General features: G+C 69.4%; 47 protein-coding genes, 2 pseudogenes and 1 riboswitch (2 of these 50 cut by a window edge). Of the genes and pseudogenes, 17 read left to right on the top strand and 32 right to left on the bottom strand.

Translation table 11 applies throughout. The features are described from left to right. The 5 genes from ACWGSK_RS11670 to ACWGSK_RS11650 form a co-directional block, all read left to right on the top strand. Positions 1–2424, top strand: the 3' portion of a protein-coding gene (locus tag ACWGSK_RS11670; protein WP_452455803.1) for a nitrate- and nitrite sensing domain-containing protein. 135 nt of this gene lie to the left of the window's left edge; the window shows 2424 of its 2559 coding nt (coding positions 136–2559); its start codon lies off the left edge, out of view; its stop codon occupies positions 2422–2424. Positions 2425–2426: 2 nt separating this feature from the next. Then, positions 2427–2867, top strand: a complete 441-nt coding sequence (locus tag ACWGSK_RS11665; protein WP_358513345.1) for a roadblock/LC7 domain-containing protein — start codon at positions 2427–2429, stop codon at positions 2865–2867. 8 nt (positions 2868–2875) lie between these two features. Further along, positions 2876–3310 carry a DUF742 domain-containing protein gene (locus tag ACWGSK_RS11660; protein ID WP_452455802.1) on the top strand — a complete coding sequence of 145 codons (435 nt, stop codon included), beginning with the start codon at positions 2876–2878 and terminating at the stop codon, positions 3308–3310. Next, positions 3291–3875: a GTP-binding protein gene (locus tag ACWGSK_RS11655; protein ID WP_358513349.1), complete on the top strand. Its 585-nt coding sequence runs from the start codon at positions 3291–3293 to the stop codon at positions 3873–3875. The genes ACWGSK_RS11660 and ACWGSK_RS11655 overlap by 20 nt, the downstream gene beginning before the upstream one ends. A 153-nt stretch (positions 3876–4028) precedes the next feature. After that, a complete protein-coding gene (locus ACWGSK_RS11650) occupies positions 4029–4976 on the top strand; it encodes an oxygenase MpaB family protein (RefSeq protein WP_452455801.1) in 948 nt (315 codons plus the stop codon). 207 nt (positions 4977–5183) lie between these two features. On the opposite strand, the pseudogene ACWGSK_RS11645 reads toward ACWGSK_RS11650, so the two are convergent. Beyond that, positions 5184–5756, bottom strand: a pseudogene (locus ACWGSK_RS11645) (TetR/AcrR family transcriptional regulator); the annotation flags it as partial. A 110-nt stretch (positions 5757–5866) separates the two neighbouring features. Between ACWGSK_RS11645 and ACWGSK_RS11640 the strand changes: the two are divergent. Then, positions 5867–7297 carry a DHA2 family efflux MFS transporter permease subunit gene (locus ACWGSK_RS11640; RefSeq protein WP_452455800.1) on the top strand — a complete coding sequence of 477 codons (1431 nt, stop codon included), beginning with the start codon at positions 5867–5869 and terminating at the stop codon, positions 7295–7297. Positions 7298–7300: 3 nt separating this feature from the next. On the opposite strand, the gene ACWGSK_RS11635 is transcribed toward ACWGSK_RS11640, so the two are convergent. The 4 genes from ACWGSK_RS11635 to ACWGSK_RS11620 form a co-directional block, all read right to left on the bottom strand. Next, on the bottom strand, positions 7301–8053 hold the full coding sequence (locus tag ACWGSK_RS11635) for a decaprenylphospho-beta-D-erythro-pentofuranosid-2-ulose 2-reductase (protein WP_358513357.1): 753 nt from the start codon (positions 8051–8053) through the stop codon (positions 7301–7303). Positions 8054–8082: 29 nt separating this feature from the next. Further along, positions 8083–9441: an FAD-binding oxidoreductase gene (locus ACWGSK_RS11630; RefSeq protein ID WP_358513359.1), complete on the bottom strand. Its 1359-nt coding sequence runs from the start codon at positions 9439–9441 to the stop codon at positions 8083–8085. Beyond that, a complete protein-coding gene (locus ACWGSK_RS11625; protein WP_452455799.1) occupies positions 9438–10364 on the bottom strand; it encodes a decaprenyl-phosphate phosphoribosyltransferase in 927 nt (308 codons plus the stop codon). The genes ACWGSK_RS11630 and ACWGSK_RS11625 overlap by 4 nt, the downstream gene beginning before the upstream one ends. A gap of 125 nt (positions 10365–10489) precedes the next feature. Then, positions 10490–11404, bottom strand: coding sequence for a DUF3068 domain-containing protein (locus ACWGSK_RS11620; RefSeq protein ID WP_358513361.1), 915 nt, complete (start codon positions 11402–11404; stop codon positions 10490–10492). A 159-nt stretch (positions 11405–11563) separates the two neighbouring features. On the opposite strand from ACWGSK_RS11620, the gene ACWGSK_RS11615 reads away from it, so the two are divergent. Beyond that, entirely contained in the window at positions 11564–12910 is a 1347-nt protein-coding gene (locus tag ACWGSK_RS11615) for an acyltransferase family protein (protein ID WP_452455798.1), read from the top strand. Between the two features lie 4 nt (positions 12911–12914). Here ACWGSK_RS11615 and ACWGSK_RS11610 read toward each other — a convergent pair whose 3' ends face one another. Next, positions 12915–14918: a hypothetical protein gene (locus tag ACWGSK_RS11610; protein WP_452455797.1), complete on the bottom strand. Its 2004-nt coding sequence runs from the start codon at positions 14916–14918 to the stop codon at positions 12915–12917. A gap of 170 nt (positions 14919–15088) precedes the next feature. On the opposite strand from ACWGSK_RS11610, the gene ACWGSK_RS11605 reads away from it, so the two are divergent. Both ACWGSK_RS11605 and ACWGSK_RS11600 read left to right on the top strand, forming a co-directional pair. After that, positions 15089–15829, top strand: a complete 741-nt coding sequence (locus tag ACWGSK_RS11605; protein WP_452455796.1) for a class I SAM-dependent methyltransferase — start codon at positions 15089–15091, stop codon at positions 15827–15829. Next, on the top strand, positions 15826–16605 hold the full coding sequence (locus ACWGSK_RS11600; RefSeq protein WP_452455795.1) for a class I SAM-dependent methyltransferase: 780 nt from the start codon (positions 15826–15828) through the stop codon (positions 16603–16605). The genes ACWGSK_RS11605 and ACWGSK_RS11600 overlap by 4 nt, the downstream gene beginning before the upstream one ends. Before the next feature lie 7 nt (positions 16606–16612). Here ACWGSK_RS11600 and ACWGSK_RS11595 read toward each other — a convergent pair whose 3' ends face one another. Together ACWGSK_RS11595 and ligD are read right to left on the bottom strand one after the other, a co-directional pair. Further along, a complete protein-coding gene (locus ACWGSK_RS11595; RefSeq protein WP_452455833.1) occupies positions 16613–17899 on the bottom strand; it encodes a hemolysin family protein in 1287 nt (428 codons plus the stop codon). A 477-nt stretch (positions 17900–18376) separates the two neighbouring features. Further along, entirely contained in the window at positions 18377–19291 is a 915-nt protein-coding gene (ligD, locus tag ACWGSK_RS11590; protein ID WP_452455794.1) for a non-homologous end-joining DNA ligase, read from the bottom strand. Between the two features lie 348 nt (positions 19292–19639). Between ligD and ACWGSK_RS11585 the strand changes: the two genes are divergently transcribed. Beyond that, the gene (locus tag ACWGSK_RS11585) at positions 19640–20767 is read left to right on the top strand and encodes an outer membrane protein assembly factor BamB family protein (protein WP_452455793.1); all 1128 of its coding nucleotides are present in this window, start codon (positions 19640–19642) and stop codon (positions 20765–20767) included. A 100-nt stretch (positions 20768–20867) separates the two neighbouring features. On the opposite strand, the gene ACWGSK_RS11580 is transcribed toward ACWGSK_RS11585, so the two are convergent. The 8 genes from ACWGSK_RS11580 to ACWGSK_RS11545 all read right to left on the bottom strand — a co-directional run bounded on the left by ACWGSK_RS11580 (position 20868) and on the right by ACWGSK_RS11545 (position 31918). Beyond that, entirely contained in the window at positions 20868–21812 is a 945-nt protein-coding gene (locus ACWGSK_RS11580) for an electron transfer flavoprotein subunit alpha/FixB family protein (RefSeq protein ID WP_358515969.1), read from the bottom strand. Between the two features lie 33 nt (positions 21813–21845). Then, a complete protein-coding gene (locus tag ACWGSK_RS11575; protein ID WP_190318392.1) occupies positions 21846–22625 on the bottom strand; it encodes an electron transfer flavoprotein subunit beta/FixA family protein in 780 nt (259 codons plus the stop codon). A gap of 434 nt (positions 22626–23059) precedes the next feature. Beyond that, positions 23060–25366: a protein kinase domain-containing protein gene (locus ACWGSK_RS11570; RefSeq protein WP_452455792.1), complete on the bottom strand. Its 2307-nt coding sequence runs from the start codon at positions 25364–25366 to the stop codon at positions 23060–23062. Between the two features lie 390 nt (positions 25367–25756). Continuing rightward, entirely contained in the window at positions 25757–26557 is an 801-nt protein-coding gene (locus tag ACWGSK_RS11565; protein ID WP_358514357.1) for an enoyl-CoA hydratase/isomerase family protein, read from the bottom strand. Positions 26558–26608: 51 nt separating this feature from the next. Next, positions 26609–27334, bottom strand: coding sequence for an energy-coupling factor transporter transmembrane component T family protein (locus ACWGSK_RS11560; RefSeq protein ID WP_452455791.1), 726 nt, complete (start codon positions 27332–27334; stop codon positions 26609–26611). Beyond that, the gene (locus ACWGSK_RS11555; protein ID WP_452455790.1) at positions 27331–28851 is read right to left on the bottom strand and encodes an ABC transporter ATP-binding protein; all 1521 of its coding nucleotides are present in this window, start codon (positions 28849–28851) and stop codon (positions 27331–27333) included. Before ACWGSK_RS11555 ends, ACWGSK_RS11560 begins: the two co-directional genes overlap by 4 nt. Positions 28852–28853: 2 nt before the next feature. Next, on the bottom strand, positions 28854–29495 hold the full coding sequence (locus ACWGSK_RS11550; protein WP_358514362.1) for an ECF transporter S component: 642 nt from the start codon (positions 29493–29495) through the stop codon (positions 28854–28856). A gap of 74 nt (positions 29496–29569) precedes the next feature. Then, a riboswitch (TPP riboswitch) is annotated at positions 29570–29677 on the bottom strand. 75 nt (positions 29678–29752) lie between these two features. Then, entirely contained in the window at positions 29753–31918 is a 2166-nt protein-coding gene (locus ACWGSK_RS11545) for a transglycosylase domain-containing protein (protein WP_452455789.1), read from the bottom strand. Positions 31919–32660: 742 nt separating this feature from the next. Here ACWGSK_RS11545 and ACWGSK_RS11540 point away from each other — a divergent pair. The 4 genes from ACWGSK_RS11540 to glgB all read left to right on the top strand — a co-directional run bounded on the left by ACWGSK_RS11540 (position 32661) and on the right by glgB (position 40498). Then, positions 32661–34628, top strand: coding sequence for a maltotransferase domain-containing protein (locus tag ACWGSK_RS11540; protein WP_452455788.1), 1968 nt, complete (start codon positions 32661–32663; stop codon positions 34626–34628). A gap of 99 nt (positions 34629–34727) precedes the next feature. Further along, positions 34728–36644 carry a maltose alpha-D-glucosyltransferase gene (treS, locus tag ACWGSK_RS11535; protein WP_358514366.1) on the top strand — a complete coding sequence of 639 codons (1917 nt, stop codon included), beginning with the start codon at positions 34728–34730 and terminating at the stop codon, positions 36642–36644. A gap of 1 nt (position 36645) precedes the next feature. Further along, a complete protein-coding gene (locus tag ACWGSK_RS11530) occupies positions 36646–38025 on the top strand; it encodes a maltokinase N-terminal cap-like domain-containing protein (RefSeq protein ID WP_358514368.1) in 1380 nt (459 codons plus the stop codon). Between the two features lie 331 nt (positions 38026–38356). Beyond that, complete coding sequence (gene glgB / locus ACWGSK_RS11525) at positions 38357–40498, top strand: 1,4-alpha-glucan branching protein GlgB (RefSeq protein WP_358514382.1); 2142 nt, start codon at positions 38357–38359, stop codon at positions 40496–40498. Between the two features lie 63 nt (positions 40499–40561). On the opposite strand, the gene ACWGSK_RS11520 is transcribed toward glgB, so the two are convergent. Beyond that, positions 40562–41164, bottom strand: coding sequence for a TetR/AcrR family transcriptional regulator (locus ACWGSK_RS11520; RefSeq protein ID WP_358514370.1), 603 nt, complete (start codon positions 41162–41164; stop codon positions 40562–40564). A 71-nt stretch (positions 41165–41235) separates the two neighbouring features. Here ACWGSK_RS11520 and ACWGSK_RS11515 point away from each other — a divergent pair, with 71 nt between their 5' ends. Together ACWGSK_RS11515 and ACWGSK_RS11510 are read left to right on the top strand one after the other, a co-directional pair. After that, complete coding sequence (locus ACWGSK_RS11515; RefSeq protein WP_358514372.1) at positions 41236–42396, top strand: alpha/beta hydrolase; 1161 nt, start codon at positions 41236–41238, stop codon at positions 42394–42396. A 204-nt stretch (positions 42397–42600) separates the two neighbouring features. Beyond that, positions 42601–44115 carry a methionine--tRNA ligase gene (locus ACWGSK_RS11510; RefSeq protein WP_452455787.1) on the top strand — a complete coding sequence of 505 codons (1515 nt, stop codon included), beginning with the start codon at positions 42601–42603 and terminating at the stop codon, positions 44113–44115. On the opposite strand, the gene ACWGSK_RS11505 is transcribed toward ACWGSK_RS11510, so the two are convergent. The 6 genes from ACWGSK_RS11505 to rpsB all read right to left on the bottom strand — a co-directional run bounded on the left by ACWGSK_RS11505 (position 44087) and on the right by rpsB (position 49854). Further along, a complete protein-coding gene (locus ACWGSK_RS11505) occupies positions 44087–45244 on the bottom strand; it encodes a pyridoxal phosphate-dependent aminotransferase (RefSeq protein WP_358514384.1) in 1158 nt (385 codons plus the stop codon). The genes ACWGSK_RS11510 and ACWGSK_RS11505 overlap by 29 nt on opposite strands. 161 nt (positions 45245–45405) lie before the next feature. Next, positions 45406–46344 carry a phosphatidate cytidylyltransferase gene (locus tag ACWGSK_RS11500; protein ID WP_358514376.1) on the bottom strand — a complete coding sequence of 313 codons (939 nt, stop codon included), beginning with the start codon at positions 46342–46344 and terminating at the stop codon, positions 45406–45408. Positions 46345–46347: 3 nt separating this feature from the next. Then, entirely contained in the window at positions 46348–46905 is a 558-nt protein-coding gene (frr, locus tag ACWGSK_RS11495; RefSeq protein WP_358514378.1) for a ribosome recycling factor, read from the bottom strand. An 86-nt stretch (positions 46906–46991) separates the two neighbouring features. After that, entirely contained in the window at positions 46992–47735 is a 744-nt protein-coding gene (gene pyrH / locus ACWGSK_RS11490; protein WP_067601899.1) for a UMP kinase, read from the bottom strand. A 174-nt stretch (positions 47736–47909) separates the two neighbouring features. After that, complete coding sequence (gene tsf / locus ACWGSK_RS11485) at positions 47910–48746, bottom strand: translation elongation factor Ts (protein WP_452455786.1); 837 nt, start codon at positions 48744–48746, stop codon at positions 47910–47912. Between the two features lie 151 nt (positions 48747–48897). Beyond that, on the bottom strand, positions 48898–49854 hold the full coding sequence (rpsB, locus tag ACWGSK_RS11480; RefSeq protein ID WP_358514387.1) for a 30S ribosomal protein S2: 957 nt from the start codon (positions 49852–49854) through the stop codon (positions 48898–48900). A 297-nt stretch (positions 49855–50151) separates the two neighbouring features. Between rpsB and ACWGSK_RS11475 the strand changes: the two are divergent. Then, positions 50152–50547 (top strand): annotated as a pseudogene (locus ACWGSK_RS11475) (peptidoglycan DD-metalloendopeptidase family protein); the annotation flags it as partial. A 190-nt stretch (positions 50548–50737) separates the two neighbouring features. On the opposite strand, the gene ACWGSK_RS11470 reads toward ACWGSK_RS11475, so the two are convergent. The 9 genes from ACWGSK_RS11470 to trmD form a co-directional block, all read right to left on the bottom strand. After that, positions 50738–51622: a tyrosine recombinase XerC gene (locus ACWGSK_RS11470; RefSeq protein ID WP_358515212.1), complete on the bottom strand. Its 885-nt coding sequence runs from the start codon at positions 51620–51622 to the stop codon at positions 50738–50740. Further along, a complete protein-coding gene (locus tag ACWGSK_RS11465; protein WP_358515209.1) occupies positions 51619–51978 on the bottom strand; it encodes a RidA family protein in 360 nt (119 codons plus the stop codon). The genes ACWGSK_RS11470 and ACWGSK_RS11465 overlap by 4 nt, the downstream gene beginning before the upstream one ends. 79 nt (positions 51979–52057) lie before the next feature. Further along, complete coding sequence (gene dprA, locus ACWGSK_RS11460; protein WP_358515206.1) at positions 52058–53173, bottom strand: DNA-processing protein DprA; 1116 nt, start codon at positions 53171–53173, stop codon at positions 52058–52060. Positions 53174–53282: 109 nt separating this feature from the next. Continuing rightward, positions 53283–54800: a YifB family Mg chelatase-like AAA ATPase gene (locus ACWGSK_RS11455; protein WP_358515203.1), complete on the bottom strand. Its 1518-nt coding sequence runs from the start codon at positions 54798–54800 to the stop codon at positions 53283–53285. Further along, complete coding sequence (locus ACWGSK_RS11450) at positions 54800–55174, bottom strand: YraN family protein (RefSeq protein ID WP_358515200.1); 375 nt, start codon at positions 55172–55174, stop codon at positions 54800–54802. Before ACWGSK_RS11450 ends, ACWGSK_RS11455 begins: the two co-directional genes overlap by 1 nt. Positions 55175–55256: 82 nt before the next feature. Then, the gene (locus ACWGSK_RS11445) at positions 55257–55589 is read right to left on the bottom strand and encodes a DUF2469 domain-containing protein (RefSeq protein ID WP_304072742.1); all 333 of its coding nucleotides are present in this window, start codon (positions 55587–55589) and stop codon (positions 55257–55259) included. A gap of 248 nt (positions 55590–55837) precedes the next feature. Beyond that, entirely contained in the window at positions 55838–56707 is an 870-nt protein-coding gene (gene lepB, locus ACWGSK_RS11440) for a signal peptidase I (RefSeq protein ID WP_358515197.1), read from the bottom strand. A gap of 71 nt (positions 56708–56778) precedes the next feature. Further along, positions 56779–57138, bottom strand: a complete 360-nt coding sequence (gene rplS / locus ACWGSK_RS11435; protein ID WP_358515194.1) for a 50S ribosomal protein L19 — start codon at positions 57136–57138, stop codon at positions 56779–56781. Positions 57139–57431: 293 nt separating this feature from the next. Further along, on the bottom strand, positions 57432–57671 hold the final stretch of the coding sequence (gene trmD / locus ACWGSK_RS11430) for a tRNA (guanosine(37)-N1)-methyltransferase TrmD (RefSeq protein WP_358515191.1). Its footprint extends 519 nt past the window's final position; 240 of the gene's 759 nt are visible here — the last part of the coding sequence; the start codon falls outside the window, past its right edge; it ends in the stop codon at positions 57432–57434.

Genomic DNA, 57671 nt, shown 5'->3' with positions numbered 1-57671 from the left:
CTCAGTGGTGACGCGGCCTACCAGATCATCCGGGCCAAGGGCACCGAGGATCTGCTCACCCCTGCCGCGGTCGGCCTCGTGGACGCCATGACCGAACGCTCGGCCACGATCGCCTATCTGGAGAACCCCGACGACGCCGACCTCTCCCAGCGGATGGTCGAGGCCCGGCAGAGCACCGACGAGTCCCTCGGTGTGATCGTCGAGGACCTCATGGGCTTCGCCGACCTGGCCCCCGGTGACGGCGGCATGCACATCGAGATGCTGTACGGCATGTACCAGGACATCGACCAGACGCGCGAGGCCATCGACTCCGGTGACGCGGGCCGCGACGACGTCCTGGACTACTACAACGAGCTCATCCAACACGGCTCCGACAGCTTCGACAGCCAGGGCCGCACCGGTAACGACGGCGACGCGGTCAACCCCGGCTTCAGCGCGGTGTACATGTTCCGCACCGTGGACATCCTCGCCCAGGCCGACGCCCAGATCGCCCGAGGCTTCGCCACCGACGAACTCAGCGTCGAGGACCAACGCGAGTTCACCGCCATGATGGGCTCCTACGAGGCGTTTCTGCACGCCAACGCCCCCTACCTGGGGGGTCCCGGCCAGCAGGAGCGCTACGAGGCCGTCCTGGAAAGTCCCGAGTACGCGGCCCTGCAACAGATGCGGGCCGAGATCTCCGGTCGTGAGGTCGAGACCGAGACCACCACCGACCCGGTCACCCTCGCCCCGGAGACCGTCGACGACCTGTCCATGCCGGTGGACGAGGCCGCGTGGGACCAGGCCTACGGGCACGTCCTGACCGAACTCACCGCCCTGGGCGCCGACGAGGCCGACTACACGGCCACCGTGATCCGCAGGGACGCCAACCGAGCCGTGATGCTCGCGGTCGGCGGCAGCCTCAGTGTGGCCGCCGTGGCCGGTGCCGCCTTCTACCTGGCACGGCGTTCCTCCCGCAACCTCACCGAACGCCTGCTGACGCTGCGAGACGAGTCGCAGTCGCTGGCCGAGGAGCGTCTCCCCTCCATCATGGGGCGCCTGCACCGCGGCGATCGGGTCGACACCACCACCGAACTCCCCGAGCTGCGTGTCGAGGACGACGAGATCGGTGACGTCGCCAAGGCCTTCAACACCGCCCAGCGCGCCGCTGTCGACGAGGCCGTGCAGCAGACCGAACTGCGTCACGGCATCAACCGCGTCTTCCTCAACATCGCGCACCGCAGCCAGACCCTGGTCCACCGCCAGCTGCGCCTGCTGGACAAGATGGAGCGCGAGCAGGAGGACCCGGAGCAGCTCTCCCAGCTGTTCAAGCTGGACCACCTGGCGACCCGTTCGCGTCGTAACGCCGAGAACCTGCTGATCCTCGGCGGTGAGGCCCCCGGTCGCACCTGGCACCGCCCGATGCCACTAATCGACGTCCTGCGCGGCGCGATCTCCGAATCCGGTGACTACACCCGGGTCAAGCGCGAGCGCATCGCCCGGGTCGACCTCAACGGCCCCGCCGTCGCCGACGTCATCCACCTCGTCGCCGAGCTGGTCGACAACGCCGCCATGTTCTCACCCCCGCACACGAACGTCCGGCTGAGCAGCGATGACGTGCCCAACGGCGTGACGGTCGAGATCGAGGACCGCGGCCTGGGCATGACCGAGAGCGAGCTGGAGTCGGCCAACTCCCTGTTGGCCGAGCCGCCCGAGTTCGACGTCATGAGGCTCAACGAGAAGATGCGTCTGGGTCTGTTCGTGGTCTCGCACCTGGCCCACCGCCACGGCATCCGTGTGCACCTGCGTCCCTCGCCCTATGGCGGTGTGCAGGCCATCGTCCTGCTGCCGCAGGAGATCATCTCCGGTGACCGCACCCCGCTGACCTCCTCCCAGGACTCCAAGGAGGACATCTGGGAGGTGCGCGAGATCGTCGATCGCACCCCCGAGGCCGCCCTGGAGTCCGGTCGGACCGACGGTGAGGGCGACACCGACAAGCCGTTGCTGACCTCGGTCGCCACTCCGGTCGAACCGAGCACGGGTGAGGACGTCCTGGCCGGGCCCGGGGACGAGCGTCCTCCGCTGCCCACCCGCGGCTCCCGGATCAGCGCCGTGCCCGACACCTCGACCGAGGCCAAGGCGCCATCGACCCCGTCTACTCCGTCTGCTCCTTCGGCCCCGGAGACGGTGCCGGCCGGCGGTGGCCGACCGGCGCTGCCCAAGCGACGCCCACAGGAGAACCTCGCACCCCAGTTGGCCGACGACCCCTCCTCCGAGGGCTCGGGCGGACCCGCCTCCGGCTCACGGGACGTGACCCCGCACGCGCTCGACAGCTCGGAACGGCTGGAACGTCTGCGCAAGAACATGTCCGCGTTCCAGAGGGGGACGGACCGTGGACGACGTGAGGGCCGGCAGAACACCAACGACACCGACAAGGACTCGTAACCGTGACCAGTATCGAAAGCGCAGGCGGGACCGCCGGCAAGAAGGACATCGACTGGCTGCTCGACGAACTGCTGGACCGCGCGGTCGGTTCCCGGCACGCGATCGTCCTCTCGGCCGACGGCCTGCTCATCGGCCGTTCCCGTGACCTGGTCAAGGAGGACGCCGAGCACCTGTCCGCCGTGGCCTCCGCGTTCCAGAGCCTGGCCCGGGGCACCGGCCGCCACTTCGGCGGCGGCGAGGTACTCCAGACGGTCGTCGAAATGGAGCAGGCCTACCTGTTCGTCACCGGTGCGGGACGTGGCGCCTGCCTCGCCGTCCTGGCCGAGGAGAGCGCCGACGTGGGACTCATCGCCTACGAGATGAACGTCCTGGTCGAGCAGGTGGGCCGTTACATGGACGCCGCGCCTCGCCATGAGGGCGCTACTCCCGAAGCCAACCGATAGGGGTCGGTATGCAAGCGCATGACGAGTTCCCGGGCGGTATACGTCCCGTCCCACCCCAGCGTGACGTGGTGGGCGACTACGGCGAGGATTCCGCCCCCGAGGAGGCCGGCCCGCTCGTACGCCCCTACGTGATCGCGCAGGGCCGCGACCACGCGGACACCGTCCAGTTGGACATGATCAGCGTGGTGATCGCGGCCAAGCGGGCCGAGGTCGACGAACTGGCCCTCGAACCGGAACAGCTGCGCATCCTGGAGCTGTGCCGAAAGCCGCAGTCGGTGGCCGAGGTCTCCGCTCACCTGGACATCCCGGTCGCCGTGGTCAAGGTGCTGATCAGCGACCTGCTCAACCGGGGCCTCGCCCTGGCCAGAGCCCCCTACAAAGCAAAGAGCCCGGTGAGCCGGGACGTACTCCAGGCGGTACTCGATGGCATCCACAGACTCTGACCCTGGCACCGAGGCCCCGGTTCCCTCGGCCCTGAAGATCCTGGTCGCCGGTGGCTTCGGCGCCGGAAAGACCACCCTGGTCGGCGCGGTCAGCGAGATCGCCCCGCTCAGCACCGAGGAGGTGATGACCGAGGCCAGCTACGGGGTCGACGACCTGTCCGGGGTGGAGTCCAAGTCGACCACCACGGTGGCGCTGGACTTCGGCCGCATCACCATCAACGAGAGCCTGGTGCTGTACCTGTTCGGCACACCCGGCCAGGAGCGTTTCTGGTTCATGTGGGAGGAGCTGTCGGAGGGCGCCCTCGGCGCCATCGTCATCGCCGACACCCGTCGCCTGGAGACGTGCTTCGCCGCGGTGGACTTCTTCGAGCGTCGCGGCGTGCCGTTCGTGGTCGCGGTGAACTGCTTCGAGGGAGCCCACCTGTACGAACCGGAAGAGGTCCGCGAGGCGTTGAGCCTGAACCCGGAGATCCCGGTCGTCCTGTGCGACGCCCGCGACCGGAAGTCCGCCAAGGATGTGCTGCTGACCCTGGTCAACCGCGTCGCCGAGAGCGTCAGCGCCTGACGGCCCCGGATCGTTAGGCGGTGGACACCCCCCACTTCCCCTGTACACGCGGGCCTTCCGGGTAAAGTCGGGGCGACGAAACGGAGTGACGTTTCGTGTACCCGACGACCCTGGATCCGTCTCGGGCGGGCCAGGACGAAGGTGGGAGTTCCCATGAGACGTTTCGACCTGCACGACAAGATCCAGAAACTGGACGCCGAAGCGGACTGCGAGGAGATCGTCCGCCTCCTGGGAACGCGGGAGTTCCCCTGGGACATCGAACAGGCTCTGGGCCTGGCGCTGTACCGCACCTACGCCATGCCCAGCGTCGGACAACTGCTCGGTGACACCCATGAGTTCACCGAACGCACCCAGCACCGCTACGACGACACCGCGCTGATCCTGAACGACATCATGGAGCACGGTTTCGGCCCCGGCCGCGGCCGTGACGCGCTGCGTCGGATGAACCAGATGCACCGCTCCTACGAGATCAGCAACGAGGACTACCTCTACGTCCTGAGCACCTTCGTCGTCATGCCGGTCCGCTGGCTCAACGACTACGGTTACGGATGGCGCCGCCTCACCGACCACGAGATCGCCGCGAGCACCAACTACTACCGCAAGCTCGGCAAGCACATGGCGATCAAGGACATCCCGGAGACCTACGAAGAGTTCCGCCGGCTCATGGACTCCATGGAGGCGGAGCACTTCGCCTACACCGAGGGCGGCCGCGCGGTCTCCGACGCCACCCTCGAACTGATGGTGAACTTCTACCCGTCCTGGCAGCGCCCGCTGGTCCGTCCCTTCACCAAGGCCCTGTTGGAGGACGGCCTGATCAAGGCGTTCGACTACCCGGAACCGTCCGCCTTCTGGCGCAAGGCCAGTGACCTGGCGATGAAGGGCCGGGCCAAGGTGGTGCGGCGGATGAAGCCGCGCGAGGAACCGCGTTGGGCCCGGATGAGCCCCAACATCCGCATGTACCCCGACGGCTACGACCCCTCCCGCATCGGCACCTTCCCCAAGGGTTGCCCGGTCCCCCACGACATGCTCACCCAGGAGGTCGCGGCCACCGGAGCGAGGGTCCCCGCTCCCGGCCAGGCCATCACCCCCGAACGGCGTTGACGCCCCCTCCCCCGCGGGGCCCTTGAGACATGAGCCGGACCCTGGGCTGGGCATCGCCTCGCACCGGACCTACGCGGTGCCCAGCATCGGTGAACTCCTCGGTCGGACCGATGGGTTCACCGGGGCCTGAGCGACCGCCGCCGCGTGAATGCGCAGGAAGGCGTCCACTCCCGACCGGACCACCGCGCGCACCTCTTCCTCCGGCAGCGGCAGCGCCCCGAAGAACGCCCGGTTGTTGACGGGACTGCGCACCAGGGCCATGTAGTGGCCCGCCGCCTCGTCCTCCTCATCGGGTTCGAGTGCCAACAGGCCGCGGTCGGCCATGCCCCTCAGGTACGTGGCCAGGGTCCGCAGCGACAGGCCGGGGCCGCGCGCCGTCCACACCCTGGCGGCGTCCGGGAAGTGCGCGGCCTCGGAGATGAGCAACCGGACCAGGGCGCCGTGGTCGGGTCGGCGTCCGTTCGGGGAGAGCCACTCGTCCCCGAAGGCGATCAGCGCGGTCCGGGCGTCCTCGGCGTCGGCGAGGTGGCGTTCGGCGATGCGGGCGTGGTCGGCCGCCAAGGCGGCGCTACTGCGCTCCACGATCGTGACGAACAGTTCCCGTTTGTCGGCGAAGTGGTTGTAGATGGTGCGTTTGGAGACCCCGGCGTCGGCGGCGATGGCGTCCACCGAGGTTCGGGTGTAGCCCTCATGGAGGAACACACGCAGCGCCGCCTCCACGATCGCCTCGCGTTTGACCTCGGAACGGCGTGCGCGCGCCTCGTCACAGGGGTCCGTCATCGCCCACCTCCACCGTGGCCGCACCGATCCGTCTACCCCCACCAGTCTGGCGCACCTTCGGTGGTCCCCGACCGTCCCCTCGGGAAACTGCACCGTGTAGTTTCCTTGTGATGGCCGAGCACGATACCTCCCAGACCACGCCGGACCCCTCCCTGGCTCCCGCCCCCGTACCCGCTCCCACCCGACTCGACCCCGCGTTGTGGAAGCTCGCCGGGGTCCTCCTCGTCGGGGCGATGGCCGCGCTGCTCGACACCACCATCGTCAACGTGGCGGTCGACCACCTGTCCCACGCCCTGGACGCCCCCGTGTCCACCGCCCAATGGGTGGCCAGCGCCTACCTGCTCTCCACCGCCTCCGTCATCCCGGTGACCGGTTGGGCCGTGGACCGGTTCGGACAACGCGCCACCTGGATGATGGCGCTGGGCCTGTTCGGTCTGGGGTCGTTGCTGTGCGCGACGGCCTGGTCGATCGAGAGCCTCATCGCGTTCCGCGTGATCACCGGGTTGGGCAGCGGCATGGTCCTGCCCCTGGTCATGACGGTGCTGGTGCAGGCCGCCGGGCCGCAGCGCCTGGGGCGGGCCATCGGGCTACTGAGCGTGCCGATCCAGATCGCGCCCGCCATGGGCCCGGTCTTGGGCGGTCTGGTCCTGGACTCGCTGGGGTGGCGCTGGATCTTCCTGGTGTCGATCCCCCTGGTGGTGCTCGCCATGATCCTGGGCGTGCGCGGTGTGGAGCGCGGTGATCCGCGGTCGAGTGAGCGGCTGGACGTGCTGGGGTTGGCGTTGCTCTCCCCCGGGATCGCGACCATGCTCTACGGGTTGTCGGTGCTGGGCGACGTCCGGTTCGCGCCGGTGTTCGTCGCCGTGGGGCTGCTCCTCATCGCGGGTTTCGCGGTGCACTCCCTGCGTCGTCGCTCCGGCGGCCCCGCCCCCGTGATCGACCTGCGGCTCTTCGGTGACGTGCTGTTCCGGTTGGGCGCGATGCTCATGTTCGTGTTCGGGCTGTGCATCTGGGCGGGCATGTTCCTACTGCCGTTGTTCTTCCAGCAGGTGCAGGGGACCACGGCGTTGACGGCGGGGCTGTTGATGGCCCCGATGGCGGCCGGGGTGGCTCTGGTCAACCTGTTCGTCGGCCCGATCGCCGACCGCAGCGGCCCCCGCTACCTGGTCGTGGGCGGGTTGCTGGTGGGCGCCGTGGCCACCGCGCCGTTCGCCGTGGCGGGACCGGACACCTCGCAGGCGCTGCTCGCCTCGGCGATGTTCGTACGCGGTCTGGGTCTGGGTACCGCGATGGTCCCGATGTTGGCCACCGCCTACCGCGGGTTGCCCTCCGACCAGGTGCCCCGTGCCAGCAGCGCCCTGAACGTGACCCAGCGGATCGGCGCCGCGGTGGGCACGGCCGCGCTCGCCCTGTTGCTGTCATCGCTGCTCGCCGGCGGCACCGTCCCCACCTTGGCGTTCCAGGCCACCTTCTGGTGGATGACCGGGCTGACGGCGCTGGCGCTGATCCCGGCGATGTTCCTTCCCAAGGCCCGCCCCTGACCTTCAGCGCCCCAATCTGCGCCAGATCGGCCGCGGCATCAGCCGCATTCCCGTGAACACCGGCCGCAGAACGCTCGGCGCCCACACGGTGGTCGCCCTGCCCCGCAACCCCTTGGCCACGGCATCGGCGACCTGGCCCGGCGTGGCGGGGAAGGGCGCCGGGTCCACGTGCGCGGACATGCGGGTGGCCACGTACCCCGGGCGCACCACCAGAACGCGTGCGCCGCTGCCGTGCAGAGAGTCCGCCAGCCCTTGCGCGAACCCGTCCAGGCCGGCCTTCGCGGACCCGTAGACGAAGTTGGCGCGGCGCACCCGGACCCCCGCCACGGACGACAGCACCACGAGCGTGCCGTGGCCCTGTTCGCGCAGCCTGGCGGCGACGGCCAGGTCGACCGACACGTGTCCGGTGAAGTTCACCGCCGCCGAACGGGCGGCGGCGTGCGGGTCCCCGTCGTACTCGGCCTGCTCCCCCAACACACCGAACGCGTCCACCACCACGTCCAGGTCGCCGACCAGCTCCACGGCGGCGGCCACCGTGTCGGCGTGGGTGTCGGTCGCCTCGGCCTCGAACTCCAAGGAATGGACGGTGGCGCCCAACGCCTTCAGGACGCTCGGCGGTTCGGCGACCCCGCCACGGGCGGCCAGGACCACCTCGCGGGCGCCCTCGCGCACCAGTCGTTCGACCACGGCGAGGCCGATCTCGCTGCGCCCGCCGAGCAACAGCACGGTGCGCACCTTTCCCAGCGAGTCGCGCATGGGGTTTCCTTCCGGTCCGGGTGGGTGGTTCAGAGGAGCCGCAGCCGGCGGGCCAGGTCGGAGACGAGGACCCCGTCGGGGTCGACCCGTTCGCGCACCTTCCGCCAGGCGGGCAGGTCGGGGTACATGGCGTGCACGGCCTCGGCGTCCGCCCGGCTGTCCTTGGCCAGGTACAGACGTCCGCCGGCGGCGAGCACCCGTTCGTCGAAACCTCGCAGCAGCCCGGCCAGACCGGGGAACTCGGCGGGCAGGTCCAGGGCGAGCGTCCACCCGGGTCGGGGGAACGAGAGCGGCCCCGGGGTGGGCGCGCCCATGCGTTTGAGGACCGCCAGGAACGAGGGCGCGCCGGCCTTCGACAACCCCTCCACGACGTGGCGCAGGGTGCCCTCCTCCCCGAAGGGCACCACGAACTGGTACTGCACGAACCCGTGCGGACCGTACATGCGGTTCCAGCCCCGCACCTTGTCCAGCGGGTGGAAGAACCCGCCCAGCGGTCGGGCCTGCCCCCGCCTGCGCTCGGGCGCAGCGTGGTGGTAGGCGGTGTTGAAGGCGCCGACGGTCGCCCGGTTGAGCAGGCGCGGCGGCGCCCACGGCGGTGCGCTCAGTGGAGCACTCGGGCGGTACCGGAGGGGTTCGCGGCGCAGCGGCGCGGGCAGGTCGGTGACGCGGGCGTGGTGGGCCCGGGTCAGCACCCCGCGACCGGTGGCGGCCCCCCGGGCGAGCAGGTCCACCCAGCACACCGTGTACCGGTAGTCCTGGTCGGTGCGCTCCATCAGGTCCAGCGTGGAGTCGAGGTCGCCGGTCCGGTCGGTGTCCACCCGCATGTGCGCGGTCTCCACGGGGATCACCCCCAGACGCACGGAGGTGATGACCCCGGTCAGGCCCATCCCGCCGACGGTGGCCCAGAACAGTTCGGTGTCACCGTGGTCGGGACCGATCTCCAGGGCCTCGCCTCGGGGCGTGAGGAGGGTCAGGGAACGCACGTGGGCGCCGATGGAGGAGTCGACGTGATGGTTCTTACCGTGGACGTCGGCGGCGATCGCCCCGCCCAGGGTCACGTGTCCGGTCCCGGGGGTGACGGGTGGGAAGTACCCGCGCCGCAGCAGGTGCGCCATGAGTCGGCGCAGACTCGTACCGGCCGGCGCGGTGACCTCGCCGAGGTCGGGATCGAGCCGGGGCGGTCCGGTGAGTTCGGTGCAGTCCAGGACGAGTCCTCCGGCGGCCTGCGCGGCGTCGCCGTAGGAACGGCCCAGTCCACGGGCCAGTGCGCCGCGCGGCCCGGCCTGGGCCAACGCCTCCGCGGCCTGTTCGGCGGTGCGCGGGCGCACCACGGTGGCGGCGGTGGGGGCGGTGCGGCCCCACCCGGTGAGGAGGGTCGGTCGACTCACAGGTAGATCCCCAGTCCGACCAGGAGGACGAGGGCCACGAGGACGAGCTGCAGGGGGCGGTCCCGCAACGCGATCTCCTCGGGTTCCTCGCCCGCGCCCCGGTCCACGAGCAGGTTGTAGCGGAGCACGAACATGATGAACGGAACGATACTGGCCGCGTGGAACGGGGACTGCGGTCCCGCGGACTGTTCCAGGGCCCAGAGACAGTAGGTGACGATCATGGCGCCGGAGGCGATCGTGCGCATCTGGGCCAGGTAGCCGGGCGTGTAGCCGAGCAGGGCGGCCCGGGTGGGGCGGGCCTCCTCGGGGGTCTCCGCGAGACCCCGCAGTTCCGCCTCTCGTTTGCCGACCACCACGAGCAGGGCGGCCAGCGACACCACGATCACGAACCACGAGGTCAGCGGCACCCCGACCACGTAACCGCCGGCCATGGCGCGCAGCACGTGACAGCCCGCCACCGCCACCAGGTCGACGATGACCATGTCCTTCAGAAACCAGGTGTAGGTCAGGGTGAGGACCACGTACACGCCGAGGACCACGCTCAGCCCCGGGCTCCCCAGCGCGAGGGAGGCCAGGGGCGCCACGGTCACGAACAGGACCCCGGCCACGACGGCCACGGGCACCGGGAGGGCTCCGGAGGCGATCGGGCGGTGACGCTTGCGCGGATGCCGCCGGTCACCGTCCACGTCACGGACGTCGTTGAGCAGGTAGGTGCCGCCGGCGGCCACACAGAACAGGGCGAAGGTCGCCGCGCACAACAGCAGGGAACGAGGATCGGTGAGCGCGCCGGCGGCGGCCGGGGCGGCGAAGACCAACAGGTTCTTGAGCCACTGTCGCGGGCGACAGGCCCGCAGCAGGGCCGAGGGCAGTCCCACGACGTCACTCCGCCCGGGTCGGTTCTCGGTCTCGGGGGCCGTGGTCACGCGTTCCCCCTCTGGGTCCGGCGATGGTACGTGGATGCGGGAACCGGACCGCCCACGGGGGTGGCGGGCGGTCCGGTGGGATGGTCCGGCTCGGGGCAGTGGCCGGGGGATGGGGGCGGTGGGGTCTACTGGGCGGCGCGGCGTCCGGTGACGAGCAGGACGACGGCGATGCCGATGAAGCCGACGCCGGCCACGAGCGAGACGATCGGCAGCGTGGTGTTCAGCAGCGGCAGGACCGCACGGGCCTGGTCGGTGTTCTCGATGGCGGCGGCGCGGGTGGCGTCGTCGTAGACGAGTTCACCGCTCATCATGGTCAGCACCTCTTCCCCGTCCACGACGACGACCTGGTGGTGGTCCTCGCTGACGTTGATCGGCGAACCACTGACCGGTTCGATCCAGTAGGTGCGGGTGATGGAGAAGGTCACGTCACCGACGACGTCGCCCTCACCGTCGAGACCGGCGACCTCACGCGGGATCTCCCGCTCACCGATGACGGTCGGGTCGACGGTCTGGACGAACTTGTAGGCCTCGACCCCGTCGACGTCCTCGACGCCCTGGAACTCCATGGGGACGACTTCCTCGACGGTCGTCTCGAAGAAGTCGTAGTCCCGCTGTTCGGTGTTGAACGGGAACTTCCAGGCCTGGCCGCTCTGGGTGACGCGCTCTTCGTTCACCATGGCGTCGCAGCAGTCGACCGCTTCACCCGTGACACGGTCGTGCCCGGTGCGCCGGCTGCTGGAGCTGATCCCGAAGTCCGTGTCGGAGTCCTTGATCCAGGTGAACTGGTCCCACACCACCACGTCGTCGGTGCTGGAGGCCACGTCGGCACGCAGGGTGGAGTGCGCCTCGACCTGGGCGTTCTCCACCTGCTCGACGTCTTCGATGTTGAAGTAGGTGGCCTCGCCATTGAGGACGGTGGCGTTGTAGTAGTCCAGTGGAGTCTTCATCAGGGAAGTGGCCATCCACATGCGCATCATGGGTGCCAAAGCGAGACAGAAGACCCCCAGCGCGATGAGAACGACCGCAACGGTACGGCGCATGTGTGCCCTCCTGGGCGGATGAGAGTCCGGATCTGGAACTAGGTTCAGTTCCGGGTAGAGTACTGCCCAGTAGTGAACGACGTCACCTGGGCGTGTCTGAATTTTTATAACACGTTCTAGTGAAACGTGTTCTGGCTCCCTCCCGCCCAGGAAGGCCCCATGGCGCCCACGCCCACCGCGCCCGAGGACCCCACCTCCGGCAGCCCCCGGACCGACGCGGCCGACCCCGAGCGCACGCTCCCCCAGGTGAGCGGGCGCCACCACGCCCTCGACGGGATCCGCGCCCTCGCCTGCCTGATGGTCCTCATCGTGCACGTGTCGACCGAGACCGGGGACGCTCTCGCGCCCGGGATCCTCGGCGGGGTGCTCAGCGCGACGGCGCTCGCCGTCCCCCTGTTCTTCGCCCTGTCCGGAGTGCTGCTGTACCGCCCGTGGGCCCGCGCCGCCCTGGACGGCACCCATGGCCCGAACGTGCCCTCCTACCTATGGCGACGCGTGATGCGCGTCTTCCCCGCCTACTGGGTGGTGGCGACCACCGCGCTGGTGCTGTGGGCCGGGGAGCACCGCGATTCGGTGGTGCACTGGATCGAGGTCCTGACGCTGTCCTTCCCGTTCAACACCAGCCCCCACTGGGCGGGACCGGGACCCTACGGACTCGGACAGATGTGGAGCCTTTCGGTCGAGGTGTCCTTCTACCTCACGCTTCCGCTGTTCGCCGCGGTGCTGCACCTGTGGGCGCGCGGCGGCGCGACGGTGAACGCGCGCGGGAAACGGCTGCTCATCGGCCTGGCCACGATGACGGCGCTGTCGTTCCTCGCGCTGATCCCGCAGTACTTCCCCGAACCCAGCGAGCACATGCACTCCTGGCTGCCGCGCTGCATGGGCATGTTCGCGGTGGGCATGGGGTTGGCCGTCCTGTCGGAGTGGGCCTGGCGCGAACCCGGCGCGGACGGTCCGGTGCGCAGGCTCTGCCGCACCATCGCCGCCTCCCCCGGCCTGTGCTGGCTGGTGGCGGCCGCGTTCTTCCTGTTGGAGGCGACCCCCGCCGCGGGCGGCCGCTTCTTCGAGCCGGGCAACCTGTGGATCTCCGCGGTCGAGAACCTCACCAACATCGGCTTCGCGCTGTTCATGGTCGCCCCCGCGGCTCTGGCGCCCCGACCGAAGGAGGGGCCACCGCCGGCCCTGCGCACCGCCCAGGCGTGGCGGGACGGCGCGTGGCTGGACGCCGTCATGCGACACCGGGTGATGGTGTTCTTCGCACCGATCAGCTACGGGGTGTTCCTGTGGCAGTTCGTGGTGCTGTACCTGTGGCGCGACTTCACCGGGCAGGAGATCTTCGCCGGGTCGTTCTGGCTGGACATCATTCCGGTCCTGATCTTCACCACGTTGCTCGCCAAGCTCACCTTCCACTTCGTGGAGGAGCCCTCCCGGAAGTGGTCTCGACGCTTCCTCTCGGAGGGGCGGAGGGGACGGCGCCCGGTACCGGCGGGCCCGCCCCCACGCTGAGGGTTCAGCCCTCGTCGTCCTCCGCCTCCTCATCCTCCGCTTCCTCCAGGTCACTCGCGGGGGCCAACGGGCCCAGGGAGGACCAGGTCACGCAGGTCTTGTCCGGGTCGGTGTACAGGGTGAACGTGTCGCCGCGCTCGCTCACCGGCACGTACCAGAACCCGCCCTCGGGCGCGGCCGGAAGTTCGGTCTGCACCTCCTCGTCGCCCACCACCACGACCAGGTTGGCCTCCTCCTGGGAGGTGTAGCCGATCGTGGCCACCTGCTCGATCCCGCCGAACTCCCACACCGACCAGGACATCAGGCCATCCCAGTTGTCCATGCAGTCCTCGTCCTCGGCGGGTACGAACGAGTTCACCTGCGACGGCGGACCCGCCACCACCAGGTTCCCCTCGTCGTCGAACACGTGGGCGGTGGGCGCGGGTTCGGGTTCGTACATCCGCTCGGCGAGTTCGCGGTCGGCCAACGGTGTCAGCACGTACGAACTGAGCCGGCGCGGACCGTTCCACTCCAGGACGATGTCGTCGGGCACCGGCCTGCTGTAGATCCCGGCGTCCTCGTGCACCTCGGCCAGGGACGTGCGCGCGTTGTCCATGTAGGACCGCAACCGGTCCCCGCTCAGCGTCCCGGCGTAGGTGTAGGTGGAGTAACCGGCCGAGCCCGCGTAGATCAGCGTGACGACCAGGGCGAGCGTCCCGGTGACGCGTCCGGGATGTACCAGGCGGAGCCGGCGGCGCGGGTCGCGCTCCTCCCCCGTGTTGCCCGTGTACTCCCTGGCCCGCTCCTCCTTCGTGACGAGGAAGGCGAGCGCGAGGACCAGCGCGAAGATCAGCGCGGCGTCGGCCACGTATCGGGGGTCCGAACCGACCTCGCCGTAGACGTCACCGCGGGCGATGACGGTCGGGATCGCGTCGGCGAACACCAGGTAGCCCAGCAGCAGCGCCCACGCCCGCCAGGCGCCCCGACGCACACGCAGGCTCGCCACGACGATGAGGGCGAGCACGACCCACGCTCCGATGAGCACGAAGCCGATCGGGTCGAGCAGACCTCCGGTGGGGGTGATCGGGCTCCACTCGAACGGACCACCCAGGACACCCACCGGGAACACCTCGGTGAGCATGCGACGCATCAGCTCGGCGGCGGTGTCCCACACCGGCACCGAAGCGCCCTCCTCCCCGGTGCCGGCGTTCTGCCGGACCAGGTAGAGCACCAGGTAGCCCAGGGTGAGGCCGACCATGCCCGTCCAGAACCTGCGGTCCATCCAGAACGCGTACCGGACCGCCCGGATCGGCCCACCCGGGTACAGGAAGGCCACCGCGAACGCCAGGAGCAGCGGTGGCAGCAGCATGGCCTTGACCGAGAACAACATCCCGAACACGACCGCGGCCACGACCCACCACACGTACCGGGTCACGCCGGTGCGCAGGTAGCGGACGGTGAACAGCAGCGCCAGGGCGACCGAAAGCTGAAACGGCACCGCGTTGAGCGCCGCCGCCCACCAGCCCAGCACCGGGATGGTGAGCGGGGCCAGGGCGTACACGGTGAGGGGCACCAGCAGGGCCCAACGGCGACCGAACAGCTCCCACAGCAGCCGGAAGAAGACCAGGATCGCGGCGACCTGCAGGAGCAGCATGGTGCCCGCCGCCGACACCCAGTGGTAGGCACCGAAGGCGTTCTGCAGGTAGATCAGGAACATGGCCCCCGGCATGAAGTGGCCCTTGTGCAACTCCAGCAGGAACTCGGGGGTGAGGTCGCTGGAGTTGGCCGCCGCGAAGAACAGGAAGTCGTCCTCGACGAAGTACGACTCACCGAGCACGTAGACCTTCAGTACCGTCGCCACGGCGACGATGAGCATTCCGAGCTGGAAGACCCGGTCGCTTCGCACCCGGCCCAGCGCGGCGAGCGCCTCCCGCGTGATCTCCCCGAAGGTAGGACCCTGCTCCTCGGCCTCCTCGACCTGTCTGCGTACTCTTGTGGTCCCGCCCTCATCGGGGGAAACAGGCGGCATAGGTACTCTCCCCGCCGTAGGTTGGCCAACCCGGAAAATGGGTGCCAGAATACAACACGTTCCACTTTTATTCCTGACCGTTGCCGCAGGTCTCGCAGACCCAGGCATCCAGAACAGGAACAGGCTTCATTCAGCCCTGTTCCGGGGCGGTCTCCAGCACCGTGGGGGTGATGCCGGTGGGGCTCGAACAGGTCCGCCGAGACTGGACCCGACTGGGATCCACCGAGCCGCTGTGGGCGGTCTGCGTGGACCCGGACAAACGTGATGGCGGGTGGGACGACGACGAGTTCCTCGCCTCCGGCCGTTCCGACATCGACCCGGCCGTGCACCGCCTGGACGAGCTCGGGCTCGCCGAGGCCCGCGGCCGCGTACTCGACTTCGGCTGCGGCGCCGGGCGTCTGTCCAACGCCCTGGCCGCCCACTTCGAGCGGGTGGTCGGCGTGGACATCTCGGCCCCCATGCTGGAGGAGGCCCGTCGCCTGGACCGGGCCGAGGGCCGGATCGAGTTCGTGCTCAACGAACGCCCCGACCTGTCCCGGTTCGAGGACGACTCCTTCGACGTCGTCTACACCGACCTGGTCCTGCAACACCTGCCCACCGATCTCGCCGAGGGGTACGTGCGCGAGTTCGCCCGCGTGGTGCGCCCCGGCGGCGCCCTGGTGCTGGGCGTGCCGGACAGCGAGCGGCGGACCTTCAAGGGGCTGGTGTTCAAGTACGTGCCGTGGCCGCTGGTGGCCCTGGCGCAGAGGGTGATCCTGCGTTACCCGGCACCGATGCGCATGCACACCCTGAGCACCGAACGCCTCGCCGAACTACTGCCCGGCTCCGAGATCGTCGCCTCCGACGAGTACTGGGGCGGCGACCACTGGCGGCACCTGCGGCACTACGTCCGGGTGGGGGGCCGGGTGTGACCTCGACCGACAGCGACAGCGGTACCGGAACGCGACCGGACGGGACCACCCCGTTCCGCGCGACCCTCGGCCGATCCGTGGGACTGTTCGCGGCCTTCCGCAAGGAGCAGACGGACCCGGAGTTCTTCTACGGCAAGCTCGCCCACGACACCGTCGACCAGCTGCGTTCCTACACGCCGCTGGACGGCCGGCTGGTGGTGGACGTGGGCGGCGGTCCCGGTTACTTCGCCGACGCGCTACGAGCCGAGGGCGCCCGGTGTCTGTGTGTGGACTCCGACGCCCACGAGATGACGCTGCACGGGCGGGACGCGGACGCGAACGCCGTCCAGGGCAGCGCCTTGGACCTGCCGTTGCGTTCGGGGAGCGTGGACGTGTGTTTCTCGTCCAACGTGCTGGAGCACGTTCCGGACCGGATCCGCATGGCGAACGAGATGGTGCGGGTGACCCGACCGGGCGGACTCGTGTATCTGTCGTACACGCTATGGCTGTCGCCGTGGGGCGGGCACGAGACCTCACCCTGGCACTACCTGGGCGGTTCCTACGCGGCCGAGCGGTTCACGCGCAAGAACGGTCGGCGACCCAAGAACGACTTCGGGCACAGCATGTACGCCGCGTACGCCAAGGAGACACTGCGCTGGGTGCGCGGACGCGACGACGTGGACGTGGTGGACATCCGGCCGCGGTACCTGCCCACCTGGATGAAGCCGATCGTGCACGTGCCGCTGCTGCGCGAGATCATCACCTGGAACCTGCTGATCGTGCTGCGCAAGCGGTGAGTCCCGGTCATTCGGTCGGCGCGTGCCCGGCCGGGTTCGGACTCAGTTGGATCTCGTCGATCCTGCGGCCGTCCGCGTCGGTGACCGTGGCGGTCCACCCGCCCAGGTCCACCCGGTCCCCCGGCCCGTCCGGGATGTGGCCGAGCCGGACCAACACCATCCCCGCCACGGTGACGTAGGCGCCCTCGGGACGGTCGGTGAGGTCCACGCCCAGGTCCAGCAGTTCGTGCACGGGATAGGTACCGGGCAACCGGAGCACGCCTCCGGCCAACCTGTCGACCTCGGGCGGGTCCGGGTCGGTCTCGTCGGTGATGTCACCGACCAACTCCTCCAGTAGGTCCTCCAGGGAGACGATGCCACCGACCGCGCCGGTCTCCCCGATCACCATCGCGAGTTGTTGGCGGCCCTCCGTCATCCGGCGCAGCGTCACCGACAAGGAGAGCGTGTCCGGTAGCTGGGTGATCTCCCGCGCCAGGTCGGCGACGTCGTCGTCCCGCCCGATCAGGTCCGACCAGTGCACCACCCCGATCACGTCGTCCATGTCTCCGGATCGGACCACCGGCGCTCGCGAGTGGCCCCACTCGACCAGCAGGGCGAGGGCCTCGACCGCACCGGTGCCCGCCACCACGAAGTCCACGTCCCGGCGGGGCACCAGGACCTCGCGCAGGCGGCGCTCCCGAATCGCGAAGGCACCGTCCAGGATCTGCCGTTGTTCCGGGGTGATGTCCCCGCGCGAGGTGATCATCTCGCGCAGTTCCTCCTCGGTGACCTCCTCGCGTTCGGCCTGCGGGTCCCCGCCGAACAGGCGTACCACCAGGTCCGTGGAGACCCCCAGCAGCCACACCACCGGTCTGGTCAGTGTGGCCAGCAGGTCCAGCGGGCGGGAGACCATCAACGCCCACCCCTCCGCCCGCTGCATGGCGATGCGTTTGGGAGCCAGCTCCCCAAGGACCAGGGTGATGAAGCTCAGCACCACGGTGACCAGCACGATCGAGACGGGGCCGGCGTAACGGCCGAGGAAGCCCAACGGTTCCACCAGCGGCTGGGCCAACGCGACGGCGGCGGTCGCGGAGGCGAGGAAACCCGCGAGCGTGATGCCGATCTGGATGGTCGCGAGGAACCGGTTCGGATCCCGGGCGAGTTTGGCGACGGTGCGACCGCCGGGGCCCCGGGTCTCCAGGCGCCGGATCTGTCCCTCTCGAAGGGTCACCAGGGCGATCTCGCTGCCCGCGAACACGGCGTTCAACACGACCAAGACCAGCACGAGGCCGATCTGGGCCCCATAACCCTCCATGGGCGCTCCCACCATCGGCGTCTCGTCGGATCCGGGGTTCTTCCCCACCATCCCCCACGATCACACGTGCACCCCGGGCCCCGGACGGAAACCGGAACGGAGCCAAGATTCGGGGAGGCCCCTCGGTGCCACACTCACCTTTCACCGGGTTTGAACTGCTGTTCGAGGGTGGGGCGGGGTAGGTGGGGGCGGCGGGGCAGATGGAGCGGGGTAAGTGGGGGTGGGAGGGGGCGCCTCGGGTCGGGAGTCTTGGGGTTGTTGGGCGTTGTGTGGTGTTGGTGGGGCGCCCGAGTAACGCCCCGCCAACACCAAGAGCCAGAAACCTGAGGCGCCCCACCCCGCCCACCCCCAGGCGGCACGAAACCGGCGAAACCAACGGCTCCCCCAAGATCAATGGGATCACGAGATCGGTTTCTTCCACCAGGTCAAGGTCTCGGGCTTGTGGATAACCCACCACAAGCACACCTCCACCGGCTCCTAACCGCCCTCCGCGCGGGGACGGGGCACGACTCCGCCCTCTCGTTCGTCCAACAGACCCAGCGCCTTGCGCGGGGACCTGGCGTGCCTGCGCATCCCCGCGAACGGGCACTCGTCACGGTCCATGTCGATGGTGAAGTCCTGGGAGGACCTGAGGTCGTCCAGTTGCTCCCAGGTGATCGGGGTGGCGACGGGCGCCCCCGGCCGGGCCCGCACGCTGTAGGGCGCCACGGCCAACTGGCCCTTCCCATTGCGCAGGTAGTCGACGAACATGCGGCCATGGCGGGCGGCCTTGCGCACCCGGGTGGTCCACTCGGCGGGGGCACGGGCGGCCACCCGGTCCGCGACCGCCTTGGCCAGCTTCCTCACATCGGCGTCGTCCAGCTCCGGCCGCAAGGGCGAGTGGACGTGCAGTCCCCGGGATCCGGTGGTCATCACGTAGGCGCTCAGCCCGAGTTCGGACAGGACCTCGCGGACGCTCCAGGCGGCCTGCCTGCACGTATCGAACGCGTCGGGCCCCTCCCCCACCGGGTCGAGGTCGAGGACCATCCGGTCGGGCACGCCCAGGCGCGGAGTGCGGGAGGACCAGTTGTGCAGGGTGATGGCGGCCTGATCGGCGCACCACACCAGAGCGGCGGCGTCCTGGCACTCCATCATGCGACCTGAGGAGGTCCACACGGTGCGGATCCACCGGGGATGGGAGGGATGCTGGACAAGGAAGCCGGAGCCGTCGATTCCCTCAGGGAAACGTTGGAGCACGACGGGTCGACCCTTGGTCTGCGGCAGCATGAGCGGGGCGATCCTGGCGTAGTAGTCGGCCAGATCGGCCTTGGTGGCCCCGCCGGGCCCGAAGAGGGGTTTGTCGGCGTTCTTGACCTCCACCTTGCGCCGTCCCGCTCGCACCGTGGTTCGCATCGCACCTGCCCCTTCCCTACCGCCTCCGCGCGGTCGTTCGCCGGGTCTACCCGGGGCCCTACCCTGAAAACCACACGGAATATTTCATATCGGACAAACAGCCTCAGATCACCACAAAGCACCTGCCGTCATCTCGGGCCGGCCCTACCCATTCGACGGAGGTGCCGGCCATGCCCGCCTTCGGGACCTGGCGCCCAGGGGTCGAGGAGAGTCGGCTCGACGACACCAAGATGACGCCTCGGCCGGAACCCTCCCCCTGTTCCGAACCTCTGCGGTAGGCCACCGCCGTGGGGACGAGGACGGGGACGGTAAATTCGAGGTTCCCGCCCCCAGCACGGCAAGGACGTCATGCCCAAGGCTCCCGAACGCGCGCGCCGGTCCCGTCCCCTGCTCTGGTCCGCCGTCGGACTGGGACTCATCGTGGTCGGCGCCTCGGCCGTCCCGCTCTACCTGGAGTGGACCGGGCTCACCTGTGCGGGATTGAGCGACCACCAGGGCGTCGGGGGCGGTCACCACGACGCCGAGCCCGCGCCCGGCTCGGGGCACCCCTTTCTGGAACCGGGCGCTTGGGCCGTGGGGGACGACTCCCATCTGGTCGGCGGCTTCGACGACACCGTCACCCTGGTGGCCGACGACGGCCCGGTGGTGCGCGCCGGCGACGACGGGCGGGTGCTGTGGTGGGTCGATACCGACGGGCGCACGGCCACCGCGGGCCAGGCCGAGGGGATCGTGCTGGTCGCGGCCGGGGGTGTTCTGGCCGGGTTCGACGCGCGTTCCGGTGACCGGTCCTGGTGTCAGAACGGGCCCACCGACCCGGTCCTGGACGCCGGGGCCGGCGATCGTGTCCTGGTCCGCGCCGACGAGACCTGGACGCTGCTCGACACCTCGAACGGTTCCGTGGTCGCGAACCTGCCCGGTGACGTCGAGGAGCACGCGCTGCTGTCCGAGGGCCGGGTGAGCACGTGGACCGAAGAGGGGTTCCGTGGCCACGACGCCGACACCGGTGAACGGCTCCACGAGGTGGCCGTGACGGGGATCCAGGACCTCGCGCACGTCGACGACGTGACCGTGGTCGACCTCGGCGGCGAACTGGTGGCCTTCGACTCCGGTGGAGAACGCGCCTGGCACGCTCCGGGGTTCGGTCTCGGCGGCTGTGACGACACCCACGGCGCGGTGCGCGGGTTCGAGGGGTTGTTCCTGGCCGTGGAGGATCCCGAGGGCGAGCCGGTACCGGTGGCGCTGACCGGCGCGGACGGCACCGAAGTCTGGCGCGACGGCCCCGAGGTGGACCTTTGCGGGGTGGGTCAGGGCGTGGTCGGCGGCCGGTTGTTCCTCACCACCGGTTCGGTGGTGGCCCCCGACGGCCCGGTCGCCCACCCTGAGCCGGCCGACGTGGACCTGCGCTTGGAGTTCGCCCCCAACGGGGTCCTGTCCGGCATGGGCTCCACCCGCACCTTCCACCCCACCCCCGGCTGAGCCCTCCCCGGACCCGGTCCTCGGAGTGAGCGGAAAAAGCCGACGCCCGGCCGGGGGCTCCCGGTCGGGCGTCGGCTTGATCGCTCAGCGCACGGTGGTACTACTTGCGCTTGTTGATCTCCTCGGTGAGCTGCGGGGCGACCGTGTGCAGGTCACCCACGACGCCGAAGTCGGCGAGCTCGAAGATCGGAGCCTCGGGGTCCTTGTTGACCGCGACGATGTTCTTCGAGGTCTGCATGCCCGCGCGGTGCTGGATCGCGCCGGAGATGCCCAGAGCCACGTACAGGTTCGGGCTGACCGTCCTACCGGTCTGACCGACCTGGAACTGGTTCGGGTACCAGCCGGAGTCGACGACGGCGCGGGAAGCACCCACGGCCGCGCCCAGCGAGTCGGCCAGGTTCTCGACGACGGTGAAGTCGTCGGAGCCCACGCCACGACCGCCGGAGACCACGATGGCGGCCTCTTCCAGCTCGGGGCGCTCGCCCTTCGCCTGGACGACGCGCTCGACGACCTTGGCGCCCTTGGCGGCCTCGGAGATGTCGACCGAGACGGCCTCCTCGGCGGCGGCACCGGCGGTGGCCTCCGGGACGACGGAGTTCGGACGGACCGCGATGACCGGCACACCGGTCTTGACGCGGGCGTGGGTGACGGTGGCGCCACCGAAGATGCTGTGCTCGGTGACCAGCTCGGCGTTGACGTCGACGACGTCGGTGAGCACACCGGAGCCCAGCTTCACGGCGGTACGACCGGCGATCTCCTTGTTCTCGGCGGTGGCCGAGACGAGGATGGCGGCGGCGCCCTTGTCCTGGGCGAGCTTGGCGAGCAGCTCGGCCTTGGGGGCGACGACGTAGTCGTTCACCTCGACCGGAGCCACGTACACCTTCTCGGCGCCGAACTCGGCCAGGGTGGCCTTGCCCGACTCCGCACCGTCGCCGACCCAGACCGCGGCGGGCTCGCCGATGCGGCGCGCGGCGGTGAGCAGCTCGGTGGTGACCTTCTTGACCTGTCCGTCGACGTGGTCGACGAGGACGAGGACCTCAGCCATAATCCTTGAACCTTCCCTGAGTCTCTCGTCTACCTACACGAACTTCTTCTCGGCGAGGAAGTCGGCGGCCTTGACGCCACCGTCGCCCTCGTCCTTGACGATCGTGCCCGCGGCGCGCGGCGGCGCGGCGGCGAAGTCGACGGTCTCGGTGGTGGCGTTGGCCAGACCGACCTTGCCGGTGTCGATGCCCGCGTCGGCCGCGGACTTCTTGTCGACCGGCTTCTTCTTCGCCTGCATGATCAGCTTGAAGGACGGGTACCGGGGCTCATTGATCTTCTCGACGACGGAGACGACCGCCGGGAGCCGAGCCTCGACCACGTCGTAGCCGTAGTCGGTCTGACGCTGGATCTTGATGGCGCCGCCGTCGATGTCGACCTTGCCGGCCAGCGTGAGCTGGGGCAGGCCGAGGTACTCGGCGAGCGCGGCGCCGATGACGCCGGTGCGGGCGTCGGTGGACTCCGAGCCGAGCACGACCAGGTCGAACTCGAGGGTGCCCAGGGCCTGCGCGAGGGCGTAGGCGCTCTGGATGGCGTCGGATCCGTGCAGCGCGTCGTCGTTGACGAAGACGGCCTTGTCGGCGCCCATGGACAGGGCCTTGCGGATCGAGTCCGTGGCCTGGTCCGGGCCCATCGTCAGGATGGTGACCTCGCCGCCGTGCTTCTCCTTGAGGAGGAGCGCCTCCTCGATGGCGTACTCGTCGAGCTCGTTGATGACACCGTCGGACGCTGCGCGGTCCAGCGTCTTGTCATCGGCGTTGAGCTTCCGTTCGGTCGCCGTGTCCGGGACCTGCTTGACCAAAACGACAATATTCATGGCCGGTGGCCGACCTCCCTGCACTCCCATATCCGCCGTCAGGCGGGTGGACGCTGGCGCGCCCCGATACTGCCAACAATGCCGAATGCCGTTCGGTCATCCGACGGCGGGTCCCGTGTTCACGTCAACATGGCCCGCCATGTGCTCATACACCAGATGTTACTGGCTAGTAGCTTGAAGGCCAACCCCTGACGTCCGGGTTCAACTTAGGAAACCCTGACCGAACACCGGACCGAAGTCGCCCTGGCCCCTCCAAAACGCCGCCCACCAGGGACGACGGGCGAAAGGGCGGTGGCTTCACCCTCCACTCTAGTGACCGGCCCCACTCCCCCGGCGGGCGCACCACCGTCGAAGTGCCGTCGCGGCACCGGTAAAGGACGAACGCCCCTCCTCCGAAAGGAGGAAGGGCGTCCCCACGAACCGGGCCGACCGAACTAGCCGAACCAGTCGGCCGGGCCGGTGAGCGGTCCCATCTTCCAGATCGGAGCCGAACCCAGACCGATCGACAGGATCAGCAGGGTCAGCAGCAGGATGCCGACGATCACACCGATGTACAGGTACAGGTTGTGGAAGCGGACCCGTTCCACCAACCACACCGCCTGGTGCCTGGCCTCGCGCCCGCTCGGCATGATGTAGCTGAGCAGGATCATCACGAACACGGCGAACGCGCCCGTGTAGTTGGCGCCATCGTTGCCGGTCTCCATCATCGTGGCGTAGACCATCCCGACCAGGATGCCCGCCACCAGATAGATCAGACCGAAACCGACCGTGCGCAACACCATGCGCCCGAAGGCCCAGGGGAAGCTGAGCGCCACCACCATGCCGTCGGAGTTGCGCCGCCCCCGGGTCTGCAGACGTCGGGCGTGCTCGGCCTTGACCACGTCCAGGGCGCCCAGGCCGGCGATGACGACGACGCCGAGGATGATCCCGAACCACGGGAACCACAGCGCCACACCCGCCAACGACAGCATGATCGGGATGAGCACCAACGGGTGCATCCGCCAGGCCTGGTCGTAGTACTCGTCCTCGCCCTCGTCGTCGGCGTTGTGGCCGCGGAAGTAGTCGCCGAGACGGTCGCCGCCGCCTCGCTTGAAGCGACTCAGCAGCCCGCCGCGCTCGTTGTAGTCCTCTTCGTCGAACTCCTGGGTGGTGTTCCTACGGCCCTGCTGCTCGACCGGCGTCAGGATGTCCTCGAAGGCGCTGGGGTCCAGCGGCGAGTTGAAGAACTGGGTCTGCTGGATGCCCTCGGACCCGCGCGGCGGAGGCTCCGCCCGGCCCATCATCATGGTGCCCTGCGGGTCCTCCTGCTGCCGCGCCAACTCGCCCGGGTCGAACCGTTGGGTGCCCAGGACGTCGTCCTGCCCGGTCTGGATCCGTTGGGTGCCCTGCGGGTCGTGCAGGTCCTGGGAGGAGGACGGGGCGATGCGCTCGGTGCCCGCCATGGCGCCCAGGTCGTCGGTGGCCTCGTCGTCGACGTCGCGGCCCGAGTGAGCACCGCCCAGGTCGTCGGTGGCCTCATCGTCCGCGCCCCAACCCGAGCGCCCACCACCCAGATCGTTCGTGGCCTCGTCGTCCACGCCCCAACCCGAGCGCGCACCGCCGAGGTCGTTCGTGGCCTCGTCGTCGACCGGATGACCACCCGAGTGGGCGTGGCTCGTCTGCGGCGCGGAAGGGCTGGACCACGCGCTGTCCGTCGAGGTCGGAGCGCCGCGGGTGTGCGGAGGTCCCCAACCCTCGCTGGCGCTCTTGCCGAGCAGGTAGCCCGCGGCGCCGCCGGCGGCCGCACCGCCCAGTGCCGAACCCATGCCTCCGCGACCGCCCGTGTCTCCACCCGCGCCCGGGCCGGGCGTGTGGCTGCGCACGGTGTGCCCACCGGTCTGGTCGATCGGGCCGATCTGTGGTTCCTGCCACGGCAGGTCCAGGTTGAGCCGGCCCGTCTCGGCGACCAGCTCGGCCGCGGTCGGACGCGCCCGCATGTCACGGGAGACCGCCCGGTTGACCAGGGGTCGCAGCGCCTCGTGCATCCCGTCCAGGTCGATCTCGCCGTTGAGGATCCGGAAGAAGATGACCTCGAAAGAACCCGCGCCGTAGGGCGGGCGACCGGTCGAGGCGAACGCCACCGTGCCACCCCAGGCGTGCACGTCGGTGGCCGGGCCCAGGTCGGTGCCCTCGATGACCTCCGGGGACAGGTAGCTGGGCGTGCCGACGAACGTGCCGGTCTGGGTGAGCTTGGCCCCGTCCACCGCGTGCGCGATGCCGAAGTCGATGACGATCGGCTCACCGTTGGAGATGATCACGTTGCCGGGCTTGAGGTCGCGATGGATCACGTCCACCGCGTGGATGTCCTTGATCGCCCGGGCCATACCGGCGACGAAGCGGGTCAGAGCGCGGCCGCGCAGGGGACCGTGGTCGGTGACCGTGGCGTCCAGGGTGGGGCCGGGGATGTACTCGGTGACCACCCAGGGCAGTTCGGCCTGGGTGTCCGCGTCGATGACCTCGGCCACGTTGGGGCTCTGCACGCGGCGCATCGTCTCGACCTCTCGGGCGAGCCGCGCGCGTGCGATGTGGTCTCCTGCGACCTCCGGCTTGAGAACCTTCACCGCGACGAACTGGTCGGTCCGGGGGTCCTCGGCCTGGTACACCACGCCCATGCCGCCCGCACCGATGCGGCGGCGGATGACGTAGTGGCCGATGCGCTCCGGCAGCTCCTCACCCGTGGGGAAACCTGCCGACATTGCCATCGAGAACTCATCCCCTCAAAAGACCGCATACCACCACGTCCAGCTTATCGGCCGGGGGGATGGGTCACCATTGGCTTGTTCGACCCCGGAGGGGCCTCGTATGGTCTTTTGGTGTCGTCGGAGAGCAGGCGCTGACCGCGCCCCGGGGACTCCGGACGAACCGTCCGTCGTGGGACGACCAATGACGAGTATGACGGAAAAACAGCGTGCGCGGTTCCCCCGCCCCCGTCCTGTCTGGCCGGATCCGGTCGACCGGGCCGACCCCCGTGACGCCACTGAATATGACGAAGGTCCATTGTCGTGGCAAAACGTGGCAAAGGGAAGTTCAAGCGTGGGACGGGGCGCCGGTCCGAACGCCGTGGCACCCCGTCCGAAACGGGTTCAGATCCTTCAGCGACCGCTGAACCTCGCCTTGCCCGGCCCCTGCTCGATGAAGCTGCGCATGCCGGTCTTCTGGTCCTCCGTGGCGAAGAGCCCGGAGAACTGCAGGCGCTCGATCTCCAGTCCGGTGTCGAGGTCGGTCTCCAGCCCGCGGTCGATGGCCTCCTTGGCCGCCGCCAGGGCGATCGCCGGACCTTCGGCGTACTCGGCGACCAGCGCGACGGCGGCCGAGTAGACCTCCTCGTCGGCGACGACCCGGTCCACCAGACCGATCCGCTCGGCCTCCTCCGCGCGCACGTGACGGCCGCTGAAGGTCAGGTCCTTGGCCTTGGCCGGGCCGATCAGGCGCGGCAGGCGCTGGGTCCCGCCGGCGCCGGGGATCACGCCGAGCTGGATCTCGGGCTGCCCGAACCTGGCCTTGGTCCCGGCGACCCGGAAGTCGGCGCACAACGCCAGCTCGCAGCCGCCGCCGAGCGCGAAGCCGCTGACCGCGGCCACGACGGGCTTGGGGATCCGAGCCACGGCGGTCAGCGCGTTCTGCAGCGCGCGCGAGTAGTTCAGCATCTGCGCGTGGCCGAGGTCGGCCATCTCCTTGATGTCGGCCCCCGCCACGAAGGCGCGCTCACCGCCGTACAGCACGACGGCGCGCACGGAGTCGTCGGTCGACACCCGGGCCGCGGCCTCGGCGATCTCCTTGGTGACCTGTCCGTTCAGCGCGTTCAGCGCCTTGGGTCGGTCGATGCGGATGACGGCGACCGCGGGGTTCTCCGGGTCGGCCTCCACGCGAACGAACTCGCCCACGTTGTCCACCTCTTCGTCTCGGTGTCGGTGTCGGTTTCGATGGCAACCCAACCACGCGGGTCAGGAGAAGAGCAGCACCAGGGTCCCGAGCCGGGCCGAGACCGTGTAGGCGACGGCCAGGAGCAGGGCGGCGCCCACGAGCAGGAGCGTGTCGCCGACACGCCAGCGGCTGACTCGTGCGTGGGTGCGCGGCCCGGTCCCGAAGGCCCTCGCGTCCATGGCGGTGGCCAGCAGGGTACCGATTCGGATGGCGCGGACCAGCAGCGCGAACAGTCGGCCGAAGAACAGTCGGACCACGTTCAGCGGGTTGTATCCGGCCTCCAGTCCTCGAGCCCTACGGGCCAGGGTGATGGTGCGCCACTGGTCGGCCAACAGCGGGATGAGGCGCAGCGCCGCGAGCACGCCCATGGCGGGGCGCTCGGGCACCTTGAGTCTTTGCACGAGCCCGTCGGCCATGTCGGTGGGGTCGCTGGTGATGGCGGCGAGGAGTCCGGGCAGGGCGATGGCCAACAGACGCACCGCCACCCCGATGGCTCCTTCGAGGCCCTGTTCGCCGTACAGGTAGTTGACCGCGGCGCTGCTCAGACCCATGAGCACGAAGGGGCCGGCCAGGATCAGCAGGGTGCGGCGGTCCACCCCGCTGAAGGGCACGCACAGCAGGACGGCGGCCAGCACGATGCCGCCGGTGACCACGTCCACGGCGGGGACGAGTCCGATGCCGATGCCGAGGGCGGCGATCAGTTTGGCTGCGGGATTGAGTCCGGTGAGCCGGGGGACCTCGCTCACTCGGCCTCCTCGGCCACGGCGCGCCCGTCCGCCACACGCACCCGCACGTCCGTCAGATGACGCAGGAGCAGCCCGTCGTGGGTGGCCACGGTGATGGCCCGGCCCTCGGCTCGCAGATCCGCGAGGAGCTCCACGAGCTCGGTCCAGGTGCGGGTGTCCTGGCCGAAGGTGGGCTCGTCCAGGGCCAGGACGTCGGGGGCGTGCAGGGGGCCGGAACTGAGCGCGGTGGCCACCGACAGACGGCGTTTCTCCCCGCCCGAAAGCGTGTACGGGTGCACGTTCGCCAGATGGGTCAGCCGCAGCCGTTCCATGAGTTCACCGACCCGGCCCTCGGTCTCCGTATCGCTCAGACCGGCCCGCAGCGGGGCGAACCGGAGTTCGTCGCGGACCTCGGTGGTCACGAACTGGTCCTCGGCGTGCTGGAAGACGGTGCCCACGTGGCGGGCCAGCCGTCGGGCCGGCCAGCGGACCAGTGGACGCCGGTCGATCTCCGCCAGGGTCCCGCGCGGCACCACCCGACCACGGTGCGGTTTGGTCAGGCCCGCCAGCAGGGTCAGGAGGGTGGACTTGCCCGCTCCGTTGGGCCCGGTCAGCGCGGTGACGGCCCCCGCGGGCACGGTCAGGTCCACGTCTTCGAGGACGGTGCGCGGGGCGGCCGCCCGCACGCCCAGTTGGAAGGGGGTCCGCGCCGTCACACCCCGCGCCGCCAACATGGGCGCTCCCCCGGGGGCCGAGGGTAGGTCCGGTGAGGGTTCCTCTCCGGGTACCCACACCCCCTGTTCGGCCAGGGACCTCCCGTGCTCGGCGAAGACCTTCGCCGGCGCCCCGTCGGCGATCACGCCACCGCCGGGTTCGACCACCACCACACGGTCCACCAGGTCCATGACCTCGGCGACGCGGTGTTCGACCAGAACGAGGGTCGCCTCGCTCTCGGTGAGCAGGCGGGCCAACAGGTCCCGGACCAGCGCGCCCCCGACCGGATCGAGGTTGGCGGTGGGCTCGTCCAACAGCAGCAGACGCGGTCGCATGGCCAGTGCCCCGGCGATGACCAGGCGCTGCTTCTCCCCACCGGACAGGGCACCGGTGGAGTGGCCGATCCCATAGGGGAACCCGACCTCGACCAGGGCACGTTCGACCCGCGACCAGATCTCGTCCGGTGCCACCCCCAGGTTCTCCGGGCCGAACGCCACGTCGTCGCCGGCGCGCGCCATCACCAGCTGGGCCTCGGGATCCTGCGCGACCAGACCCACACCGCCGCGCCCCCGGGAGGCGGGCTCGCCGTCCACCCGGAGCAGGCCCTCCTGGTCGCCACCGATGGCGCTGTCGGGCCCGGTGAGACCGGCCAGGGCGTGCAACAGGGTGGACTTGCCCGCGCCGGAGGCGCCCAGCAACAGGACCCGCTCCCCGGGTTCGATGAGCAGGTCGACGCCGCGCAGGGCGTGGGCGGCGCGGCCCGCGTGCTTCCATCCCCAGCCGGAGAGTTCCACACACGCGCCGCGCGCGTTCGTGCCGGCCATGGTCAGCCCTTGGCCGAGGGGAAGGGTGCCAAGGCCCCGGACCGGGCCAGGGCGGTGGTGAGCAGGCGTCCGCCGACCCCCGCGATCAACGCGCCGCTCACCAGGACCAGGCCGCCGTAGACGAGCTGGTGCGACAGCGGCCAGGTGGCGTAGTAGACGACGGCGTCACGGATGGCCGGGGAGATCCCGGCGAGGGCACCGGCCAGCGCGGCCACGCCCATGCCCCAACGGCGGTAGAGGAAGAGCAGGAAGACCAGCTCGGGCAGCAGCCCCTGCATGGCGCCCTCCAGGACCACCGTGACGCCCCATTGGGAGCCCAGCAGCGCGGAGACCGAGGCCGCGGTGATGGAGGTGAGCACGGCCGCGCCGGACCGTCGGATGATCAGCCCGCCGAGGACTCCCGGAAGCAGCCAGACCCCGTAGAGGATCGCCTGCGCCGGGGGGAAGAGCACGAACAGCGGTCCGGTGATCGTCCAGACCACGCCCCACAGCCAGAACACCACCCCCACCGCGGCGCCGAGTACGGCGGCCACCACGATGTCCACGGTGCGCCAGGCCCCGAACTCGGCGCGGATCCAGTCCTTGATCCGGCCGAGAAGTCCACGACTCGTACCGGCGTGCCCGGCTCCGGTGTCGATACCCATCGAAATGAGGTCCCTTCGTCGAGGTCGACGAGGGGAATGCGGCCGAGAGCGTCTCCCGCGCCGGCGGCACGGAGATGACGGATTCCACGACTTCCTTCGCCGGCATGACCCGGATCAGGTGTGTAAGGGTCTGCGGTCCGATGCCGCACTCTCAGCGCTCACGCGCTCCCCTGTCGGTTCTCCTCCATTATGCGTCAACAAGGAGGGCCGTGGGATGTTTCCATCCCACGGCCCGATTCTTCCGACTCCATCGCAGGTCAGGCCTCGGTGTCGGATTCGTCGTCCTTGGACTTCGGTGGCTCGGCGTCCGGGTTGCCGAAGGCCCCGGGCGAGCCCGCGAAGTCCTCGGCCTCCAGTTCGGCGGTACCGCCCCGCATGCTCTCCTGCCAGATCGGGCCGGGCAGGCTGCCCCCGTAGACGATGCCGTAGTAGCGGCCACCGATGGTCACGCCCTGCAGCGGGTTCGCCTCGCCGCCGCGCACGTCGCCGACGACCACGGCCGAGGAGAGGTTCGGGGTGTACCCGGCGAACCAGGCGTAGGCCGCGCCGTCGGTGGTGCCGGTCTTGCCCGCGACCGGTCGCCCGAGGTCCAGACCATTGGCGGTGCCGCCCTTGAAGGGCTGCTGTAGCAGGTGGTTGACCCCGTCCGCGGTCTGCTTCTTCACCGCTCGTTCGCAGTGGGAGTCGGCGGTGACCCGTTCACCCGTGCCGTCGTCCCGGATCGCCCGGACCGGGCGCGGCTCGCAGCGGGTGCCACGGGCGGCGAAGGTCGCGTAGGCGTTGGCCACGTTCAGCGGGGACACCTCCTGGTCGCCCAGGGTGAAGGAGCTCCACACCCCGAGGTCGCCACCGTCGGCGCGGTGTATCCCGACCGCCTCGGCGGTCTCGGAGGTCTCGCACAGGCCGACCCGACGCTGCAGCTGGGCGAAGTAGGTGTTCACCGACCCCTTGGTCCCGCTGAGCATGTTGTGTCCGCCCTCGTCGCTCTCACCGGCGTTGCGGACGTTCCAGGACGACATGGTGCCGCCCTCGCAGTTGGCCATGCCGCCGACCGACATGCTCTTGGGCGAGTTGAAGCTGGTGCCGTACCCCAGGCCCTTCTCCAGGGCCGCGGCCAGGGTGAAGGCCTTGAACGTCGACCCGGCCTGGAATCCGCTGGAACCGCCGTCGGCCTGGTCCACGGCCAGGTTGATCGAGGTGGTGCCGACCTTTTCGTCGTCGAACCCGTAGCGCAGGTTCTGGGCCAGGGCTCGCACGCGGCCCGAACCGGGCTCGACCATGGCCTGGGCGGAGAACTTGGTGGAGTCCTCGTGCGGGACCCGGCGGTCGATGGCCTCTTGGGCGGAGTCCTGCGCCGCTCGGAGCAGACTGGTCTGGACGGTGAAGCCGCCCCGGGAGATGCGCTGTTCGCGCTCGGCCTTGGTGTCGCCCAGCAGGTCGGATTCGAGGAGCCAGCGCATCGTGTAGTCGCAGAAGAACGGGTACTCGCTCTCGGCGCAGCTGCCCCCGCGCGGCGTGGCGTCCACTCCCAGGCCCTTCTCCTTGTGCGCGGCGGCCTCTTCGGCGTCGAGGTGTCCGGTGGCGACCATCCGGTCCAGCACGAGATCGCGGCGTTCCCTGGTCTCATCGGGGTTGTTGATCGGGTCGTAGTACGAGGGCGCTCGGACCAGACCGGCCAGTGTCGCGGCCTGCCCGGGGTCCAGTTCGGCGGCGGAGGTCGAGAAGTACCGTTCGGCGGCGACCTCGACTCCGTGCGCGCCGGCCCCGAAGTAGGCCAGGTTGAGGTAACCCTGCAGGATCTCGTCCTTGGTGTAGCGGTCCTCGATGTCGATCGCGTAGCGCAACTCGGTGAGTTTGCGGGTGATCGTCCGGGCGCTGGCCTGGTCGACCTCTTCCTCGGTTTCGGCGGTCTCGATGAGGAGATTCTTGACGTACTGCTGGGTGATGGTCGAACCACCCTGTGTGTTCCCCTGGGCGGTGCGGATGGCGGCGCGGAGGACACCGCGCAGATCGAGGCCGTTGTGCTCGTAGAAACGGTCGTCCTCGATCGCCATCAGGGCCGTGCCCATCCAGGGGCTCATCTCGTCGAGGTCGACGACATCGCGTTCGCGTTGGGCGACCTCGCCGAAGGGCTCCCCCGAGTCGTCGGTGAGCAGGACGCGCGACGACGGGTACGGAACGTCGAGGTGGTTCGGCAGGGACATGAACCCCGCGGCGGCGTCCCTGGCCACGATCCCGGCACCGCCGACCAAGGGTATGACCAGGGCCGCCGACAATAGCCCGGCGATGAGGCCGAGTCCGGACAGACGCAGGATCGCCTCGCGTCGTTCCTTGCCGCCGCCCCCTTCCAACTTCGCGGTTCCGCCCTCCACCAGGGCTCGGGCTCTGTCCCCGAACCGACCAATACGGCTGGACTCCGTCACGTCGCCCCCTACGGCCGTGTGCGGCCCGGTGCCACGTGGCACCGGGCACTGCGTCGACCACACTCGCAGTCGGCCCGCAAAGGGAACTCCGTCAAATCGGGCGTGTCACCGAAAAGCTTCCTCAATCCCCGGCAAAGCACCCAGAAACGCCACAGCACGGCCACAGTGGACTGTTCACGAGGAACCAGCCGCAATTAATCTCGACATCAAGACGAGAGTCCCGACGAATCAGCCGGCGCGAGAAGCGCTTCCCCCGAATACGTGACAATTGATCCCTGTGGGTCACAACGGACACATGGGGATGTCCGGAATACGCCTCGCCCTGCCCGGCGCACATTCGTTCATCCCTACCCGCATGGACCTCGTGCACAACATGGGAGAAGAATTTACCGACTTTTCACGAAGAGGCACGGGAAAGCGACTACAGAAACCCCAGAATCCACAGTGGCGAACTGCCCGGTTTGCGAGGTTTCCCAGGGTGAAACCCGACAAATACCAGGTCCATCCCACCGAGGCCAGTGTGATGAGGATCACATTAATTATCCGGCCCCGACACTCTTCCAAACCCCACTAGAGGACCGACGATAGACAGCGGAGGGCACCGAAGCCGCAATCTGGACAGTTTCCGATCCAGCACTTCGTTGACCCCGTTCTTCGTTGGATTAAATTCCGATTAATTCCGCACGCGAGTCGCCGCGTGCTGCCCCATAACGCCCGAACCACGACAATGACGGTGTAGCCAGTGATCGGACGACTGCCCATCCTCGATATCTCTCCAGAGAACGTTCTCGGCCCGGTGAAGGCGGTGCCCGAAGAACGTTTCACCGTCGGCGCGACGGTGATCCGCGAAGGGCACGATTCCCTCGCCGCGGGCGTCGTCGTCCACTCACCCGAAGGGCGCCGACGGCCCCTTGTCCCGATGCGGGAGAAATCCCCCGGAACCGACCGCTACGAAGCCGAGATCAGCCTGCCCGCCGAGGGACAGTGGTCCTTCTCCATCGAGTCGTGGAGCGACCCCTTCACCACCTGGCTGCACGTCGCCCGCGTGAAACTCCCCCTCGACACCGACACGGACCTCGTCCTGGAGGAGGGCGCCCGCCTACTGGCCAAGGCCGGCCGCCGCGTCCCCCGCAACCGCGACCTGGCCAGGGCCGCCAAGGTTCTGCGTGACACCTCCCTGGCCCCCATGGAAGCCTTCGAGGCCGCCGTCACCGACGACGTCGTCTCCGCAATGGAGCACGACCCCGTCCGTGAGCTCGTCACCAGGTCCAAGCGGACCAAGGTCGTCGTACACCGCGAACGCGCCCTGTTCGGTTCCTGGTACGAGTTCTTCCCCCGCTCGGAGGGCGCCCAGGTCGACACCGCGCCCGGCCAGGAGCTCTCCGGCACCTTCGCCACCGCCGCCAAACGGCTGCCGGCCATCGCCGACATGGGCTTCGACGTGGTGTACCTGCCACCGATCCACCCGGTCGGCGCCGCCCACCGCAAGGGTCGGAACAACACCCTGCACGCGCGCGCCGGCGACCCCGGGTCCGTGTGGGCCATCGGTTCGGCCGACGGAGGCCACGACGCGGTCCACCCGGACCTGGGCACCATCGCCGACTTCGACGCGTTCGTGGCCGAGGCCGCCGAGCACGGCCTGGAGGTCGCCCTGGACCTGGCCCTGCAGTGCTCCCCCGACCACCCCTGGGTCACCGAGCACCCCGAGTGGTTCACCACCCGGGTCGACGGTTCCATCGCCTACGCGGAGAACCCGCCAAAGAAGTACCAGGACATCTACCCGCTCTGCTTCGACAACGACTTCGAGGGCCTGTACACCGAGGTCCTTCGGGTGGTCCGGCACTGGATGGACCACGGGGTGCGGATCTTCCGGGTGGACAACCCGCACACCAAGCCCGTCGCGTTCTGGGAGCGTCTGCTCGCCGACGTCGCGCGCACCGACCCCGACGTGCTCTTCCTGGCCGAGGCCTTCACGCGCCCCGCCATGATGCGCACCCTGGCCAGGGTCGGCTTCCACCAGTCCTACACCTACTTCACCTGGCGCAACGGCAAGGACGAGCTCACCGACTACCTCACCGAGCTCAGCCGGGAGACCGCGCACTACCTGCGCCCCAACCTGTTCGCCAACACCCCCGACATCCTCAACGCCTACCTCCAGGACGGCGGCCGCCCCGCCTTCGAGGCGCGCGCGGTGCTGGCCGCGACGCTCTCCCCGACCTGGGGGATCTACTCGGGCTTCGAGCTGTGCGAGAACACCCCCGCCGCACCCGGCAGCGAGGAGTACCTGCACTCGGAGAAGTACGAGTACCGCCCTCGCGACTGGGCCGGGTCGGACGCCTCCGGTACGACCATCGCCCCGCTCATCACCCGGCTCAACGAACTCCGCCGGGCCCACCCCGCCCTGCGCGAGCTGCGAAACCTGAGGTTCCACCACGTGGACAGGCCGGAGATCGTCTGCTTCTCCAAGCACCGGCCCGGCGCCTGTGGTGAACCCGACGACGCCGTCATCGTCGTCGTCAACCTCGACCCGCACCGGACCCATGAGGCCACGGTGCATCTCGACCTGCCGTCGATCGGCCACACGTGGGAGGAGGACATCAAGGTGACCGACGGGCTGACCGGCCACTCCTACACATGGCGAGCCGACAACTACGTGCGGCTCGACCCGGCGACCGGGCCCGCGCACGTGTTCACCGTCAGCGGCAGATAGCGGGTCGGGGCACCGGAACGCGGCGGTCACAGCACCGCCGCCGCCCGGCTCCCGCACGCCTGTTGATCCGATGTCGAACATTTTGGTGGGGAGCAGTAGATGAGCAACGACGAGTCCGGACCCGGCGCACACGAGCACGCCGAACATGGTCCGCTCGCGCCGGCCACCGGGGCCGCGACCGGCCCGCTCATGTCCTCGGGAGGTACCGGTGAACCCCACTGGTACAAGCACGCCGTCTTCTACGAGGTACTGGCCCGGGGGTTCTTCGACTCCAACGGGGACGGCACCGGTGACCTCACCGGACTGGTCCGGAAGTTGGACTATCTCCAGTGGCTCGGAATCGACTGCGTCTGGTTGCTTCCGATGTACGAGTCCCCTTTGCGGGACGGTGGATACGACATCTCGGACTACTTCAAGATCCTCCCGGAGTTCGGCAACACCGCCGACTTCGTGGAGCTTCTCGACGAGTCGCACCGGCGCGGCATCCGTGTCATCACCGACCTGGTCATGAACCACACCAGCGACCAGCACCCGTGGTTCAAGGCCTCCCGTGAGGACCCGGACGGTCCCTACGGCGACTTCTACGTGTGGTCGGACACCGATGACCGCTACGACGAGGCGCGCATCATCTTCGTCGACACCGAGACCTCCAACTGGTCCTACGACGAGGTGCGCGGCCAGTACTACTGGCACCGCTTCTTCTCACACCAGCCGGACCTCAACTTCGAGAACCCGGCGGTCCAGGAGGCGATCCTGGAGGTACTTCGCTACTGGCTGGACCTGGGGATCGACGGTTTCCGGCTGGACGCGGTGCCCTACCTGTACGAGCGCGAGGGCACCAACTGCGAGAACCTCAAGGAGACGCACGAATTCCTCAAGCGGGTGCGCGCGGAGGTCGACCGTCTCTACCCGGACCGGGTGCTGCTGAGCGAGGCCAATCAGTGGCCCTCGGAGGTGGTCGACTACTTCGGCGACTTCGAGTCCGGTGGCGACGAGTGCCACATGAACTTCCACTTCCCGCTGATGCCGCGCATGTTCATGGCGGTCCGGCAGGAGCAGCGCTTCCCGATCTCGGAGATCCTCGCCCAGACCCCGCCGATCCCCCGCAACTGCCAGTGGGCGATCTTCCTGCGCAACCACGACGAGCTGACCCTGGAGATGGTCACCGACGAGGAACGCGACTACATGTACGCGGAGTACGCCAAGGAACCCCGCATGCGAGCGAACGTGGGGATCCGGCGGCGGCTCGCGCCCCTGTTGGACAACGACCGCAACCAGATCCAGCTGTTCACCGCGCTGCTGTTGTCGCTGCCGGGCTCCCCGGTGCTGTACTACGGCGACGAGATCGGCATGGGCGACAACATCTGGTTGGGCGACCGTGACGCCGTGCGCACGCCGATGCAGTGGAACTCCGATCTCAACGCCGGGTTCTCGCGCAGCGACCCCGCCCGCCTCTACCTGCCACCGATCATGGACCCGGTCTACGGCTACCAGGCGATCAACGTGGAGTCCCAGCGGGAGAACCCCGGTTCGCTGCTGCACTGGACCCGTCGGATGATCCAGATCCGTAAGCGGCACCCCGTGTTCGGCACCGGGGAGTTCACCGAACTGAACGCCACCAACCCGAGCGTGTTGGCCTACATCCGCGAGCACGGCGACGACCGGATGCTGTGCGTCAACAACCTGTCCAAGCACCCGCAACCGGTGGAGCTGGACCTGTCGCGCTACGCGGGTGTGAGCCCGGTGGAGTGCGTGGGCGGGGTCCGTTTCCCGGAGGTCGGTGAGCTGCCTTACCTGCTCACCCTCCCCGGCCACGGCTTCTACTGGTTCCAACTGCCTCCGGAGCGCACGTCCGACACCGGGTCCAAGGACGGCGAGGGCGTGCCCTCGTACGGACTCCCCGCGGCGGGACTGAGCACCCCGGACTCCTTCGACACCGGCCACCGCAGCACAGCCACCGACCGGCCCGCCGGCGCGAGCCGGGACCGTGGTGGGAAGGGAACCAGGCCTCTCTGACATGTCGCAGCTAGAAGAACTCCTGGCAGTCTGGCTACCTCGACAACGATGGTTCTCCGGCAAGGGGATCCCGATCCGTCGGGTCCGGGTCGAGAGCAGGTACACCCTGGTCTCGGCCGGACCCGGTGGTCCCGACCTGAACGTGCTCGTGGTCCAGGCGGGCCAACGCGGCACGAGTTCCCGTTACCAGGTGCTGCTCGGGTCGCGTCCGCCCCGGTCACTGCCGCCCCACCTGGCCCGCTCCGCCATCGGCGTGTGCCCGGTGGCCGGCGGTCGGCCCCGGGTGGTCTACGACGCGGCGCACGATCCGCAGCTGACGTCGTTGCTGCTGGAGCGATTCAACTGCGCCGAGGACGGCGAGCGTCGGGGGCGGGTGCGTTTCCGTACCCTTCCCGGCGCCGAGGTCAAGGCGTGCGGCTCGGGCCGTCTGCTGACCGGTGAGCAGTCCAACACCTCGCTGGTGTACGGGCGCGACTACGTCCTCAAGACCTTCCGCAGGCTCTGGCCGGGGCGCAACCCGGACCTGGAGCTGAACATGGCGCTGTCGGGTTCGCCGTACGTGGCACGCCCGTGCGGGTGGATCGAGGCGGACCTGTCCGGTCACACCACGCCCACCACCTTGGCGCTGTTGCAGACGTTCGTCCCGGACGCCACCGACGGCTGGGTGCTGGCCACCGAGAACGTGCGCACGCTGTTGGACGGCGAGGACGCCGACTTCAGTGCGGAGTCCGCGCGGTTGGGGCACACCACGGCGCAGGTGCACAGTTCGCTGGCACGGGCGCTGCCCACCGACGTGCTCTCCCCCGTCTCGGCGGCCGAAGTGGCCGACGCGATGGTGGAGCGGCTGGCGATGGCCAGCGGTGAGGTGCCCGAACTGGCCGAACACGCGCCGAGGGTGATGGAGGCCTACTCCGACTTCGCCCGGGTGGACGAACCGCTGCCGATACAGCGCATCCACGGCGACTACCACCTGGGGCAGGTCATCCGGCCGAAGTCCGGGTGGGTGCTGCTGGACTTCGAGGGCGAGCCGACGGTGTCGGTGCGCGAACGCCAACGTCTGTCCAGTCCGCTGCGGGACGTGGCGGGGATGCTGCGTTCCTTCGACTACGCGGCCGGTTACCTGTTGGTCGGGCATCCGGACGACCAGGAGTTGGCGTGGGCCGCTCGGGAGTGGTCGCGCCGCAACCGGGAGGCGTTCTGCCGCGGTTACGCCGACGGTGGGGGCGCCGATCCGGAGAAACACCTGACCGTGCTGCGCGCCTTCGAGTTCGACAAGGCGGTCTACGAGGTCCTGTACGAGGCGCGCAACCGCCCCGACTGGCTTCGGGTTCCGCTCGATTCCATCGCCACAGCGGCCGGGGCACCTCCGGTGCCCGGCTGATTCCCCGGCGGCCGCCGTTCGCGCACGGCGGCCGCCCCTCGTTCCCCCCGCTGAACCATCGCCTCGTCATCCGAACACCACAAGTCATCACGGAGTCGAATTGTCACCGCGTACGTCCAAGAAGGCCGCCACAGCCGACCAACAGCCGGCGGCGGAGCCCGAGGCGGCGAAGAAGGTGCCCGGCAAGAAGAAGGCCACGAAGACGACCGAGCCCGAGAAGACGGTCAAGACCACGAAGGCCGCGGCCCCGAAGAAGGCCGCACCCAAGAAGAGCAGCACGGGGAAGACCGCACCGAAGAAGACCCGCGTCCCCGCCGCGCTCGCGGAGGACCTGCTCGTCGAACTCGACCGGGTGGTCGACGGCCACCATCACGACCCGCACTCGGTCCTGGGCCTGCACGGACGCGACCTGAGGGTCCTGCGCCCGGGCGCGGTCGAGGTGCACGCCGTGCTGCCCGACCAGACCCGGGTGGCGCTGCCGCACCGCCACCGTGGCGTGTTCGCGGCCCGTCTGCCCAAGAAGGTCGACGACTACCGCGTCGCGGTCCGCTACGAGGACGGACCCGAACTCCTACAGGCGGACGCCTACCGCTTCGAGCCCACGTTGGGCGAACTCGACCTGCACCTGATCGGTGAGGGTCGGCACGAAGAGCTGTGGAGCGCCCTGGGCGCCCACGTCATCGAGCGGGACGGCCCCATGGGCGAGGTGGCCGGGACACGTTTCACGGTCTGGGCGCCCGACGCTCGCGGGGTCCGGGTCATCGGCGACTTCGACCACTGGAGCGGGCTCGCCCACCCGATGCGCAGCCTCGGTTCGACCGGGGTATGGGAGCTGTTCCTGCCCGGGCTCGGGGACGGCGACCTGTACAAGTTCCAGCTCCTGGGCGCGGACGGGCACTGGCGGGACAAGGCCGACCCCATGGCCCGCCGGACCCAGATGCCGCCGGCCACCGCCTCGGTCGTCACGGTCTCCGACCACGTGTGGACCGACCAAGAGTGGATGGCCGAGCGCAAGGGCGTGGAACCGTACCGGGCGCCGATGAGCGTCTACGAGGTGCACCTGGGTTCCTGGCGGCCGGGGCTTTCCTACACCGAACTGGCCGACGAACTGGTGTCCTACGTGGCCGAGATGGGCTTCACGCACGTGGAGCTCCTGCCGGTGGCCGGGCACCCGTTCGACGGGTCCTGGGGTTACCAGGTCACGTCCTACTACGCGCCCACGCCGCGGTTCGGCTCCCCGGACGAGTTCCGCCACCTGGTGGACTCCCTGCACCGGGCGGGTGTGGGCGTGTTCCTGGACTGGGTGCCGGCGCACTTCCCCAAGGACGAGTGGGCGCTGGCCCGGTTCGACGGCAGTGCCCTGTACGAGCACCCGGACCCGCGCCGTGGCGAACACCCCGACTGGGGCACGCTCATCTTCAACTACGGGCGGACCGAGGTGCGCAACTTCCTCGTCGCCAACGCCCTGTACTGGTTGGAGGAGTTCCACGTCGACGGGCTGCGGGTGGACGCGGTCGCCTCGATGATCTACCTCGACTACTCGCGCGACTCCGGTGCCTGGGAGCCGAACGTGTTCGGTGGCCGCGAGAACCTGGAGGCCATCGACTTCGTCAAGGAACTCAACACCACGGTCTACCGCCGTAACCCCGACGTGGCGATGATCGCGGAGGAGTCGACGGCCTACACGGGGGTGACCACCCCGGTGGACCACGGCGGGCTCGGCTTCGGGCTGAAGTGGAACATGGGGTGGATGCACGACACCCTGGAGTACGTCAAGAAGGAGCCGATCCACCGCGAGTACCACCACAACGACATCACGTTCTCCATGGTCTACGCCTACAGTGAGAACTACGTGCTGCCGCTGTCGCACGACGAGGTGGTGCACGGCAAGGCCTCGCTGTTCAACAAGGCGCCTGGGGACGAGTGGCAGCGTGCGGCGACGCTGCGGGCGCTGCTGTCGTTCATGTGGTCCCACCCGGGCAAGCAACTGCTGTTCATGGGCGGGGAGATCGCCCAGGGCGAGGAGTGGTCGCACGAGGAGGGCGTGCCGTGGTGGCTGCTTCAGTACGACCACCACGCGGGCACGCAGCAGCTGGTCAAGGCGCTCAACGATGCCTACCGGCCGCGGCCCGCGCTGTGGTCGTTGGACACCGACCCGGCCGGGTTCACCTGGTTGGACGGCGGCGACCGCCAGGGCAACACCCTGAGCCACCTGCGCCACGGCGAGGACGGTTCGGTGTTGGCGTGCGCGGTGAACTTCTCTCCGGTGCCCCGCGCCGACTGGCGGATCGGTCTGCCGGTCGGGGGCCGGTGGAACACGGTGGTCAACTCCGACGACCCGCGCTTCGGCGGTTCGGGGTACGAGGCGCCGGCCACCGTTGAAGCGCGAGCCCAGGAGTGGCACGGTCAGCCGTTCTCCGCGGAGATCACCCTGCCTCCGCTCGGCGCCGTCTGGTTCGAACCCGCGCCCTAAGGCGCGCTCGCAGCCAGGGCCCTGGACGTTCCCCCGGAACGCCCAGGGCCCTTCCTCGTCCGTTCAGTGCCCGGTGACCAGGTCGACGGCGGCGTCGATGGCGGCCCGGAGGCCGTCCAGGGAGTCCTCGTCGGGCAGGCGGGCGCAGGTGAGCCAGAGTCCGTCGATCATCACCAGGAGCAGTTCGGCGAGGGCTTCGGGGTCCCGGCCGGGCGCGAGTTCCTCCTGTTCACGGGCGTAACCCAGAGCGGCGGCCAGGTTGGCGCGCGCTCGCGTGTCCAATTCGGCGAGCACCTCGGCGAACCCGGGGTCGACGGCGGCGCGGGCGTAGAAGGCGGCCCAGATGCGGGCCTGGGCGCGGCGACGGTCGTCGGTGGGCAACAGATCCACGAGGACGGCCCGCATCCCCTCGGCGAAGGTCAGCGACTCGGGGCCGATCCGGATTCGGGAGAAGCGGTCGGCGACCTCGGCGATGGAGAAGTCCAGGGCGAAGCGGAGCAGCTCGTCCTTGGTGCGGAACTCGCGTTGGACGGCGCCGACGGACAGCCCCGACTCGGCGGCGACCACCCGGACACTGACCCCTTCGAGCCCCTCACGGGCGGCGATGCGATGGATCGCCTCACCCACGCTCCGGCGACGATTTTGACTGTTCACGACCTTCGGCACACGTTCATTCTGGCACATCCACACAGACTGATACGGTTGTATCGATACAATCGTATCGGAAGGATGTCGTCATGTCCCGTCCCCTGATCCGCCGAACCCTCCTGTCCCTCTCCCTCCTGCTCGCCCTGCCAGGGGCCGCCGCCCTGGCCCTGGTCCTGTTCCCGCCCCTGTCCTGGGCGGGATGGCAGTTCGCGCTGCTCGCCCTGGAGTTCTCGCTGTTCGCGTCCCTTCCCGCGCTGTGCGGGCTCGCCCTGGCCCTACTCGTCCGGAGCCGATGGGGATGGTCCCTCGCGGGGGTCAACGCACTGCTGCTGGTCCTGGCCCTGGTGCCGTCGGCGGCGCTGTGGAACACCGCCCGGACCGAAGACGCGCCGTTGAGCCTGGGCGCCTACGCCGCCGGTCTGGCCACCGACACCGACCGGGAGCCTCTCACCACGACCTACCACCGGGTGGACGGCGAGCCCCTTGAGCTGGACGTGTGGGAGCCGGCCGAACCCTCCGGCGATCCCCTGCCGATCGTGGTCAACGTCCACGGCGGGGCCGACGACCTCCCACAGAGTCTGCTGCCGCGCTGGGACACCTGGTTGGCGGACGGGGACCGGGTGGTGTTCGAGGTCGACTACCGCTTCTTTCCCGACGGCGCCTGGCGGGAATCGGTGGCGGACGTGCGATGCGCCCTGGGGTGGGTCCGTGAGAACGCCGCCGAGTACGGCGGCGACCCCGACCGGATCGCCGTCACCGGCCAGTCCGCCGGCGGCCTGTTGGCGCTGCTGTCGACCTACACCGACCAGGTCGAACCGTCGTGCGACACCGAGGTCCCGGACGTGTCCGCCGTGGTCGCCTGGTACTCGGTCACCGACGGGACCGCCGACGCCCCGATCCCCTGGCGCCAACGCCACTCCCCCATCGGCGACGAGTTGCTGGAATCCAGCGAGCGCATGGTCGGCGGCGCCCCCGAGGACCTGCCGAAGGAGTACGAGGACATGTCGGCGATCCACCAGGTCACGGCGGACACCCCACCGACCCTGGTGATCACCGCCGGGCACGACCTGTTCCTCGACCCCGAGGACAACCGCAGGTTCGTCGCCCGGCTCGACGAGGCGGACGTCCCTCACGAGCACCTGGAACTGCCTTGGACCGAGCACATGTTCGACCTCAACTGGGGCGGCTTCGCGAGCCAGATCACCCGCCACTCCATCGACGGTTTCCTCGACGAACACCTGACCCCCTGAACGCCCCGACCGGGTGAATTCACTGGCCCGGCCAGGAGCGGGTCGATAACATGCGGGGCATGACGCGGGTGCGCTCCACCACCATGACGGGCCGGACGATGATGTCGTCCGGCCTTCCCCGCGTGCCCTGAACCCCTGTCCGCGGCAAGGCCCCAACGGGTCTTGCCCACGGCGGGCGCCCGGCGGGGCCGGAGAGGACCCACCTTGGGTCGTTACCACGTGACCACCGCCATCCCGTACGTCAACGGGAGACCGCACATCGGCCACGCCCTGGAACTGGTGCAGGCCGACACGCTCGCCAGGTCCCACCGTGACCGTGGCGACGAGGTCCGCGCCCAGACCGGCACCGACGACAACTCGCTGAAGAACGTGCTCAGCGCCCGGGCGTCCGGGTTGCGAACCGCCACCTACGTCGACCGGGCCTCCAGGGGCTTCCTCGACCTGGCGGGCCCGCTCTCGCTCTCCTTCGATGACACTGTGCGCACCGCTTTCGATCCAAGGCACCGGCCCGGGGTGGAGCGGCTGTGGCGGGCCTGCCTTGCGCGCGGTGACCTGTATCGCCGTGGTTATACCGGGCTCTACTGCACCGGATGCGAACAGTTCTACGGGGCCGACGAACTCCCCGAGGGCCTGTGTTCGGAGCACGGGACCGTACCGGAGGAGGTCGCCGAAGAGAACTGGTTCTTCCGTCTCTCCCGCTACCAGGATCGGTTGCACGAGCTGGTGTCCTCGGGCGAGGTCCTGGTCGAACCCGACTTCCGCCGGCGCGAGGTGCTGTCTTTCATCGCGTCGGGTCTGGTGGACTTCAGCGTCTCCCGGAGCGTGGAACGCGCACACGGCTGGGGTATCCCGGTCCCCGACGACCCGGGCCAGGTGATCTACGTGTGGTTCGACGCCCTGGCCAACTACGTCACCGGGGCCGGCTACGGCACCGACGACCACGACCACTGGTGGACCCTTGCCGATCAGCGTGTGCACGTCATCGGCAAGGGCATCCTGCGCTTCCACGCCGTGTACTGGCCCGCCATCCTGCTCTCGGCGGGGCTTTCACCGCCCACCACACTCCTGGTGCACGAGTACCTGACCGCCGACGGTGACAAGATCGGCAAGTCCACCGGCAACACCATCGACCCCGTCGCGATCACCGAACGGTTCGGGACCGATGCCCTGCGCTGGTGGTTGCTGCGCGATGTCGGGCGCTCCGGTGACACCGACTACACCGAGGCCCGTTTGATCGCCCGGCACGACGAGGACCTCGCCAACACCATCGGCAACCTGGTGAACCGGACCGTGTCCATGGTCGCGAAGTACCGTGGCGGCACGGTCCCCGGTGTCGGTTCTGCGGAGCTGTCCGAGGCGTGTGCCCGAGCGGAGTCCTCGGTGAACGAGGCGATCGACGCCTTCGACCTGCGTGCGGCCACCGGTGCCATCGTGGAGCTGGCCGACGCCGGAAATCGGTATGTGGCCGAGCGGGAGCCGTGGCTCGTCGCCCGGCCCGAACGTCGCGGGGACATCGCACCGGCCGCCCTGGACTCGATTCTGGCCGAGCTGGTGGCCACCGGGCGAACGTTGGCCCGGTTGCTGCGCCCTTTCCTGCCCGACGCCGCGGAACGGCTCACCGCGCAGCTGACGGAACGGCCGGGGCCCGACGGTGATCGGCTACCGCCGGTCTCCCCGGTGTTCGGTCGGATCAGCTCCCGTTCCTCCCCCACCGGCTGAGTCGGGCCACCGCCTCGTCGAGCACCTCGTCCTTCTTGCAGAAGGCGAAGCGCACCAGGTGGCGGCCCTCGTCCTGGTGGTCGTAGAACACCTTGGCGGGCACGGCCGCAACACCGGCCTCGCGAGGCAGCGCCCGGGCGACGTCCTCGCCGTCGAGGTAGCCCAACGGTCGAACGTCGGCCATCAGGAAGTAGGTGCCCTCGGACACGTTCACGTCGAACCCGGCGCCGCTGAGGCCCTCGGCGAGGCGGTCGCGCTTGGTCTGCATGGCCAGGCGCTGCCGCTCGACCCAGGCACCCTCGTTGTCGATGGCGTCGGCGATGGCCAACTGCAGGGCTCCGTTGGCGGAGAAGGTGAGGAACTGGTTGACCGTGCGCACCGCCCGGACCAGGGGCTCGGGGCCGCTCACCCAGCCGGTCTTCCACGCGGTGACGGCGAACATCTTGCCGACCGAGGAGATCGACAGGGTGCGCTCGCCCATACCCGGCAGGGTGGCCAGGGGGACGTGGGGACGTTCGTCGAAGGTGAGGAACTCGTACACCTCGTCGGTGATCGCGATGAGGTCGTTTTCCCGGCATAGCGCGGCGATCTCCGCCGACTCCTCGGCGGTGAACACCGTGCCGGTCGGGTTGTGCGGGGTGTTGACCATGATGAGCCGGGTGCGCGGGGTGACGGCGGCGCGCAGCTCGGCGGGGTCGAAGGTGAACCTGCCGGTCGCGTCGTCGCGACGCAACGCCACGGGGCGGCGCACCCCGCCGGCCAGCGAGATCATCGCGGCGTAGGAGTCGTACATCGGCTCGAAGACGATGACCTCGTCACCGCGTTCCACCAGCGCCAGCAGCGAGGCGGCGATGCCGGCGGTCGCACCGACGGTGACGTAGACCTCCGTTTCGGGGTCCAGGTCCAACCCGTAGTGACGGGAGCGGTAACGGCTCACCGCCTGGCGCAGCTCCGGACGTCCCGGGCCGGGCGGGTACTGGTTCACCCCTTCGAGGATGTGTCGCGAGGCGTTCTCCAGCAGACTTCGCGGCCCGTCGGTGTCGGGGAAACCCTGCCCCAGGTTGACGGAGTCGGTCTCGACGGCCAGACGCGTCATCTCGGCGAAGATCGTCTCACCATAGGTACGCATGCGTTCGATCAGCGGTTCATCCACCCTTCGAGCGTATCGACCCGGTCCGGGCACGGGCACAACCGGGCGGTCCCCCGAACACGAGAGGGCCCCCGGTCTCGTGGTGCCCGGTGCCTCACCGGATCCCACGAGGCCAGGGGCCCCTACGAGCGCGACCGCCTTTACGGAAGCAGCAGGCTGAGCACGATCCAGACCACCGGACCCGCGATCAACAGGGAGTCGATGCGGTCCATCAGACCGCCGTGGCCCGGCATGAACCGGCCCATGTCCTTGACCCCGAGGTCGCGCTTGAACAACGACTCGATGAGGTCGCCGACCGTGGCGGCCAGCACCACGGCCAGACCCAGGACCACGCCGACCCACCAGGGGCCGTCCAGCATGAGGGTGACGCACAGCGCCCCCGCCACCGCACAGCCGATCACGGAGCCGCCGAAGCCCTCCCAGGTCTTGTTCGGGCTGATCACCGGCGCCATCTTGTGCCGTCCCAACAGGATCCCGGCGAAGTAACCGCCGATGTCACTGGAGATCGTCACCACGATGAACACCACCAGGCGGTACTGTCCATCCTCCGGGTGCGCGATGAGCAGCATCCAGGTGGCCAACAGCAGCGGCAGGTACACGAGGGTGAACAGGTTCGCCGACGCGTCGGCGACGAACCCCTCCGCCCCACCGCGCAACCGCCAGACCAGGCAGGCGATCGCGGTGACGGCCGCGATGCCCACCAACCATTCGGCGCCGCCGAAGTAGGCTCCGGCCTGCATCGCCACACCGCCCACGGCCAACGGGACCACGGCCAGGGTCATGCCCTTGCCGCCGAACGCCCGGTTGAGTTCGCGGAGACCGATCAGCGTCCCGAGGGACGTGATGATCGTGAACAGCTGAGGCCAGGGGAAGACCGAGAAGAAGACGAGCGCGCCGAGGACGCACCCGCTGGCGATGGCCACCGGGAGGTTGCGACCGGTCTTGACCGGGGCACCTCCCGGCTTGTGCAGCACGAAGCGCTGCCCGGCGGACGTGTCCGTCTCCGAACGGGGACGGTCGTCGGGTCTGTGCTCCGGCGAGTGGTCATCGCCTCCGGAGCCGTTCGAAGGGTGGTTCACCGACTAGACCTCGAGAAGTTCCGTTTCCTTGTGCTTGAGCAGCTCGTCGACGGTGCCGACATGCTTGTGCGCGAGCTCGTCCAGTTCGGACTGGGCACGGTGGGCCTCGTCCTCACCCAGGTCACCGGACTTGACGGCCTTCTCGAAACCGTCCTTGGCGCGACGTCGGACGTTGCGGATGGCGACCTTGCCGTCCTCGGCCTTGGTGCGCGCGACCTTCACGTACTCCTTGCGACGCTCCTCGGACAGCTCCGGGAAGACCACGCGGATGACCTGTCCATCGTCGGAGGGGTTGACGCCCAGGTCACTGTTGCGGATCGCGTTGATGATCTCGGTGCGCGCGTTGATGTCGAACGGCGAGATGACGACCATGCGCGGCTCGGGCACCGAGAAGGAGGCCAGCTGGTTGATCGGCGTGCGAGCACCGTAGTAGTCGACGGTGATCTTGTTGAAGGTGGCCGGGGTGGGCCGACCGGTACGGATCGTCGCGAAGTCCTCCTTCGCCACGGTCACGGCCTTCTCCATCTTCTCCTCGGCCTCAAGGAGGGTTTCTTCGATCATTGTGGGCGCTCCCGGATTGTCGGCTGGGTGTTCGTGGCTTGGAGTGCGTGGCCTCGGCCACGCCGCAGGACGGTCTCCCGCCCTCGTCAGTCGGAGGTCGGACCGACGATGGTGCCGATCTTCTCACCGCGGACGGCGCGCAGGATGTTGCCCTGGCTCATCAGGTCGAAGACGACGATGGGCAGCCCGTTGTCCATGCACAGGCTGACCGCGGTGGCGTCCATGACCTTGAGGCCGCGGGTGAGGACCTCGTTGTAGTTGAGCTTGTCGAACTTGACCGCGTCCGGGTTGCGCTGCGGGTCGGAGTCGTAGACCCCGTCGACCTGGGTGCCCTTGAGGACCGCCTGGGCGCCGATCTCCAGTGCGCGCTGGGCGGCGGTGGTGTCCGTGGAGAAGAAGGGCGCACCGAGACCGGCACCGAAGATGACCACTCGGCCCTTCTCCAGGTGACGAACGGCCCGACGCGGGATGTAGGCCTCGGCGACCTGGCTCATGTGGATCGCGGTCTGCACACGCGTGTCCACGCCGAGGCGCTCAAGGAAGTCCTGGAGGGCGAGGCAGTTGATGACGGTGCCGAGCATGCCCATGTAGTCGGCGCGACCGCGCTCGATGCCGCCCTCGGTGAGCTGGGCGCCGCGGAACATGTTGCCGCCGCCGACGACCACGGCGACCTGGATGCCCTCGGACACCGCTTCGGCGATGGACTCCGCCACGTACTGGACGACCTCGGGTTCGATGCCCAGACCGCCACCGCCGGCGAACGCCTCCCCCGAGAGCTTGAGCATGACACGCTTCCAACCGGAATCGTGCATGGGCGTTTCGGTGGTCATGGCTTCGTTCTCCGACACGGCCTGCGGCCTCCCTTGTTGTTCCCGAGTGGCACAGGGTCCCCCGAGTGCTCCTGCTGCGGACGGTCCGAACAGGATCTGCCCGAAACCCGCCCATATCCACCGAAAGTGCCGGGGAGATTCCGTCTCCCCGGCACTTCCATCATGTCAAAGCCCCTAGGCCTGGCCGACCTTGAAGCGAACGAAGCCCTTGACCTTCACACCGGCCTCGTCGACGACCTTCTGGACGGTCTTCTTGTTCTCCTTGACGAACGGCTGTCCGAGGAGGGTGACCTCCTTGAAGAAGCCGTTGAGACGACCCTCGACGATCTTGGGGATGGCCTGCTCGGGCTTCCCCTCACCGCGGGTGGTCTCCTCGGCGATACGACGCTCGTTGGCGACGACGTCCTCGGGGACCTGGTCCTTGTCGACGTACTGGGGGGCCAGCGCGGCGATCTGCTGAGCGAGGTCCTTGCCGACCTCCTCGTCCACCTTGTCCAGCTCGACCAGGACGCCCATGGTCGGGGGCAGGTCCGGGTCGGACTTGTGCATGTAGGAGGCGACGTAGGCACCGTCGAACTTGGCGATGCGACGGAGTTCGAGCTTCTCACCGATGACGGCGCTCTTGCCCTCGATGAAGGACTGCAGGGTCTTGCCCGACTCGATCTCGGCGGCGGCGATGGTCGCGAGGTCATCGCCGTCCTGGGCGGCGACGAAGTCGGCGACCTGGTCGGCCAGCGCGATGAACTGGTCGTTCTTGGCGACGAAGTCGGTCTCGCAGTTGAGCTCGATCAGGGTGGCCTTGCCCTCGCCCTGGCTGCGCACGACGACGGTGCCCTGAGCGGCGGTGCGGTCCGCGCGCTTGTCCACGGACTTGGCACCCTTGATGCGCAGGGCCTCGACGGCCTTGTCGAAGTCGCCGTCGGCCTCGGTCAGCGCCTTCTTGCAGTCCATCATGCCCGCGCCGGTGAGGTCGCGCAGCTTCTTGACGTCCGCGGCGGTGGAGTTCGCCATGACTGTTCTCGGATTCCCTAGTGAAGTCTGGTCTGGAAATGGAGCGGTCCGGCGAACACCCCGCAGGCCGCCCCGCCGACGAAGGGCGGGGCGGCGCTCAGGCGTCGGTGCGCACCGGAAAGGTACTCAGCGGCGAACCGCTGATTCCCTACTAGGCCTCGGGGGCCTTCTCCGGGGCGTCGACCGGGGAGTCGGCGGCGGTGGCCTCGGCCGGAGCCTCGGCGGCGACCTCGTCGGCCGGGGCCTCGGTCACGGTCTCGGCCGGAGCCTCGGCCGCGGCCTCGTTCTTCTCCTCGGCGACGGTCTCGACCGGGGCCTCGGCGGCCTCGGTCTCGCCCTTGCCTTCGAGCAGCTCGCGCTCCCACTCGGGCATGGGCTCCTCGGCCGCCTTCTCCTCGGTCGCGCCGGAGGCACCGGAGCGGACCAGGAGACCGTCGGCGACGGCGTCGGCGACAACGCGGGTGAGGAGGCTGACGCTTCGGATGGCGTCGTCGTTACCCGGGATCGGGTAGTCGACCTCGTCCGGGTCACAGTTGGTGTCGAGGATGGCGACGACCGGGATGTTCAGCTTGCGAGCCTCGCTGATCGCGATGTGCTCCTTCTTGGTGTCCACGATCCACACGGCGCTGGGCACGCGGGACATGTCGCGGATACCGCCGAGGGTGCGCTCGAGCTTGTCCTTCTCACGACGAAGGTTCAGCAGTTCCTTCTTGGTGAGCGTGGAACCGGCGACGTCGTCGAAGTCGATCTCCTCCAGCTCCTTGAGGCGCTGGAGCCTCTTGTGCACGGTGGAGAAGTTGGTGAGCATGCCGCCCAGCCAACGCTGGTTGACGAAGGGCATGCCGACACGACGAGCCTGCTCGTCGATGGCCTCCTGCGCCTGCTTCTTGGTACCGACGAACAGGATGGTGCCACCGTGGGCGACCGTCTGCTTGACGAACTCGTAGGCGCGGTCGATGTACGCCAGCGACTTCTGGAGGTCGATGATGTAGATGCCGTTGCGCTCGGTGAAGATGAAGCGCTTCATCTTGGGGTTCCAGCGACGGGTCTGGTGCCCGAAGTGGACGCCGCTCTCCAGGAGCTGGCGAATTGTCACGACTGTGGCCATGACCTGGTCCTCCTTGCGGTGGCGGAACGCGGGTTCCGCCGTCGGTTGTACCTGACGCCCCGCCCGCACCACCACACCGCGCGAGGCGGCGTGGACCGTGGGCACAGGCCCTCCCCGAGGGAGGCAGGTGGGCGTGCGAATTATGGTTCGACCCTGGTGGGCCGAGAACGATTCTATCCTCCGCCGAGCACACCCCGGAACGGCTCCGTGTCCAGGGACGTCATCGACGTGGCGAAGGTTGTCCACAGGCTCGGATCGGCTCTGGCGGAACACGTCCGCCGCACGCATCCTGGAAACATGACAGACCCCCGACTCTGGGTACTCCCGCTGTTCCTCACGCTCCTGCTGTTCCCCGTTCACCAGCTCCGAACCACACCGGCCGTCGCGTCCGTCCAGGGACCATGGCGGTGGCCGTTGGATCCTCCGGTGGAGGTACTGCGCGGCTTCGATCCACCCGAGGAGCGCTGGCTGCCGGGACACCTGGGCGTGGACCTGGCCGCCGAGCCGGGGCAGAGCGTGTACCCGGCGGGGCCGGGCCGGGTGCGGTTCGCCGGCAGTGTCGCCGGGGTGGGTGTGGTGAGCGTGACCCACGGAGAGACGCACACCACCTATTCACCGGTGGAGGCCTCCGTCACCCGCGGCGATCCGGTCGACGCCGAGCCGATCGGCGCGGTGGCGGACGAACCACGTCACTGCGCGGAACGGACCTGCCTGCACTGGGGTCTGCTGCGCGGCCGTGCCTACCTGGACCCTCTCTCCCTGCTGGGACGTGGTGAGGTCCGTCTCCTGCCCGTCCCGGCGACGGCGACGGCGGCCCGGACCGTGTCCGTACGGGGCCGGTACGGACACGGGGCCGAGGGCGGGCGCGGGCACGACCACAGGGTCAGGCGCGCGGGTGGGCCTGTCGGTAGGCGTCACGCAGCCGATCCACCGAGACGTGCGTGTAGATCTGGGTGCTGCGCGGGCTGGCGTGGCCCAGGAACTCCTGCACGCTGCGCAGGTCGGCGCCGCCGTTGAGCAGGTGGGTGGCGGCGCTGTGCCGCAGCCCGTGCGGGCCTCCCTCCACCCCGGCCGCGCGCAGGTGTGCGTACACGTCCTCTCTGGCCTGGCGTACGCCCAGACGTCCGCCGCGGGCACCGAGGAAGAGCGCGTCGGCGCTGCGGGGGTCGGCCATGTCGGGTCGACCACGGGAGATCCAGGCGTCGACCGCGTCCAGGGCGGGCCCACCGACCGGGACGGTGCGTTCCTTGTCGCCCTTGCCCAGCACCCGGACGGTGTCACGGGTTCGATCGAGGTCGGCCCGGTCCAGGGCGCACAGTTCGGCGACCCGGATCCCGGTGGCGTAGAGCAGTTCGACGACGGCGTGGCGGCGCAGCTCCACGGGGGTCTCCGGGGCGGGCCCGGACAGCGCGGAGCGCGCCTGTTCCTCGTCCAGGACCGCCGGCAGGTGGCGCTGCTGGGCAGGAGCGGACAACCGAGGCCCCGGGTCCACCGCCAGGACCCCCTCGCGGTGCAGGTACCGGGTGAGGGCACGCACGGCCGCCACTCGACGGGCGATGGTGGAGCGGCCCGCTCCCGCCTCTCGTGCCTTGGACAGCCAGGCCCGGATCAGGGGGACGTCGAGGTCGGCCGGGCCGGCGTCGTGCTCGTCCAGGTGTGCGAGGAGGGAGCGCAGGTCGGACAGATAACCGCGGACGGTGTGGGGCGAGCGCCCCAGTTCTCCGGTCAGGTGCCCGGCCAGCCGTTCCAGCGCCTGCGGACCGGTCAACCGCGGTCCCGGGGCAGGCAGGCGACGGCGTCGATCTCCACCAGGTAGCGGGGGTGGACCAGGCCGCTCACCTCCACCAGGGTCGCCGCGGGCAGGTGACCGTCGGGCAGGCATTCCAGCAGCGCGGCACGGAAGTCTTCGAGGTCGGTGATGTGGCGCAGGTAGTACGTCAACTTGACCAGGTGGCCCGGCCCCGCCCCGTGCCTGTCGAGGATCTCGGTGAGGTTCTGGAAGATCTGCCGGGTCTGCCCGGTGATGTCGAGGGCGATCTCGCCGTCGGAGGCCTCCGGGATCTGTCCGGAGACGAACAGGAGCGGCCCGTCGGCCAAGAGAGCGTCGCTGTACAGTTCTGCCATGTCGAAACCGTACCCGGGCGGATGTCCGGGTACCCGTCGGGTCGGGGTTCGGCCACGGCGCGGCTTCGGGCCCGGTGACTCATCCGCCCTCCTTTCCGCCGGGCAGGCGCCAGCCGTCGGGGCAGCGTTCGACCATCCCGGCGGCGGCGAGCATCCCCAGGGAGCGCATCGCCCCTTCCAGGCCCTCCCCGCAACGTCTGGCGACCTCGGCGGTGCCCACTCCGCGTCGGTCCACCACCGCGAGCACCCGGGCCGTCTCCGGATCGAGGTCCGCCGGGCCCGGCAGGGAGGTCTCCCCCACGGGAACGATCTGCTCCACCACGTCACCGACCCCGGTGACACAGGTGGCCCGCCCCTCCTTCAGGAGCCGGTGACAGCCCACGGAGGTCGCCGACGTGATCGGCCCCGGCACCGCCATCAGGATCCGGTGCAGATCGTTGGCGTGCGTGGCGGTGTTGAGCGCCCCGCTGCGCCGACCCGCCTCCACCACCACGGTTCCCGGCGTGAGCGCCGCGATGAGCCGGTTGCGGATCAGGAAGTCCTGCGCACGCGGGGAGCGACCGATCGGACGTTCGCTCACCAGTGCCCCCGCCCGGGTCACGTCGGCGAACAGGCCGGCGTGCCCGCGCGGGTAGTCCACGTCCAACCCGCCGGCCAACACCGCGACGGTGTGTCCGGCCGCCAGCGCGGACCGGTGCGCGGCCCCGTCGATGCCGTAGGCGCCCCCGGAGACCACGGTGAAGCCGCGTTCGGCCAACCCGTAGGCGAGTTCGGAGGCCACGTGCTCCCCGTAGGCACTGGCCGCCCTCGCACCGACGATCGCCACCGAACGCAGGCACAGGTTGCGCAGGTCCCCGTGGCCACGGACCCAGAGCCCATAGCAGTCCCGGTCCCCGGGCAGGTTGTCCAGCCGCCCCGGCCATTCGGGGTCTCCTGGAGCGACGAACCGCACCCCGGCCTCCGCCGAGTCCGCGAGCAGGCGATCGACGTCCACACGGACCGCCCGCCGGGCCCAGATCGCCCATCGGGGCGGTGGTTCGCCGTCCCATCCCGGCGGCGGCGCCCCGGCCACCAACTCCGCCCACACCCGCTCCGCCCCGTGCTCAACCAGCAACCGTGCCAGCCAGAGGTCACCGGGCCGCGCCACCGCCGTCAGTCCGGCCCGTGCCCGAGCCGCCTCCTCGTCCCCGCTCACCCCACACCCCTCCCGTCTTGGTCCGTCCCTCGTCCCACATCCGTTTCCGCCGCTCTCCGCCCTCCCGTCGCTCCCCGGTCTTCGCTTCGGTCGCCCGTGGCCGAGTCGATCACCAGGCGCGACCGGACCAGAGGGCGTACGCGTAGGCGGTCTCCTCCTCGCCTGGCCGGTCGCGTCCGGCCAGGTCGGCGAGGGTCCAGGCGACTCTCAGCGCGCGATCGACACCTCGGGCGCTGATCTGTCCGCGGTCCATGGCCAGGCCCAGCACCCGCAGGGCGTTGGGGGCCACCGGGAAGTCGCGGCGCAGTCGGGCGCCCGGGATGGCCGCGTTGGTGTTCCACGGGGTGTCGGCCAGGCGGACGCGAGCGCGGGCGCGGGCCGAGGCGACCCGTTCGGCCACCACCTCGGAGGACTCGGCGAAGGCCCGGTCGGCCAGCAGTTCGGCCCGGGCCACCGGTTGGAGTTCCACCTTGAGGTCGACCCGGTCCAGCAGGGGGCCCGAGACCCGGGAGAAGTACCTCCTGCGCTCCCCCGCCGGGCAGGTGCACAGGTTGCCCGGTTTGGCGCAGGGGCAGGGGTTGGCCGCCATGACCAACTGGAATCGGGCGGGGAAGGCGACGGTGGCGGAGGCCCGGGCGATCACCACCTCGCCTCGTTCGAGGGGTTCGCGCAGGGAGTCCAACACCCCACGACCGAACTGTGGCGCCTCATCGACGAACAGGACGCCCCGATGGGCCTTGGACACCCAACCCGGTCCCGGGTTACCACTACCACCACCGATGATGGCCGCGCGGCTGGAGGTGTGGTGCGGCGCCGCGAAGGGCGCTCGGATGATCATCGGGGCGCCGGACGGAAGCAGGCCGGCCACCGAATGGATGGCGGTGGCCTCCAGCGCCTCGTTCCGGTCGAGCCGAGGCAGCACCGTGGGCAGCCGTTCGGCCAGCAGGCTCTTCCCCGTTCCCGGTGGTCCGAGCATCATCATGTTGTGCCCGCCCGCGGCGGCGATCTCCACCGCCCGGCGAGCCACCGGCTGGCCCAGCACGTCGGACAGGTCCGGACCGTGGTCCTCGACGGCGGGCCCGGTCTCCGCCGGTTCCTCGGGTGGGTCCAGAACCTCACCGCGCAACCAGGAACACACCCCGGCGAGGTCGGCGACGGCGATCACCTCCACACCGGGGACCAGCCGAGCCTCAGCGGCGTTGCCGGTGGCCACCACGAACCGGGTGAATCCCTGCCCGGCGGCGGAGACCACCGCGGGCAGGACCCCGCGGACCGGGCGGGCTCGACCGTCCAGACCGAGTTCGGCGATGAGCACCGTGTCTTCGAGCCGGCCCGCGGGCACCTCACCGGCCGCGGACAACACCGCGCCGGCGATGGCCAGATCGAACAGACTGCCGGACTTGGGCAGGCTGGCCGGGGACAGGCTGATGGTGATCTGGCCGCTGGGCCAGTTCTCGGAACTGTTGGCGACGGCCGCGCGGATGCGATCCCTGGCCTCGCGCAACGCCGCGTCGGGCAGACCGACCAGGGTCACCCCGGGGTCGCCGCCGCCCAGGTGGACCTCCACCTCGACGATGTGCCCCTGCACGCCCAGCAGGGTGACGCAGTGGGTACGGGAGAGCGTCATCAGCGCAGCCCCCGCTCGTGCGACAGGAGCACCCGGCCCCGGTCGAACAGGACGCACACGCCGTCGACCCTGAGCGGGCCCGGGTGACGGCGGTGTGTCAAGGCCCAGGAACGCCCCAACGCCCGCAATCGGCGACGTTTGCGTTCGTCGATGGCCTCCAGCGGGTGGCCGTGGTGGAGGGAACCCCGGGTCTTGACCTCGGCGACCACCAGCACGGGCCCTTCCCGGGCCACGATGTCGATCTCCCCGGCGCCGTTCGGAGCCCGCCAGTTGCGGTCCAAGAGACGCATCCCGGCCCGCTCCAGGTACCGGGCGGCGAGCTCCTCACCGCTCCGGCCCAGGGTGTGCCGGTACTCGGCCCACTGTCGTAGCAAAGCGACCACCTCCCGTTACCACGGTCGGTGATCGCTTCGCTTCGCACCAGAGGGAATTTCCCGCCTGTGGACAACCCCGGGCTCACTCGCCGGGAGGCGGCCCCTCGGTCGGTGGCATCTCCAGGTCGGACTTGGTGATCTCCTCGACGTTGACGTCCTTGAACGTCACCACGCGCACGTTGCGGACGAACCGGGCCGGACGGTACATGTCCCAGACCCAGGCGTCCTCCATCACGACCTCGAAGTACATCTCCCCGTTCTCCGTGGAGCGGGGTTGCAGGTCCACGTGATTGGTGAGGTAGAAACGACGCTCGGTCTCCACCACGTAGCCGAAGAGGCCTACCACATCGCGGTACTCCCGGTAGAGCTGCAGCTCCATCTCGGCCTCGTACTTCTCCAGGTCCTCAGAACTCATCCGCTCGCTCGCTTTCGTCAGCACTCTCCGGTCGTGATGTGCCGGTCCTCCGACCGTGGACACCGCCGCCACCCGACTTCGTTCCCGTCGGGGAGGCGGACCACGCGTTCGGAGAACGCCGATACGATCCCAGATCCATCATGCGTCACGGAACGCGCTTTTGCGCACCGTCGAACGGATTTCCTTCGACTCTTCGGTCACCCGACCCCGTCCGAAGGTCCTCTGACGTCGAGCCGGTGGGCCCACCCCTACTCGGATTCGAGTTCCTCGAAGGCCGGCGGAACGCTCAGCGCACCGGCCTGGCCGAACGGCCAGATGATGACGAACGCCCGCCCCACCACGTGGTCGATCGGGACGGCGCCGCCACCTGGGTTGTTCTGGTTGGCGCGCGAGTCGTGCGAGATGGCACGGTGATCGCCCATCAGCCACAGGTGGTCCTCGGGGACCTCGATGGGCCCGAACTCGGTGTGACTCTCCACGCTGCCCGGGTAGAGGTAGGCCTCCTCGTCGAGGGGCTCGCCGTTGACCAGCAGACGGTTCTGCTCGTCACAGCACTCCACCGTGTCCCCCGGCAGGCCGATGACCCGCTTGATGTACTCCTTGCCGGAGGGCGCGGCACCGAGTTGCTGCTGCACCCAGGTGAACGCGCCGCTGACCGGGTTGGTGGGCTCGGGGATCTCCACGGTGTTCGGATCGTCCCACGACCCGTCGCCGTTGAAGACGATGACCTCACCGCGCTCGATGTCCCGAACCTGGTAAACGACCTTGTTGACGAGGACCCGGTCGCCGACGAGCAGGGTGTTCTCCATCGATGTGGAGGGAATGTAGAACGCCTGCATCAACCAGGTTCTGATCACGAACGCGAGAACCAACGCGATCACGATCAGAATGGGCAGTTCCTTCCAGAACGACCCCTTCTTGGCACTGTTCTGGGACTTGCTCATCGCCGCTTCCGCCTTCTCCTCCGACTCCTGATCCTCGGCTGCGGAGACACCACTGGCTCCCAGACCATCGTGGGTCTGGGAGCCAGTGGCGGAGCCTTGCTCCTCCGGGCCGGGCCGGGCGGAATCCTCGTCTTGGACCCCGTCCGTACCGAGGCCCTTCTCGTCTTCGTCCATCGGCCGAAAGCCTATCCTGCCTCCCACCTGGGCGGCACGGTTCCGGCCGGATGCGGTTACGAGAAGTGAGGTTACTTGGTGACGGGCTCGCGGCGCTCGCGGATACGAGCGGCCTTCCCGCGCAGCTCGCGCAGGTAGTACAGCTTGGCGCGACGCACGCGACCGCGGGCGGCGACCTCGTACTTCTCGATGGCCGGGGTGTGGATCGGGAAGGTACGCTCCACGCCCACGCCGTAGCTCACCTTGCGGATGGTGAAGGTCTCGCGGCTGCCCGCGCCCTGTCGGCGGATCACGACACCCTTGAAGACCTGGACACGGGTGCGGCTGCCCTCCGTCACGCGAACGTGGACGTTGAGGGTGTCACCCGGACGGAACTCCGGGATGTCGGTGCGAAGCTGAGCCTTCTCAAGCTCCTGAATGACGGTGTGCATCTCGCGAATCCTCATCGATAGCGCGCCGCGTCCTGCCCCTCGGCTGTTCCGAGGAGGGGGTTCGCGGGCGAGGCCCTATTGGGTCTGAACTGTGGAACCACCCGGTGACCGACACAGAGGCCGACGTCGTACCGCCGGCATGCGGATGCCTTGGGGTCACCGAGGGGGAACCCTCCCAGTTTGCCATATCCTCCGCGGCCACTCGAACCAACGGCGGTGTGGCCTTGGTGATCCTCCCGAAGGCCCGCCCCGAACCCGCCCGAAGTCCCGAGGGCCCCCGCTCAGTCCCCCGCTCAGTCCTGCGTCGTCTCCTCGGCGAGCACCTCGCGGTCGCGCTTGTCGAGGTTCTCGTCGGGGGTGGCGGCGATCAGGTCGGGACGGTTGCGCCCGGTCTTGCGCAGCGCCTGGTCACGGCGCCACCGGTCCACCGCTCCGTGGTTTCCGGACAGCAGTACCGCCGGGACCTCCTGGTCGCGCCAGACGTGCGGTTTGGTGTACACCGGGCCCTCGACCAGCCGTTCCATGCCGCCCGA

This window comes from Nocardiopsis sp. NPDC055551, assembly GCF_053619415.1.
Note: the sequence above shows the minus strand (reverse complement) of the source record. Positions and strands in the feature narration are given on the sequence as shown.

What these genes read in the sequence shown, in the direction of transcription:
- ACWGSK_RS11640 (WP_452455800.1), top strand. Translation starts at nt 5,867, where the DNA reads ATGGCCGAGCACGATACCTCCCAGACCACGCCGGACCCCTCCCTGGCT.
- ACWGSK_RS11515 (WP_358514372.1), top strand. Translation starts at nt 41,236, where the DNA reads ATGTCCCGTCCCCTGATCCGCCGAACCCTCCTGTCCCTCTCCCTCCTG.
- ACWGSK_RS11465 (WP_358515209.1), bottom strand. Translation starts at nt 51,978, where the DNA reads ATGGCAGAACTGTACAGCGACGCTCTCTTGGCCGACGGGCCGCTCCTG.
- ACWGSK_RS11455 (WP_358515203.1), bottom strand. Translation starts at nt 54,800, where the DNA reads ATGACGCTCTCCCGTACCCACTGCGTCACCCTGCTGGGCGTGCAGGGG.
- lepB (WP_358515197.1), bottom strand. Translation starts at nt 56,707, where the DNA reads ATGGACGAAGACGAGAAGGGCCTCGGTACGGACGGGGTCCAAGACGAG.
- ACWGSK_RS11585 (WP_452455793.1), top strand. Translation starts at nt 19,640, where the DNA reads ATGCCCAAGGCTCCCGAACGCGCGCGCCGGTCCCGTCCCCTGCTCTGG.
- ACWGSK_RS11655 (WP_358513349.1), top strand. Translation starts at nt 3,291, where the DNA reads ATGGCATCCACAGACTCTGACCCTGGCACCGAGGCCCCGGTTCCCTCG.
- rpsB (WP_358514387.1), bottom strand. Translation starts at nt 49,854, where the DNA reads ATGGCCACAGTCGTGACAATTCGCCAGCTCCTGGAGAGCGGCGTCCAC.
- pyrH (WP_067601899.1), bottom strand. Translation starts at nt 47,735, where the DNA reads ATGACCACCGAAACGCCCATGCACGATTCCGGTTGGAAGCGTGTCATG.
- ACWGSK_RS11575 (WP_190318392.1), bottom strand. Translation starts at nt 22,625, where the DNA reads ATGAATATTGTCGTTTTGGTCAAGCAGGTCCCGGACACGGCGACCGAA.
- frr (WP_358514378.1), bottom strand. Translation starts at nt 46,905, where the DNA reads ATGATCGAAGAAACCCTCCTTGAGGCCGAGGAGAAGATGGAGAAGGCC.
- ACWGSK_RS11610 (WP_452455797.1), bottom strand. Translation starts at nt 14,918, where the DNA reads ATGCCGCCTGTTTCCCCCGATGAGGGCGGGACCACAAGAGTACGCAGA.
- ACWGSK_RS11550 (WP_358514362.1), bottom strand. Translation starts at nt 29,495, where the DNA reads ATGGGTATCGACACCGGAGCCGGGCACGCCGGTACGAGTCGTGGACTT.
- ACWGSK_RS11530 (WP_358514368.1), top strand. Translation starts at nt 36,646, where the DNA reads ATGTCGCAGCTAGAAGAACTCCTGGCAGTCTGGCTACCTCGACAACGA.
- ACWGSK_RS11660 (WP_452455802.1), top strand. Translation starts at nt 2,876, where the DNA reads ATGCAAGCGCATGACGAGTTCCCGGGCGGTATACGTCCCGTCCCACCC.
- ACWGSK_RS11570 (WP_452455792.1), bottom strand. Translation starts at nt 25,366, where the DNA reads ATGGCAATGTCGGCAGGTTTCCCCACGGGTGAGGAGCTGCCGGAGCGC.
- ACWGSK_RS11605 (WP_452455796.1), top strand. Translation starts at nt 15,089, where the DNA reads ATGCCGGTGGGGCTCGAACAGGTCCGCCGAGACTGGACCCGACTGGGA.
- ACWGSK_RS11445 (WP_304072742.1), bottom strand. Translation starts at nt 55,589, where the DNA reads ATGAGTTCTGAGGACCTGGAGAAGTACGAGGCCGAGATGGAGCTGCAG.
- ACWGSK_RS11650 (WP_452455801.1), top strand. Translation starts at nt 4,029, where the DNA reads ATGAGACGTTTCGACCTGCACGACAAGATCCAGAAACTGGACGCCGAA.
- ACWGSK_RS11615 (WP_452455798.1), top strand. Translation starts at nt 11,564, where the DNA reads ATGGCGCCCACGCCCACCGCGCCCGAGGACCCCACCTCCGGCAGCCCC.
- ACWGSK_RS11620 (WP_358513361.1), bottom strand. Translation starts at nt 11,404, where the DNA reads ATGCGCCGTACCGTTGCGGTCGTTCTCATCGCGCTGGGGGTCTTCTGT.
- ACWGSK_RS11505 (WP_358514384.1), bottom strand. Translation starts at nt 45,244, where the DNA reads ATGCGTACCTATGGTGAGACGATCTTCGCCGAGATGACGCGTCTGGCC.
- ACWGSK_RS11595 (WP_452455833.1), bottom strand. Translation starts at nt 17,899, where the DNA reads ATGGAGGGTTATGGGGCCCAGATCGGCCTCGTGCTGGTCTTGGTCGTG.
- ACWGSK_RS11555 (WP_452455790.1), bottom strand. Translation starts at nt 28,851, where the DNA reads ATGGCCGGCACGAACGCGCGCGGCGCGTGTGTGGAACTCTCCGGCTGG.
- rplS (WP_358515194.1), bottom strand. Translation starts at nt 57,138, where the DNA reads ATGCACACCGTCATTCAGGAGCTTGAGAAGGCTCAGCTTCGCACCGAC.
- ACWGSK_RS11580 (WP_358515969.1), bottom strand. Translation starts at nt 21,812, where the DNA reads ATGGCTGAGGTCCTCGTCCTCGTCGACCACGTCGACGGACAGGTCAAG.
- ligD (WP_452455794.1), bottom strand. Translation starts at nt 19,291, where the DNA reads ATGCGAACCACGGTGCGAGCGGGACGGCGCAAGGTGGAGGTCAAGAAC.
- ACWGSK_RS11635 (WP_358513357.1), bottom strand. Translation starts at nt 8,053, where the DNA reads ATGCGCGACTCGCTGGGAAAGGTGCGCACCGTGCTGTTGCTCGGCGGG.
- treS (WP_358514366.1), top strand. Translation starts at nt 34,728, where the DNA reads ATGAGCAACGACGAGTCCGGACCCGGCGCACACGAGCACGCCGAACAT.
- tsf (WP_452455786.1), bottom strand. Translation starts at nt 48,746, where the DNA reads ATGGCGAACTCCACCGCCGCGGACGTCAAGAAGCTGCGCGACCTCACC.